Origin of the sequence: Proteus sp. PR00208, assembly GCF_016238545.1 — a bacterium.
Classification (GTDB): Bacteria; Pseudomonadota; Gammaproteobacteria; order Enterobacterales; family Enterobacteriaceae; genus Proteus.
Genome location: NZ_JAEHQE010000024.1, coordinates 1 through 57671 on the forward strand (window position 1 = coordinate 1; position 57671 = coordinate 57671).

General features: G+C 38.6%; 45 protein-coding genes and 1 pseudogene (1 of these 46 running past the window's edge). 16 read left to right on the plus strand and 30 right to left on the minus strand.

The annotated features are described in order from the left end of the window. On the minus strand, window positions 1–830 hold an 830-nt coding region (locus JEP36_RS15015; protein WP_198630405.1), incomplete at its 3' end, for a hypothetical protein. Window positions 831–961: 131 nt separating this feature from the next. Further along, window positions 962–1231, minus strand: a complete 270-nt coding sequence (locus JEP36_RS15020; protein WP_198630406.1) for a helix-turn-helix domain-containing protein — start codon at window positions 1229–1231, stop codon at window positions 962–964. Between the two features lie 436 nt (window positions 1232–1667). Between JEP36_RS15020 and JEP36_RS15025 the strand changes: the two genes are divergently transcribed. After that, on the plus strand, window positions 1668–2459 hold the full coding sequence (locus JEP36_RS15025) for a helix-turn-helix transcriptional regulator (protein ID WP_198630407.1): 792 nt from the start codon (window positions 1668–1670) through the stop codon (window positions 2457–2459). Here JEP36_RS15025 and JEP36_RS15030 read toward each other — a convergent pair. Beyond that, a complete protein-coding gene (locus tag JEP36_RS15030) occupies window positions 2438–3292 on the minus strand; it encodes a helix-turn-helix domain-containing protein (protein ID WP_198630408.1) in 855 nt (284 codons plus the stop codon). The genes JEP36_RS15025 and JEP36_RS15030 overlap by 22 nt on opposite strands. Window positions 3293–3414: 122 nt before the next feature. On the opposite strand from JEP36_RS15030, the gene JEP36_RS15035 reads away from it, so the two are divergent. Together JEP36_RS15035 and JEP36_RS15040 are read left to right on the plus strand one after the other, a co-directional pair. Further along, window positions 3415–4062, plus strand: coding sequence for a CPBP family intramembrane glutamic endopeptidase (locus tag JEP36_RS15035; RefSeq protein WP_198630409.1), 648 nt, complete (start codon window positions 3415–3417; stop codon window positions 4060–4062). A gap of 609 nt (window positions 4063–4671) precedes the next feature. Continuing rightward, a complete protein-coding gene (locus JEP36_RS15040) occupies window positions 4672–5637 on the plus strand; it encodes a helix-turn-helix domain-containing protein (RefSeq protein ID WP_196532881.1) in 966 nt (321 codons plus the stop codon). 142 nt (window positions 5638–5779) lie between these two features. Here JEP36_RS15040 and JEP36_RS15045 read toward each other — a convergent pair whose 3' ends face one another. From JEP36_RS15045 to fixA (JEP36_RS15120), 16 genes are all read right to left on the minus strand, one after another. Continuing rightward, complete coding sequence (locus tag JEP36_RS15045) at window positions 5780–6064, minus strand: ferredoxin family protein (protein WP_198630410.1); 285 nt, start codon at window positions 6062–6064, stop codon at window positions 5780–5782. Beyond that, complete coding sequence (locus tag JEP36_RS15050) at window positions 6061–7347, minus strand: FAD-dependent oxidoreductase (RefSeq protein WP_198620534.1); 1287 nt, start codon at window positions 7345–7347, stop codon at window positions 6061–6063. Before JEP36_RS15050 ends, JEP36_RS15045 begins: the two co-directional genes overlap by 4 nt. 63 nt (window positions 7348–7410) lie before the next feature. Continuing rightward, a complete protein-coding gene (locus JEP36_RS15055) occupies window positions 7411–8352 on the minus strand; it encodes an FAD-binding protein (RefSeq protein WP_198630411.1) in 942 nt (313 codons plus the stop codon). Window positions 8353–8363: 11 nt separating this feature from the next. Continuing rightward, window positions 8364–9140: a putative electron transfer flavoprotein FixA gene (gene fixA, locus JEP36_RS15060; RefSeq protein WP_198620536.1), complete on the minus strand. Its 777-nt coding sequence runs from the start codon at window positions 9138–9140 to the stop codon at window positions 8364–8366. A 53-nt stretch (window positions 9141–9193) separates the two neighbouring features. After that, window positions 9194–10333, minus strand: coding sequence for an acyl-CoA dehydrogenase family protein (locus JEP36_RS15065; protein WP_088494521.1), 1140 nt, complete (start codon window positions 10331–10333; stop codon window positions 9194–9196). A gap of 95 nt (window positions 10334–10428) precedes the next feature. After that, entirely contained in the window at window positions 10429–11748 is a 1320-nt protein-coding gene (locus JEP36_RS15070) for a GntP family permease (protein WP_109373297.1), read from the minus strand. 80 nt (window positions 11749–11828) lie between these two features. Then, window positions 11829–12962, minus strand: coding sequence for a 2-hydroxyacyl-CoA dehydratase subunit D (locus tag JEP36_RS15075; RefSeq protein WP_198630412.1), 1134 nt, complete (start codon window positions 12960–12962; stop codon window positions 11829–11831). Beyond that, window positions 12962–14203 carry a 2-hydroxyacyl-CoA dehydratase subunit D gene (locus tag JEP36_RS15080; protein WP_069369783.1) on the minus strand — a complete coding sequence of 414 codons (1242 nt, stop codon included), beginning with the start codon at window positions 14201–14203 and terminating at the stop codon, window positions 12962–12964. The genes JEP36_RS15075 and JEP36_RS15080 overlap by 1 nt, the downstream gene beginning before the upstream one ends. After that, window positions 14200–15027: an acyl-CoA dehydratase activase gene (locus JEP36_RS15085; RefSeq protein WP_232805470.1), complete on the minus strand. Its 828-nt coding sequence runs from the start codon at window positions 15025–15027 to the stop codon at window positions 14200–14202. The genes JEP36_RS15080 and JEP36_RS15085 overlap by 4 nt, the downstream gene beginning before the upstream one ends. A 36-nt stretch (window positions 15028–15063) precedes the next feature. Then, window positions 15064–16299, minus strand: coding sequence for a CaiB/BaiF CoA transferase family protein (locus JEP36_RS15090; protein ID WP_098941845.1), 1236 nt, complete (start codon window positions 16297–16299; stop codon window positions 15064–15066). A 66-nt stretch (window positions 16300–16365) separates the two neighbouring features. Then, on the minus strand, window positions 16366–18003 hold the full coding sequence (locus JEP36_RS15095; RefSeq protein ID WP_198630413.1) for an AMP-binding protein: 1638 nt from the start codon (window positions 18001–18003) through the stop codon (window positions 16366–16368). 490 nt (window positions 18004–18493) lie between these two features. Further along, window positions 18494–19825, minus strand: coding sequence for an MFS transporter (locus JEP36_RS15100; protein WP_198626451.1), 1332 nt, complete (start codon window positions 19823–19825; stop codon window positions 18494–18496). An 87-nt stretch (window positions 19826–19912) separates the two neighbouring features. Continuing rightward, a complete protein-coding gene (fixX, locus tag JEP36_RS15105; protein WP_023582978.1) occupies window positions 19913–20200 on the minus strand; it encodes a ferredoxin-like protein FixX in 288 nt (95 codons plus the stop codon). Continuing rightward, the gene (fixC, locus tag JEP36_RS15110) at window positions 20197–21489 is read right to left on the minus strand and encodes an FAD-dependent oxidoreductase FixC (protein WP_198620541.1); all 1293 of its coding nucleotides are present in this window, start codon (window positions 21487–21489) and stop codon (window positions 20197–20199) included. Before fixC ends, fixX begins: the two co-directional genes overlap by 4 nt. A gap of 57 nt (window positions 21490–21546) precedes the next feature. Next, window positions 21547–22485, minus strand: coding sequence for an FAD-binding protein (locus JEP36_RS15115; protein WP_198630414.1), 939 nt, complete (start codon window positions 22483–22485; stop codon window positions 21547–21549). A gap of 11 nt (window positions 22486–22496) precedes the next feature. After that, window positions 22497–23270: a putative electron transfer flavoprotein FixA gene (gene fixA / locus JEP36_RS15120; RefSeq protein ID WP_198626453.1), complete on the minus strand. Its 774-nt coding sequence runs from the start codon at window positions 23268–23270 to the stop codon at window positions 22497–22499. Between the two features lie 600 nt (window positions 23271–23870). On the opposite strand from fixA (JEP36_RS15120), the gene caiT reads away from it, so the two are divergent. The 6 genes from caiT (at window position 23871) to caiE (ending at window position 30987) form a co-directional block, all read left to right on the plus strand. After that, window positions 23871–25385 carry an L-carnitine/gamma-butyrobetaine antiporter gene (gene caiT / locus JEP36_RS15125; protein ID WP_196532892.1) on the plus strand — a complete coding sequence of 505 codons (1515 nt, stop codon included), beginning with the start codon at window positions 23871–23873 and terminating at the stop codon, window positions 25383–25385. 41 nt (window positions 25386–25426) lie between these two features. Continuing rightward, window positions 25427–26569, plus strand: a complete 1143-nt coding sequence (caiA, locus tag JEP36_RS15130; protein ID WP_099074590.1) for a crotonobetainyl-CoA dehydrogenase — start codon at window positions 25427–25429, stop codon at window positions 26567–26569. 69 nt (window positions 26570–26638) lie between these two features. Continuing rightward, complete coding sequence (gene caiB, locus JEP36_RS15135) at window positions 26639–27859, plus strand: L-carnitine CoA-transferase (RefSeq protein ID WP_198620544.1); 1221 nt, start codon at window positions 26639–26641, stop codon at window positions 27857–27859. Between the two features lie 75 nt (window positions 27860–27934). Beyond that, window positions 27935–29491, plus strand: a complete 1557-nt coding sequence (gene caiC / locus JEP36_RS15140) for a crotonobetaine/carnitine-CoA ligase (protein WP_198620625.1) — start codon at window positions 27935–27937, stop codon at window positions 29489–29491. Between the two features lie 77 nt (window positions 29492–29568). Further along, a complete protein-coding gene (gene caiD, locus JEP36_RS15145; RefSeq protein ID WP_198620545.1) occupies window positions 29569–30354 on the plus strand; it encodes a crotonobetainyl-CoA hydratase in 786 nt (261 codons plus the stop codon). A gap of 39 nt (window positions 30355–30393) precedes the next feature. Beyond that, on the plus strand, window positions 30394–30987 hold the full coding sequence (caiE, locus tag JEP36_RS15150) for a carnitine operon protein CaiE (RefSeq protein ID WP_198630415.1): 594 nt from the start codon (window positions 30394–30396) through the stop codon (window positions 30985–30987). Between the two features lie 71 nt (window positions 30988–31058). Here the strand turns inward: caiE and caiF are convergent, their stop codons facing one another. The 10 genes from caiF to JEP36_RS15195 all read right to left on the minus strand — a co-directional run bounded on the left by caiF (window position 31059) and on the right by JEP36_RS15195 (window position 49403). After that, window positions 31059–31451, minus strand: coding sequence for a carnitine metabolism transcriptional regulator CaiF (caiF, locus tag JEP36_RS15155; RefSeq protein ID WP_100158920.1), 393 nt, complete (start codon window positions 31449–31451; stop codon window positions 31059–31061). Window positions 31452–32024: 573 nt separating this feature from the next. Next, entirely contained in the window at window positions 32025–32687 is a 663-nt protein-coding gene (gene fsa, locus JEP36_RS15160) for a fructose-6-phosphate aldolase (RefSeq protein WP_109373285.1), read from the minus strand. Window positions 32688–32976: 289 nt separating this feature from the next. Next, window positions 32977–33588 carry a lytic polysaccharide monooxygenase gene (locus JEP36_RS15165; protein ID WP_198620547.1) on the minus strand — a complete coding sequence of 204 codons (612 nt, stop codon included), beginning with the start codon at window positions 33586–33588 and terminating at the stop codon, window positions 32977–32979. A 349-nt stretch (window positions 33589–33937) separates the two neighbouring features. After that, complete coding sequence (locus JEP36_RS15170; RefSeq protein WP_198630416.1) at window positions 33938–36820, minus strand: RHS repeat domain-containing protein; 2883 nt, start codon at window positions 36818–36820, stop codon at window positions 33938–33940. Then, on the minus strand, window positions 36814–37104 hold the full coding sequence (gene lysC, locus JEP36_RS17955; RefSeq protein ID WP_442958771.1) for an Rz1-like lysis system protein LysC: 291 nt from the start codon (window positions 37102–37104) through the stop codon (window positions 36814–36816). The genes JEP36_RS15170 and lysC overlap by 7 nt, the downstream gene beginning before the upstream one ends. Next, on the minus strand, window positions 37034–37402 hold the full coding sequence (locus JEP36_RS15175) for a hypothetical protein (RefSeq protein ID WP_198630417.1): 369 nt from the start codon (window positions 37400–37402) through the stop codon (window positions 37034–37036). The genes lysC and JEP36_RS15175 overlap by 71 nt, the downstream gene beginning before the upstream one ends. After that, on the minus strand, window positions 37399–37788 hold the full coding sequence (locus tag JEP36_RS15180; RefSeq protein ID WP_198630418.1) for a M15 family metallopeptidase: 390 nt from the start codon (window positions 37786–37788) through the stop codon (window positions 37399–37401). Before JEP36_RS15180 ends, JEP36_RS15175 begins: the two co-directional genes overlap by 4 nt. Next, complete coding sequence (locus tag JEP36_RS15185) at window positions 37785–38102, minus strand: phage holin family protein (RefSeq protein WP_109373279.1); 318 nt, start codon at window positions 38100–38102, stop codon at window positions 37785–37787. The genes JEP36_RS15180 and JEP36_RS15185 overlap by 4 nt, the downstream gene beginning before the upstream one ends. A 62-nt stretch (window positions 38103–38164) precedes the next feature. Next, complete coding sequence (locus tag JEP36_RS15190) at window positions 38165–42496, minus strand: SpvB/TcaC N-terminal domain-containing protein (RefSeq protein WP_198630419.1); 4332 nt, start codon at window positions 42494–42496, stop codon at window positions 38165–38167. A 55-nt stretch (window positions 42497–42551) separates the two neighbouring features. Beyond that, window positions 42552–49403: a neuraminidase-like domain-containing protein gene (locus JEP36_RS15195; protein ID WP_198630420.1), complete on the minus strand. Its 6852-nt coding sequence runs from the start codon at window positions 49401–49403 to the stop codon at window positions 42552–42554. Between the two features lie 424 nt (window positions 49404–49827). On the opposite strand from JEP36_RS15195, the gene JEP36_RS15200 reads away from it, so the two are divergent. Beyond that, window positions 49828–50700: a LysR family transcriptional regulator gene (locus tag JEP36_RS15200; protein WP_198626462.1), complete on the plus strand. Its 873-nt coding sequence runs from the start codon at window positions 49828–49830 to the stop codon at window positions 50698–50700. A 4-nt stretch (window positions 50701–50704) separates the two neighbouring features. On the opposite strand, the gene JEP36_RS15205 is transcribed toward JEP36_RS15200, so the two are convergent. Then, window positions 50705–51166: a regulatory protein RecX gene (locus tag JEP36_RS15205; RefSeq protein WP_198620555.1), complete on the minus strand. Its 462-nt coding sequence runs from the start codon at window positions 51164–51166 to the stop codon at window positions 50705–50707. A gap of 361 nt (window positions 51167–51527) precedes the next feature. Between JEP36_RS15205 and JEP36_RS15210 the strand changes: the two are divergent. The 6 genes and pseudogenes from JEP36_RS15210 to JEP36_RS15235 all read left to right on the plus strand — a co-directional run. Beyond that, window positions 51528–52514: pseudogene (locus JEP36_RS15210) on the plus strand (hypothetical protein). Then, the gene (locus JEP36_RS15215) at window positions 52514–53656 is read left to right on the plus strand and encodes a BamA/TamA family outer membrane protein (protein ID WP_198630421.1); all 1143 of its coding nucleotides are present in this window, start codon (window positions 52514–52516) and stop codon (window positions 53654–53656) included. The pseudogene JEP36_RS15210 and the gene JEP36_RS15215 overlap by 1 nt, the downstream one beginning before the upstream one ends. Continuing rightward, window positions 53656–54810, plus strand: a complete 1155-nt coding sequence (locus JEP36_RS15220) for a DUF4056 domain-containing protein (RefSeq protein ID WP_198630422.1) — start codon at window positions 53656–53658, stop codon at window positions 54808–54810. Before JEP36_RS15215 ends, JEP36_RS15220 begins: the two co-directional genes overlap by 1 nt. 275 nt (window positions 54811–55085) lie before the next feature. Further along, on the plus strand, window positions 55086–55880 hold the full coding sequence (locus JEP36_RS15225; RefSeq protein ID WP_160230737.1) for a protein bax: 795 nt from the start codon (window positions 55086–55088) through the stop codon (window positions 55878–55880). 163 nt (window positions 55881–56043) lie between these two features. Continuing rightward, complete coding sequence (locus tag JEP36_RS15230) at window positions 56044–57462, plus strand: MBOAT family O-acyltransferase (RefSeq protein ID WP_198626463.1); 1419 nt, start codon at window positions 56044–56046, stop codon at window positions 57460–57462. Continuing rightward, window positions 57449–57671, plus strand: the 5' portion of a protein-coding gene (locus JEP36_RS15235; protein ID WP_198626464.1) for an SGNH/GDSL hydrolase family protein. Its footprint extends 980 nt past the window's final position; only the first 223 of its 1203 coding nucleotides appear in the window; it begins with the start codon at window positions 57449–57451; its stop codon lies off the right edge, out of view. Before JEP36_RS15230 ends, JEP36_RS15235 begins: the two co-directional genes overlap by 14 nt.

Below are 57671 nucleotides of genomic sequence, written 5' to 3' on the forward strand. Positions count from 1 at the left end.
ACCACTTCGGGAATACTTAAAACTGGTGTGTCTGTTACGGGATCTGGTTTTGCTGTTACAGTAACATCATCACTTTTATTACCACTCGGATCTTTCGCACTTGCGGTAACATCACTGTTATCTTTTATATTGTCATTCGGAATGGTGACGTGATTGTTATCTGTATCAGGAATTAAGTCCGGATTGCTTGATGTCCAGCCATTATCGCCTTTCTCTAATGTGACAGTATTTGAGTTACCATTCTCATCTTCAAAAGTAACATCTACAGAATCACCTTTATTTGCATCTTTTGGTAAATCAATAGACACAGAACCATCATCTTCAGCTGTTAATCCAGGTTTACTTGGTGCGGTAACATCGGCATCATTACCTTTATTATCACCACCATGGTTTCTATTAGCTAAAAAGATCGCTAATGCACTACCGATAGAACCAGCAACCCATAAAAATAGACCAATTCCATCATCATTATCAGAAAGAGTACCAGTTTCACCAGCAACTAAATGCTCTAAAACAGGACCATCTTGAGTAATAGTGACTTCCCCCATGACCCCGTTTTGATCTAATACATTTAAAGTTGCATAACACTGTTCTTCTCCTGGTTTACATTCTTCCCAGAAATCTTTAATTACAACTTCGAACTCTTGTTCTTTACTAGATAAAATAAGATCATCTGACTTACGAAGTGCTTTAATATCTAGCGGTGAAAGATTTGTTTCAGAATCAATTAATTGGTAAACTTCATTGGGTTTTGCCGTTATCACATGCTTTGCATGCGGATTTAACTGCACTTGTATATCTGAATTTTTTTCAGAAAAGATAAATTTCATAATAATTACCTAGCATTAGAATAGAACTTCTAAACAGTAAATACGCGCTGTTTATTTAAAAATTCTTTATTAAGAATCAGTTACAAAATAATAGTCTTTCCTTATTCTCCCCCTTGTATTTGCATTGTTTTCTATTTATGAATATACTCGCGATTACAATCAATAATTATTCTCTTTTTACTGTCTAATATTTTTATAAAATGAAGGATAGAAATATTTAAAATAAAGCAAACTTCTATTAATGTAGAAACACTCCATTTAACATCACCTCGTTCGAGGCGAGAATAATGTTGTTGGCTTATATTCATTTTCTTTGCCACATTAATCCCTGTCAGCTTTTGAGCCTTCCTTATAGCTTTAACCTCGTTTCCTATTACATAATTAATATTCCAGCCATGCATCTTAATTACCTAAGAAGGGGATGAACATAGAAACACTACAAATATGATTTCACTTAAGTTCAGTGTATCACCTAGCCCTGCGCCCCAAATCAAACAAAGAAATAAATACCACAAAACAATAAATAAGATGTTTATCAATAAAGTAGAAACCCTAAAAAAGATACAACAACTAATTTTTTTAATTAAACTGCCAAAAATGTTAAAACATACTCGTATAATCAAAGTTATACTTACACCTATGTAATTTACTGTGAGAATTAGTCTTTACTTATGATAACCTACATAAAAAAATAACACTAAAAGATAAATAAATACCACTATTTGCTACACCACAAAAAATGTAATTTCATTTATAAAAATAAAACCATAGACTAATCATTAATATTTATCATTACTATTTAACTAATTAAATTTGGATTAAAGTGAGTCTATTTATATGAAAGATTATTATTTTCATTTAAAAAACTTAACCCTATCTAATTACATTATGTTATTAACAAAAGATAGCGAAATACGAATAGAAACGAGTAAATTTAAAAAATCAATAAATAAAAATAGTATTGCTCTAATATCAAAAGATATAAAGTTTGATGTATTTTTTTCTAATGAAAACAAACCAACCTTACTTTATTTATCTTGTGATGTCCTTAGAGATGCTTTAAAAATAAATTTTGCCTCTAATCATCTTATATTAAAAGAGAATACACAGAATATTGAAAATAATATTTTGATAAAAAAAACTCATCCAGAAGATATTCTGTTATTTAATAAATTAAAAACCAAATTTAATAACGAAATTATTACATCTGACAAAATAGAACATGAATATATATTAAAAATAGCATACTTATTAAGTGGATTAGAAATAAATATTATGAGTTTTATCTATAATATGTACAATTCATCATATACAAATAAAATAACCAATATCATTAGTGAAGATTTAAGTTATGAGTGGACAATAAAAGATATTAGTAAAAGGCTATATATTGGGACATCATCTTTAAGAAAAAAGCTTGAGGCAGAAAAAACAAACTTTACAAAAATATTAACCAAAGCAAGAATGGAGCATGCTATAAATTTATTAACAACAACAAATTTAAATATAAATACCATATCAAATAAATTAGGGTATAAAACAACGTCATATTTCATAAAAAAATTTAAAGAATACTACAATACAACCCCAAAAAAATTACTAAAAAATTACACTACAGGAACGAAGTAATCCAATGAACATATATTACTTTTATCTTTCATTTGTTTAATATTAAAAACCTCAATATCATAGCTATCCCTTTTTTTAGCTTTTAACTTTGGTAACTCTCTAAAATAAATAACATTAGATAATATTAAATATTCATCCCATGTACCATAAAATGAAAATTTATAATACCTATCACCATTTATAGACAAAAAAACTTCATGCTTATTACTAAATTCAAAAAAGTTATATACAGCTAACAAATTTTTAGTGGAGGTGGATTTTTCACATCGATAATATACATTCAAATAAAAATCAGAACTATTTTTTATTAAACCTTTTAATTTATCTATTTTATTTTTATCCTTAAAACCTAACCCAGTTCGAGCAATTTTAGCCTTAAGCTCAAAAGGAATATCAACATAAAAAACACTTTCCTCATATTCAGAAGATAATAAATTGACAAAACTCTCACTACTTATTAATTTTTGGAAAGTTAAATATTTGTGTTGTGGTATATAATAAGAAAAATCCCAGTATTTACAGGTTCGGTAAGCACTTGGTGTTACTTTAAAGTATCTTTTAAAAGCTCTTGAAAAATTCTGTTGAGAATTAAATTGATAAATAATCGATATATCTAATACAGATAAACTTGTTAATCGTAATAAAGTTGCAGACAACGACAAACGTCTTGCTAGGATATATCTAGCAATCGTCTTGCCAGTAAAATGATAAAACAAATCTTGAAAATGCCTTTTACTGTATCCTGATTTTTTTATAACATCACTTTGAGATAAAGGACTATTTAAATTTTCTTCAATCCAATCGAGGATAGTCTGTAAAAGATTTTCTTTCAAAATTTAGCCTTATATTAGCTATAAGTTATTTATATTTATTACATTAACACAAAAATTATTTTTATCATGCATAATAAATAAAACAAATTACTTATCTGATTACCCCTCAAAGACAAACATAAATGGAATCTCCCAAAGATCGAGTTTACCATTCAGTCATCTGCGTACTTGCCTTTATAGGCTACTTCTTTTCCTCTTTTAGCCTATTGCTAACGCCTTCATCTGTTGCACTATTTCAATCAACTTATATCATCTCATTGGTGAGCTTTTTTATTTACCTTCCCTACTGCCTAATTATTTGGTTTGCCTATCAAAAACACATTACATTAATGCCATTAGGCCGGCTTCAATGGCGAACATTAAAAGCCCCTGTCTTAACATTACTGGGATTATTATTTATCGGCATGTTTTTAGGTTTTGACGATGATTCATGGATAGCCGAGGTTGAACCCATTACAGGATTTGCTTTCTTCCTGTTTGCCCTTGCTGCTATGTTTATTGCTCTGATTACTGAAGAGATCATTTTTAGAGGTTTTCTATTAAATGCAGGCATGTGGTATGGCAATACAGGAAAATGGATAGCGATTATTCTTTCTTCACTGCTATTTTCAACTATGCACTATCAATATGAATCAATCACTACATTTATTCTTATTTTTATTGTGGGAGTTATCTTTTGTTTAGTAAGAATAGGATTTCGTTTATTAATCGCACCTATTGCCCTACACTGCATCAATAATTCAATCACTATTCTTTTCTTAATGATATAGCATTTTTATTTAATAAAACTCTCTTTGATATGGAAAAATGGTTATTATTAATAACTAATATAATAATATTTAAAGAGTTTTATTATTTTTAGCTAAATATTTTTTATAATAAAAAAATATTTATTATCTATAATTATCTTACTAACGCATCTTAAAAACAAATTACATTATTAACCATAAAAAATCATCTTATTAACAAGCCATTATTTAAATTACATAAAATCCATATTAACTCACACTCTGAAAAGAATGAAATAAATAAGATATTAATAAGAATCACTCTTAATCTATTTATGAGATCTCTCTCTAAAGATAGGAAATTAACTTAGGATTAATAGCATAGAAATGCTAGCATAAAAAATGCTATAAATTAATTCTATAATTTACATGATGTTAGTTTAAATAAATTAAAAACTTTTAAATATATTGTCTTCAATTTATTAACAAGAAAGATAATGAATATCTCTGTTAATAATTATTTAAACTTACTATTCTAATTTTAAAATTAAAGTTATAAAAACATTATTCTATTTCAACCTGGTTTAAGTCGTTTTTATACTAGATTGATAGCAACACAACAAAAATACTTTCAATAAAAGTGGGCGTACTATGAAAAGCATGTTTACGACTCGGGAGCTCCCTGACGTAGATCGGTTTTCCGTATTCAGGGATACAATAAAAGACCGCTTTTTATCGTCTTATGAATGCAATGAAGTCGAATTGCCTCCTCATTCTCGATTTTATGCCAACATTGTCGAGCAGAAGGTGACAAATATTCGCTTTATTCAGCTAGAGTCTAATGGTCACTGGGCGAGTAGCCGTCCTTTAACTCATAAACTTAGCTTGGAAGAGCATTTTCAAATTGAGATACAGCGTTCAGGAACTAGCCATCTTACTCAAGATGGAAGAACCGCATTTCTACGGCAAGGAGACTTTTGTATTTTTGATATGGCAAGACCCGTATCATGGTCTTTTGATAACGATTACTCATTATTTAAAATTTTGATCCCAAGGGAAAAACTAGCATCACGTTTAGGTAATACCCAAAATCTTACTGCAAGAGCAATACGAGGCAATAGCATTACAGGCTCCCTCGTTTATAGCTTTGTGATGCGCTATATTCCGTTCTTAGATTCAATGCCGCCACAACATGCACAACAACTTGCCGATATTTTATTGAATTTAATTACGTCTGCTTTCAGTGAATACAGTATTGCAACTCCACCTCAAAGCTTAGGAAGATCAACACTGTTTTATTTTGCCCAACACTATTTAGAGCAACATATTTCCGATCCAGATTTAAGTGTTAATCAATGTGCAAATGCTTGTGGGATCTCCGTGCGCTATTTACAGATGTTATTTAAAGAACAAAATACCTCTGTACTTCGTTGGATCTACCAAAAACGCCTTGAGAATTATAAAGCGGCTTTAGTTAATCCTCTCTTGGCAGAGAAAAATATTACACAATTAGCTTATGAATGCGGATTTAGCGATATTTCTAATTTAAGTCGAAAATTTAAATCCGAATTTTTTATGACGCCTTCAGAATATCGAAAAATACATTCGTTAAGATAAGTTTTAAAACAGGGTTATAGAGCATATAAAAATCATTTCAAGCATTATGATCCATATATGAATCAATATGTACTCAGAATGCTCATTCCCCCTCTAGTTAAAATTTTGGAGGTTATGTTAGAGGGGGATTGGTGTTGTTACATTAACCGTAACGAAATTCAATGCCTAAAGTGCCACATGGATATTCCCATTTCTTTAAAATTGTTTCACCACATAAAACACGGCAAGTTCCGCACTCTAAACAGCCCGCGTAATCAAAAAGGTATTGTCCTTTTTCATCTTTCTTATATAACCCAGCAGGGCAGGCTTTCATTAAGATGTCAAATTGTACAGGATCGATATCATCCTTTAAGACAATATGTGGATTTTCTTCATCCACATTAAATTTATTGACGCCTAATTTAACGTCTACGTTGACTTGACTCATAAAGAACGTACCCCCTTAAACCCATCTTTAATTAAGTTCATCACACCCACTTTCTTAACTTGAGACAGTATTTTCTTACGCACAGGTTTTTCTGGACCATTAATCACAAATAAGTCGTGCATCACGTTCGCAGCCATTTGCGGGTAATCCGTAAAGAATCTTGTATTATCGAGGAAAGAAGGCAAGTCTTTGTATAACTTCATATCTTTCATCACAAAGCTGTCATTTAATAAAGATTGGTAGCAACTTAATTCTTTTTGGCTATAACTGTTTTGCTCTTTCGCCATTAATACCGCTTTTGCAGCCGCTTCACCTGAAGCAATCGCTAAATCCATTCCTCTTACGGTATAGCCGACATTAAGGCAAAAACCTGCGGCATCTCCCGCCACTAATACGCCATCTTTGACTAATTCAGATACCATATTCATGCCACCCTCTGGCACCATATGCGCTGAATATTCTAATAATTTGCCGTCTTTGATAAGTGGTGCAACAACAGGGTGTTGTTTAAAATCTTCTAATAATTGAGGAACCGTTTTTTCGAATTTATCGACATTATGTAGCCCTAAAACAAGGCCTAAAGAAACGGTATTTTTATTGGTATATAAGAATCCGCCACCTAAATATCCACCTGATGGTGCGCCAGCAAAAAGCCAAGCTAAGCCTTCATCATTAGTACAACCAAATCGGTCTTCCATTTGTTGTGGCGTGAATTCCAATAACTCTTTAACCCCTACCGCCACAGTGTGAGGATTAATTTTTTGTGTCATACCTAATTGTTTTGCTAATAATGAATTAACACCATCAGCGAGGATAACCACATGGGCTTCAATTTCATCATCACCCGCTTTTACACCACACACCTTGCCTTCTTTCACCAACACTTCATCAACGCGAACACCCGTGATCACTTGTGCGCCAGCGTTTTCTGCTTTTTCCATTAACCATTGGTCAAATGAAGAACGTAATACGGTATAAGAGCGTGCAGCTTCCTCTTCTTGTTGCGTGTGTTGATAATCTAAAGTCACACCATCTGTTTCCGTGAGCATGGAAATTTTTTCACGCGTCACAAGGCGTTCAACAGGTGCTTCTTGGGCAAAATTGGGAATGATTTTTTCAAGGCTGTGCGCGTATAAACGTCCACCTGTCATATTTTTACTGCCAGCGAAATTACCTCGCTCTACAACTAAAACATCACACCCTGCTTGTGCTAATACATAGGCAGCAGTACCACCAGCAAGTCCACCACCCACAATAATGGCGTCAAAAATATCGTCTGACATACTTTCCTATCCTTTTATTATGTGTGGTCGCTTAGCAAATTATCACTAAGCGACCTACGGTGATTAGCCGCCAAGCTTCGCGGTTAATGCAGGTAACACTTTGTAGAGGTCGCCAACAATACCGTAATCCACCATATTGAAAATTGGGGCATTTTTATCTTTGTTGATAGCAACAATGACTTTTGCTCTATCCACACCCACCATATGCTGAATTTGCCCTGAAATACCGACAGCAACATAAACATCCGCACCTAAAGTCACGCCTGAAACACCAATGTAGCGGTCATGTTCCATCCAGCCTTCACCCTCAGCAATCGGACGTGAACAGCCCACTTCGCCTTGAAGGGCTTTCGCTAATGCCTCCGCGAGTGCAATATCATCCGCCTTACCAAAACCGCGTCCGACACCCACAACACAATGCGCTTTACCTAAATCAACGGCACTGCCATGTTTTGGCTTACGAGCCAATACTTTTAATGTATGTGCAGGGGCGATAAAGGCACTTTGCACCACTTGTGCATTGGGTGCGTCTTTGATGGCTTCCACATCTAATGCACTACCGACAGTCGCAATGGCATAAGGTGAGCGAATTTCTGCTTTAGCATGCGCTAAACCACCATAGACTTGGTGTGTAGCAATCACAGTATTGTTTTCAATAGCAATACTTAATGCATCACTGACAACACCAGCGTTTAAAGTCACACCAAGACGAGCCGCAATCGCTTTTGCTCGTTTTGATGAAGCAAGTAGAACCAATGCATTCGCACCCGCTTCTTTAATAATTGTGGCAAAAGAGGCCGCATAATCTTCAGCAATCACACCCTCTTGAGGTGCAAAGCAGTACACACAATCAGCGCCTAAGTTGACACATTCACGCGTACTTTCATCATCACCAATAAACAGCACATTAACCTTTTCACCAAGACCACGAGCAAACGCAATCAGCTTTGCTAAATCATCCGCTTTTTCGGCATAAACAAAGGTAGTAGGTAGTAAACTAGCCATTTTTAATCTCCTTATTGATTAACCGCTTGGCGTAAATGTTCAGCAAAAGTGGCAATATTTTCATCTGAATCACCTTCTAAAATAATACCAAGGCGATCAGATTGCTCTGGCGCACAAACTTGTGTTTGCACAACAGTCAGAGAAGAAATATCAACACCGATATCTCCTAACCCCAGCTTTTCAACTGGTTTTTTATTCGCCGCTAAAATGGCTTTCATTGAAGGGAGTTTTGGTGTGTTAATACTTGAAGTGACACACACAATGGCAGGTAATGTCAGTTCAAGTTCTTCAGTGATATTTTCTAAATCACGTTCAACAATGATTTTGTCGCCTTCAACGGTGATTTTGTTTACAGCGTTCACACAAGGTAAACCTAAATATTCACCAACGGCTAAACCCGTTTGTTGAGCGTATAAATCACCTGAACCTTCGCCGAAAATGAGCAAGTCAAACCCCACTTTTTTTGCTGCTTGCGCAATAATATTGGCAGTATCTGTTGAATAAAGCGCGCTACATGCATCATCAGCAACCAGCGTTAATGCATCTGGGCCACGCGATAAAATATCTTTTTTGATTTTCGCGTTTTCAACCATTGCACTTGTCCCCACACTTAATGCAGTTACAGTGCTATCACCAAGGGTAGAGGCTATTTCTACTGCGGTTTCAATTGCATTCAAGTCATACAAACTAATTTTTAAACCCGCATTATCGGTTGCGAGTGTACGATCAGGCCGTGTTGTGATGTCTTGTTCGTCATGAACAACCTTACAGCAGGCAATAAGTTTCATAATTCACATTCTCCGTTTTGCACAATGCAACAAATTAATAAGCTCAAATCTCATTACGCTAAAATATGCTTAGCGATGACCATACGTTGCACTTCACTTGTGCCTTCAAAAATCTCAGTAAGTTTTGCTTCACGCATCAAACGTTCAACAGGATAGGATTTGGTGTAACCCATACCGCCATGTAATTGAACGGCTTTTTGAGTTACATAAGTGGCAGCTTCTGCTGCATAAAGTTTGGCTTGAGCTGATTCACGAGTGTAAGGAAGACCTGCCATTTTGGCGGCAGCGGCGCGATAAACTAGCATACGTGCGCAATCAACACGCGTTGCCATATCCACTAATACCCATTGAATACCTTGATTAGCCGCAATGGGTTTACCAAATTGAATACGTTCTTTGGTGTAAGCAATAGTGGCATCTAAGGCACTTTGTGCGATCCCTAATGCCAATGCAGAACAACTTAAACGCCCGCCATCTAAGGTTTCCATCGCGATATTAAAGCCTTTGCCTTCTTCGCCTAACATAGCGCTGGCTGAAACAACACAATCACTGAAGCTCACAGAGCAGGTTTCAGAGCCGTTCATACCCATTTTGTCTTCAGGTAAACCAATGCTAATACCAGGGTTATCACGCTCAACTAAGAATGCGGTGATCCCTTTTACGCCTTTGCTTTTATCGGTCATAGCAAACACGATAAAAAAAGCACCTTGAGGCGCCGCAGTGATCCACAATTTAGAGCCATTAATCACATAGTTATCGCCTTGGCGAACCGCTGTTGTTTCCTGAGCCGCAGCATCACAACCCGCACTAGGCTCTGACAAACAGAAGCACCCTAATTTTTCGCCAGAAACCACACCTGGTAAAATGCGTGCTTTAGTTTCTTCATCAGCATATTTTTGAATAATTGGTCCTGTTAAAGAACATTGTGATCCCATGATCATGGCGTGAGAGGCACTCACTTTCGCCATCTCTTCTGTGGCTAATACATAGCTAATAGCATCTGCTTCTGTACCACCATAAGCTTCATCAATGTTGAAACCAAAGAGTCCCAATTCAGCCATCGGTGCAACACTCTCACTAGGAAAGCGATGTTCTTTATCAATAGCGCCCGCAATTGGTTTAATGTCGTTTTCAACGAACTCTCTGACCATATCGCGGATCAGGACTTGTTCTTCTGTTAGCTGAAAATCCATGTTTATCTTCCTCTGAGAATATTGATGGTTATCTCTATGGCGTGCGATTTCACGTTTGTCGTCTTATCGCACGCATTAATGGGTTAACGTGATTTCTACATCGTCGCTATTGATGCAGGTAAAAAGGTGTACAGCAGCAACATAAACATCATGGCTAACAGTGGGATAGCGAGGGTTAATGTCCCCACTGGCCCATAGCCCTCTTTATGGCTGACACCACAGACGCTAAAGACAGTAATAATCAATCCGTTAAATGGCGGTGTTGTACTCATAGATGCCATTGTGGCAACACGGTGTAATGAACCTTGATCAACCACGGTTGCAGGGAACATCGCAGCAATCATTGGCATGGCGATACTTAACGCACCAGAGCCTGAACCACTGATAAACACTAGCGCACCGACTGAAATTGCAGTCACAACAAGTGGATTAAGACCCGATTGAGCAATCGCTTGGAATGATTCTTTGAAGGCAGGTAACGTCATGACTAACGCACCAAATCCAACAATAACCGCCGTGTTAAAGAGGGAGGTCACCCCTTCCATCGTCCCTGCGGCTAAATTAGGTATGAGTTTTTTCCAATCTAGATAGCGTAAGTACACAATCAAGGCAGCAATAATGGCGCAGAACAGTGCAATAGCGGGATCCCATTTCAGGATATTCAGCACGACAAGCAGAATAAGCATCGGCAGTAATGCAACGAGCACATTCGGTAATTGGCGATCTTTTTTACCCTCTTCTGCTTTCGCCGTTTTTTCATCTTCAACCCAACCTTCACCTTTCGCTTTTACGCGCTTAAAGAGCCAAGTGAGATAAATAATCACTAAGGTGACTTGGAACAATGCTGTCAACATACCTGGTACTAAACCCGCAGTTGCTGACGTGCCTAGAAATTTCATTGGGATAAGGTTTTGGATCTGAGGCGATCCCGGCATGATCATCACAAACGTACCCGCACCTGCAAAATAGACAGCCGGAATAAGTCTGCGAGGAAGATTCGCTTTACGGAATAAACTCACCATCATTGAATAGACGGTAAACAGTGCAACAAACACTGACACACCGCCGTAGGCTAAAATGGCACAAGCCGCCACTAATGATGGAATAACGGCTCTTTCACCAAATTTACCAATAATAAAAGAGGCAACACTATCAGCAGCGCCACTGATAGCGGTTAATTTGCCAAAAATCGCACCTAGTACGAAAATGAAGAAGAAGCTGCCAAAATAGCCACCTAATCCGCCGGTATACACTTGTAATAGTGCATCGACAGGATTAAGCATATCTGGTGATACAAGCCATGCAGTCACAGCAAGAAATAGGCTGGTGGTAAAGACAGAAATAAAAATATGTATGCCTTTCATACACATAATCATTAATATCGCTAGCCCGATGATTAAACAAATAATACCCATGATTGCCCCACTTATATGTGTTAGGGTTCAATTGACCTGCGTAAATCACGCAGGTCTTTTGTGACTATTAATTAACGTTGTTAAGCAGAAAGCACATCTGCAAAAGTTTGCAGTGCTGTTCTTGCCTGTTCATATGTTTTAGTTTGCTGATCGATTTCGATAATGATGGAAGGAATGCCTTCTCTATCGAGGAATTTCTTCACAATAGGGGCATCAAATTCTTCAGGATCACAGAACTTCGTCAGTAAATAGACGACACCATCGGCGCCTGTGTTTTTCACCATATCGGCAATTAAACGACCGCGTTTTTTCTCTGGATCATACAAAAGTGAACACCCTTCAAGATGGGCGATTTGCTCAGCCATCGCTTCATAAGGTGCTTTGTTTTCAGGAATATCTTGGCGAAACTGACGAGACTCATGCGCGACTTCATCCGCCACAATCGCCATTTTGTTGTCAGCCAAAATTTGTAGAATAGAAGGGCTATCCGCAATAATGCCTGTTACAACAATCTTGTGTCCTTTCCAAGGTTCTGGAGACAAGGTTTTGCATTGTGCAACAATGGTTTCAACGACTTTTGTATGCTCAACGACATCCATAAAATAACCACTTTTGATCACAGTGTTACGACGTTGTGGTGTGACCAAGTTTGGATGAAGTGCCGCGATATCTGAAAACTCGCGTAATGCGCGACGGCGCTGATTAAACAGATGGATGGCATTTTTCAGTGCATCGTCTGTTACCGCTTGACCTGAAATCTCCCCTAATTGCAGTGCAATTTTCTTATATTGTTCAGTTAAGAATGCAATACCTGCTGGCGTTTTACGGTTCTGTGGATGAACCAATTGAATGAAAGGAACTTGTGGTACACCAGATTTCCAGTTTTGCCCTAAGCATTTTAAGGTGTCACAAAGAGAAGGAATTAAGGCCGCAGACAATTTATTTAATGCCCCATCTAATCCCATCTCAAGAGAAGAAAGCACTAGTGCACAATAGAAAGGAGGAAAATATTTCTTCGCTTCTGAGATCTCACGGCCTTCTGCACCCCAAATACCAAAAGGCACCATACCTGCGGCATAGACAATTTCATTCGGCGTATATTCAGGAAAACAGCCAACAACCTTTTTGCCACTACGAATAAACCCATCTAATTGAGCAACAGGGTTATCCACCACGGCTTGTAACTCATCAAACAACTCCGCTAATGTTTTCATTAGATGTCCCCCTTTTTCATTTCTGCTTTGTTAGCAGCCATAATTTCAGTCAATGCTTCAACACGGGTGACATACTGCGCTTCAGAGAAAACACGAGGATCAGCTTGGTCGCCATCAAAAGTCACTGTTGGGATCTTAAGTTCATGACGAATACGGCGCTCAATTTCAGGCATAATGCCACTCCAGAGCTTGCAACTACGGTTAACGTGAATAATCGCACCATCAACTTTATTCTGACGGCTCACGTTAATACGCATATCAGCAGCACGTTCAACAGAGACACAGTTAGGAACGTAGGAGTAAGCACGCATCATTTCGTCACTATTTTGATAAATCACACCAAATGCGGTGGCGTAAACAGTGGCAGTTACGTTGATACCTTGCTCTTTTAACGGAGTAGATGTGGCACGCAAGTAAGGCCAGCAGGCAATACCTTCAAAGAGAACTCGGTATTTTTCTTCACCGCGGTAAGTCGATTTTTTCTCTTTGATATTTTGTTCCATCTCTTCACACAGTTGCTCAAAAGCCAGTGCGGCTTCTAATTTACCGCGAGCACAAACAGCAACAGCCATGTGATTAAAGAGATCAAAACCATTCATTGGCGAAGGTTCATATTGGCAATATTCCGCCGCTTTTAACCATGCACGTCCTGTACGTTGCGAAATTTCACAGACTTCTTTAAATTTCTCTTCTGAGAACACTTTGCCTGTGACTTTTTCGAGTTGTTTGATGGCATCATCAAATTGCGCTTGAACATATTTCACCGTTACATCATCGGTGTCATAGTCATTTTTATAAGGAATATCGATAAGGATCATCGGGATATTCAGCTCATAAGCGATATTTTCATACCATTTGATCATGCAGTTACAAATGTTGTTACAACACAGCAAGAAGTCAGGCTGTGGCATATCCATCTCTTCACACTGCTTAATATCCATGTAAGAAAGGCTAATGCGTGCATAAGCACAGATATCATTGGAATAACCCATGCTTTCTGCGTGCTCACACATTTTTAAACCCGCACCTTTTGCGGCAATCGCAGCGGCTTGGTTTTCAGGATAAACCACACATAAACCCAGTGTTTCAGCGATTTCTTGCGGGAAGTTTGAGGCGCACCACCCTATTTTTTCACCGCTGTTTTTGGCATCCCACGCACGCTGATAAGCATCAGCGGCAATTTTTTGCAGTCGTTTTTTCGCAGGAATATAATCCGGCGCATTCATATCTACATTGCTCATTTTGATGTTCCTATTGTTAACGCATCGTCTTCCAGTTGATGGCGGTACGCTTCAAAGGCATAAATGGCGGCACCTATCGCCCCGTTATATTGTGATAATGGTGAGGTGGCGATAGGCGCGTTCAGCTCTTCGCTAACATAACGAACAACTTCAAAATTACTGGCAACACCGCCTGTCATGACAACAGGGGCTTCAACACCGACTCGTTTTGCAAGACCTGCAATACGGCTAGCCACAGAGCGGTGAATACCATTAATGACGTCGGGTATTGTTTCGTTATTCGCGAGATGAGAAATAACTTCCGATTCAGAGAACACGGTACAGGTGGAACTAATCGTGACTTTCTTCGTGGACTTAGCGCCCTCTTGAGCGAGATCGGAAATCTTGGTTTCTAATACTCGCGACATCACATCTAAAAAGCGTCCTGTACCCGCAGCGCACTTGTCATTCATCACAAAGTTCAATAAACGGCCTGCACCATCCATATGAAGTGCTTTAACGTCTTGACCGCCGATATCAATCACTGTTTTCACACCCGGAAAAAGAAAGTGCGCACCTTTCGCATGGCAGCTAAGTTCACTCACTTCTTTGTTGGCTTCTTTCAATGAATTACGGCCATAGCCTGTTGCGCAGATCCAGCTGATCTGACTGAGATCGCCGCCAAATTGACGCAATACTTCATTGATCGCTTTTTCAGGCCCAGATGTACCAGCGCCAATAGATGCCAATGATTTCGCGACAATCGCGTCACCATTTTTCATGATGATGCATTTCGAGGCTGACGATCCGATATCAACGCCCATTGTGAAAATGTCTTGTTGCATGCCTTTGCTCTCCTGAAAATTAAAAAAGTAAGTGGATTATTCTTTCCACGTCATCACGTCTTTATTGGCTTCAAGGTTTGCTATCTCTTCAGCGCTATACCCTAATTCAGCTAATACAGACGGTGTGTCTTCACCTAACAAAGGGCCACGGCGATATTCAGGTAAACCACTTTCTAAGAAATCAATCGGTGGACGAACTAAGGCTTTTTCACTGCCATTTTTATATTTCATGTTGTAGAAGGTGTTGATTGCCCAAGCTTGTTTATCTTCCAACACTTCTTCCCAAGTTTGCGCAATGCTGAATGGGATATCGTTTTTGGTGAAAATATCTGCCCACTCTGACGCTGTTTTTTGCTCAACTTGCTGCCAAATCAGGTCATATAATTCTGGGGAGCGATTATTTTTCGCCACTTCTTGTAGACGTGTATAACGGGCGTCTTCTGCTAAATCTGGGCGACCAATACAGGAAATAAAGGTTGGGTAATAAGCATCGTAAACAGGCATACAGACTTGAATAAAACGATCATCTTTCGTTTTATAAGCCAAAATAAATGGGCTGGTGGTATTGCGGCGATCGATAGGATAAGGCTGACCATAATCTGGGTATTGTGCCGCTTGGATCATGATGGCTTGAGTGTAAATAGAAGTATGCAACAAGTTAGTTGAAACATACTCGCCTTGACCGATATTTTGAGCACGAATATAAGCAGCTAACACACCTGAAACCAAACCTAATGCACACTGGTGATCGCCAAGGCCAGGGATCACGTTCATAGGTACTGTGCCTTTTTGGTACAGAGAGCCTAAAATACCGCCACGCGCAAAGAATGCTGTGTAGTCAAATCCTGGTAAGTCTTTATCTGGGCCTTCATCGCCATAACCCGTCACGCTGGCGTAAACTAATTTTGGAAAGCGCTGTTTTAACGTTTCATAATCTAAACCCGCACGCTCTCTTGCTCCAGGACGCCAGTTAGTTAAGAAAATGTCTGCTTTTTCTAACAGTTCAAACAGGATTTTTTTCCCTGCTTCTGTTTTGGTATTTAACACAATCCCACGTTTATTGGCGTTTTCTAAATCAAAACTGGTGTTTTCATGTTGATCTAATGGGCGGCCTTCTGTTGGTGCTGTATAGCGTAAGTTATCACCACTTGGAGATTCGATTTTGATTACGTTCGCACCCATATCAGCTAAAATACGACCCGCTGCCGGTACCGCGATAAAGGTCGCCAACTCAACTACGGTGACGCCTTCCAGTGCTTTATGACTTGTCATTTCTTCTCCTAATTATTTTTAGACTTCATACTGCTGTTGTCAGAATGTGGATAAATCCGTTGTCACTTAACTCGCTACTTTGTTTTTTTCATCCTTGATTGAAACGCTATAACCCAGTTGCAATTTCAGCGCTTGCACATCAATTTTTCCGCAAGGGGTATGAGGAAATTCTGTAAAGAAATGGAGTTCTTTGGGGATTTTGTAGCGAGCCAGTCGCTCTTGTAGAAATTCACGTAATTCACTTTCACCAATGCTGTGGCCTTTTTGCACACAAATGGTGGCAATCACTTCTTCACCTAAATCAGCAGACGGAATGCCAAATGCTTTTGTCGCATCAACACCAGCATATTCAGCAATAGCTTCTTCTATTTCACAAAGGCTGATATTTTCACCACCGCGCACCACAATCTCTTTCATGCGATAGGCATAGTGATAATTTCCTTGTTCATCGATACAGCCGATATCACCCGTGTGTAACCAACCCTCTTCGTCTAACGCTTCTTTAGTTTTATCAGGGGCATTGTCATAGCCCATCATCACATGGAAGCCACGCGTACAAATTTCACCTAAAATACCTACTGGCACAGATTTACCTGTTTTCGGATTGATAATTTTCATTTCAACAAAAGGTAAAGGCTTACCAATAGATCCACGTTTTATTGTTAAAGGATCGTTAGGTAATGTTTGGGTACAACAAGGTGAGGCTTCTGTTTGACCATAAGAGACGGTGATGCCTTTCATGCCGAGGATATTTTCGATGTCATCGATTAATGCGGGAGGAAAACTCGCTCCTGCAATAATGCCTTTATCAAGACTAGATAAATCATAGTGAGAAAATTGCTCATGCTTCATTAAGCGACTAAAAATTGTCGGAACGCCATGCATAATAGTGCAACGATAGTCTTGAACGACTTTTAAAACATCTTCAGCACAGTAGTTATCTAACAGAACTAATTGGCATCCTGTTGTTAATGCAAAAAAGAGGCAGGAAGAGAGTCCAAAGCAGTGGAACAGAGGAACCGCAAGACAAATTACATCGTCATGAGTCACACCTAAGCGCTGTGCTGATAACATGGCGTTATTGATGACATTATATTGGCTTAACATGACACCTTTAGGCATTGCTGTACTGCCAGAGGTCATTTGAATAGTCAGCAAATCTTTTGCACTAACTTGTTCAACAGCATGCTGATAAACAGCGTCGGATACGTGTATTGCTTTTTCTTTTAATTGAGATAAAGAGACACTTTTTTCTGCACGTTCATTTCCCATGCTAATAAATAATTGAGGTAATACATCGTTATTTTCTGATGCTTTTTTAGAAAGACAATTAATAACCTCAATAAAATGATTGCTTTTAAAACCATCAGAAAAACAGAGCGCTTTAATTCCAGTTAATCGACATAAATCTAATAACTCTCTTTTTTTAAAATGAAAGTTAATACAAACGACGGGCACACCAATTTGAGCGGCGGCAAGAAAACAGATTATCCATTCCACACTATTAGCAGACCAAATACCTAAACGATCCCCCTTTTTTAAACCAATAGATAAAAAACCACGGGCAACTTGATCCACTTCTTGTTGTAATTGTTGCCAAGTGAGTGTTTTTTTACTTTGATTCTCAATCAAGGCTATTTGTGAAGAATATTGCTTCACTACACTGTTTAGACATTCTTTAACTGTCGTTTCTAATAAGGTCATAAATACCTACTCAACCGCTTCTTTGCTGGTGTTTACGTCTGTAATGACCTTATTCTGAGTAGGGGAAATTATTCATTCTTGGTAAATAACGAACTGTTTTTCGTCATTTGAATAGTACGAGTGAGATTTGTGATTGGCGTCTAGATTTAGCGAGTTAAATATATTTACTAATTAAAGATTAATTAATTGGAATGAAATAGATTTGAAACTGATGCGTTATAAATGTGTTATTATTAAAAATAAAAAGGAGAGCAATTTTATTTAAATAAAGAAAATAAAATCACTCTCTTTTTAATAAAACTATACTCTACTTATTTTAAGTTATAAATAAATCTTATCAATAAATAAAAGATGTAATTTAAATAATAAACAATTATTAACTTTTATAACATATTAATAAAATATTTCCAGAAAGCTTAATAAATAATATCTTTTAGTTTTATCAGAAAAAATAATGAAATTCATTGGGTTTTAATTTTGGGCAAATCAGCTAAATATGTTTTTTACCTCGTTTCATCGGCATGGTTGAAGTCTGATTAAGCGTTAATCCTTTAGTTTCTGGTGCAAACAAGACTGAAATTATCATACCAAACAGTGAAATTGCGGCTCCCACCAGCATGGTGGTGTTAATGCCATAAGTGGCAATAAAGGCAGGAAGAGCACACGTTGAGATAACTGTACCAATACGGCTTATTGACATAATTATGCCCACTGCTGATGCCCGAATATCTGTCGGAAACAATTCGTTAGGATAGAGCCATTGTAAAATTCCGGGACCACCAGAAAAGAACGCGTAAGTCGCAAAGGCTAAGATAACAAATAAGATAGGTAGATCAGGAAAAACGCCGAGCACTAATAATGCCAACGTCATCATGGCAAAACTACCAATTAATAACGGACGTCGCCCTGTTTGGTTTAACCAAAACATGGCAGGAATACAACCAAACATAAAGAATAGACTAATGACTACATTACCCAGCGCCGCACTCCTTCCCGCATCCCATCCTAATAAACCGACAATTTGGGGCCCAAAGGTATAAATGGCAAACATCGGGATCACTTGGCAAGTCCAAATCACCGCAACAAAGAGCACGAAAGAAAAGTGACGCTTATTAAATAACTCGATAAAACGTGTTGTTTTGGCATCTTCCGCTTCAAAAACCACAGGCTCACCAAAGAGCTTGATCATCATTTCATTGCACTCTTGAATACGCCCTTTACGTATTAACCAAAGGGGTGATTCAGGGAGATCAAAACGACCAATTAAAATAATAACGCAAGGAATAAAGGCACTACCAAGCATCCAACGCCAACCATCCTCAATATCATATAAAAGATAACCGACCAAATTGGCGCAAGTCGCCCCGATATACCACATAGCGGCAATAAATCCGACCGCAAAAGCGCGTTGTTTTTTATTGGAAAATTCGGTGATCATTGACGTTGCGATAGGATAGTCAGCACCAATCACAATCCCAATAAGGAATCGCATCACCAACAAACCCACTGGGGTTGAAACAAACATCGTCGCGATAGAAATAATGGCAATAGCCACAATATCCACAAGGAACATTTTACGGCGACCCACTTTGTCACAAATATAACCAAAGAGTGATGTGCCAATAAAAAGCCCTGCTAATGTCGCTGCACCAAGCAGACCAATCCATCGTGTATCAAGTTGTAATAACGGTGTGAGTTGCTCTAATGCCACACCAATAATCACTAATACATAGCCGTCAAGAAAAGGGCCGCCACTGCCCCATAACATCACTCGACGATGCACAGAGGTAAAACGAATATCATCAAAGTTTCTGGGTTGCATGACTGCGTCCTGGTATTTTTTCTAAATAAAACAAAGAAAGAAAAGCTCCCAGGCCGGAGACAGCACTGGGAGAAAAGTAGCGAGCCGTCATCCGTAACGATATTCCACGCCAAATGTACCGCGTGGGTATTCCCATTTTTCAAGCGCACTGTCTAAACCGAGAATTCGACAAGTTCCACATTCTAAACAACCAGCATAATCAAAACTGATAGTGCCATCTTCTTGTTTTTTATAAAGACCCGCAGGGCAGGCTTTAACTAAGGTTTCTAGCACCTGCATATCGGGTTGCTCTTTGACGACGATATGTGGATTTTCCTCATCGACATTAAATTTATTGATGCCTAATTTGACATCGACATTTACGGGAGAACTCATATTGCTTTTGCTCCTTTGATCCCATCTTTGATTAGGTTCATCCAGCCGACCTTTTTGGTATGACGCATTAGGGTTTTACGCATAGGTACTGGCGCTTCACCCGTAACAGTAAAGAGATCTTTGGCAATACCAACGACCATTTCAGGATAAGCGGTGAACATACGAGGGTTATCAAGTAAATCAGGCATACGCTGATAGGCTTTCATATCGCGTAAAGGACCATCTTCTAAATGCTTGAGATATTCATTTAGCGTTTGTTTGCTAAAATCATTTTTCTCCATTGCCGATAGCACGGTTTTTGCAGCAGCTTCGCCGGAGGCCATCGCTAAATCCATGCCACGAATAGTAAAGCCAAGGTTCATACACATCCCTGCTGCATCACCAGCAATCAATACGCCATCACGTACTAATTCGTGTTGCATTCTTAACCCAGCTTCAGGAACAACGTGCGCACCGTATTCCACCATTTTTCCGCCTTCAATCAGCGGTGCGACAACGGGATGCTGTTTAAAATCTTCTAGCATTTGTGGTACCGACTTTTTAGCGTCTTTAATATGGTGAAGCCCACACACCAGACCTAAAGAAAGCGTGGTTTTATTGGTATATAAAAAACCGCCCCCCATTAATCCATCGGTAGGCGAACCCGCAAATAACCAAGCTGCACCTTCATTATCTTTTAGGTTGAAGCGGTCTTTAATCACACTTTCAGGGAGTTCGATAATCTCTTTTACGCCTACCGCGACATTTTCGGCCGCAACACGTTTGGTCATGCCTAGTTGTTCAGCCAAGATGGAATTCACACCATCAGCAAGGATCACCGCTTTAGCTTCTAACACATCACCATCGGCTTCAACGCCAACAATTTTGCCATCACGCTCAACTAACTTATCAACACGAATGCCTGTGATACATTGCGCACCCGCGTTTTCGGCTTGCTCCATTAGCCATTGGTCAAACTCACCCCGTAATACAGACCAAGAGGCCGTTTTTGGGTTATTCCCTTCAGCATTTTGGTAATCAATCGTCATTGCGCCTGTTTGCGTCATAAATGACAATTTTTCATGAGTGATCACGCGTTCAACAGGCGCTTCTTGCGCAAACTCAGGAATGATGCGCTCAAGGGTATGTGCATACATACGCCCACCGGTTACATTTTTCCCGCCAGCGTAGTTACCTCTTTCTATTAGCAATACTTGTGCGCCTTCTCTTGCTAAAACAAGAGCCGCCACAGATCCTGCTAATCCTGCGCCAACAATAATGGCATCGAAAATATCTTCGGAATCGGACATAACATCTCCAGAATTTGCGATAAACAGCAGAGAAGTTCCCCTCCCTGCTTAAATAAATCAGTTAGATAATTGACGAGTTAATGCAGGTAGAACCTTCATTAAGTCACCGACAATACCGTAGTCAGCGAATTGGAAGATAGGTGCATTTTTGTCTTTATTAATAGCAACAATGATTTGAGCGCCATTAGCGCCGACCATATGTTGAATTTGCCCTGAAATACCCGCAGCTAAATAGAGTTCAGGTTTCAGCATCAGATTGGAAATACCGACATAACGCTCGTGTTCCATCCACTTCTCATTTTCAGCAACAGGACGAGAACAGGCGATTTCAGCACCAATGGCTTTAGCGAGTTCTTCTGCAATAGCGATATTTTCTTTGCTGCCGATACCGCGACCCACGCTGACAACAAAACGTGCTTTGTCTAAATCAACGGCATTGATTGCGCGTGGTTGAACTGAATTGCGAACGATGGTTTGAGCTGGGGCAATCCATGCGACTTTTTGTGCATCACCTGTAGCGTCAGTTTCGGGTGCAACATCAAAAGCACCCACGCTTGCAGTTACAACACAGTAAGGGGTTTTCAGGGTTTCATCACCAAAGGCAAGACCACCGTAAACCATATGTTTTGTCACAAGAGAATCACCGTCTGCTTTTAAAGATTGTGCATCATTAGACACAACCGCCTCTAAGCGATGACCTAAGCGAGCGGCTAATAATTTGCCACGGCGCGTGTTAGGCAGTAGCACTAAACCTGCATCGCCTTTCTGTTTGATGGTTTCAACCATGCTTTGTGCATAGTCTTCAATAATGCGATCGTCAGGTTTGCCTTCTAATTGGAAAACGGCTGTTGCACCTAATTTAAAGGCAGCAACGCTTTGCTCATCATTCAATGTAAATACATTGATAGATTGTCCTAATGAAGAAGCGCCACCCATTAATTCTGGTAAACGGGAAAGTGCATCACTAAATACCCAAACAGTTGAAAACTGGCTCATAACTCCCCCTATTACTTAAGAATTTTACGTAAATGTTCTGCCAACTCAGCAATCTGCTCATCGCCATCACCTTCAATAATGATGCGTTGACGAACTTTCTGTTTCGGCGCAGCCACTTTTTGTTCTGAACGTGCAGTAATCGCACCCAGACCAAGATCGGCAACACTCCATTGCTGAACAGGTTTCTTGGCGGCGCCAAGAATGGCTTTCATCGAAGGAATTTGAGGAGTGTTAATATCGGTAGATACCGCAATAACAGCAGGTAATGGAATTGTCAGTGTTTCGATTTCATTTTCTAATTCACGCTCGACCGTAATTGAATCATTAGAAAGAGAAACAATTTTGTTAATACCATTTATTGCTGGGATATTTAGGATTTCACCCACCAGCAAGCTAACTTGTTGTGAACTTAGATCCGCAGATCCATCACCACAAAGAATTAAGTCATAACCTTTTTTAGCCGCAGCCGCAGCCAGTGCAACCGCCGTTTGATAAGGCAGAGAGGCTTCAAATTGGTCATCAACTACAACCACTAAATCGTCAGCACCACGAGAAAGAACGTCTTTGCGTGCTTTCGCATTTGTCAGTGATTTACCACCAACACTCATTGCCGTGATTTGAATGCCCTCAAGTTGAGTTTTAAGCTGATTAGCGGCTTCAATCGCATTTAAATCATATTGGCTGATTTTGGTGTTAGCACGAGAAAAATCCAGCGAACTGTCTGCGCTATTTACCGTAATATCCTGCTCATCGGGAACACTCTTGTAACATGTAATAATATTCATTACATCTCCTGAAATTAATAAATAATGTCATTTACTCTGGCAATGTAATATAGAATTAACACAATTAAGTGTTTAAAAAATTAAACCTAGGTCACCAATATTGAACATTATTAAATAATGAATCGATAGGTTTCAATATTGCCAAATACATCACCAATATTGAAATTAGTTTTAATTGAAGTGAATAACTTTCAATATTGCTACTTTGATCAACAATATTGAAGGTAATAAGCATAACGTTATTTAACGTTCAATATTGCCACCGAGATCAACAATATTGAAAGACAGAATATAACAACCCTATTACATACAAGCTGATAGCGATAACTATCAATAAGTTACAATGAAAATAAAACGTTATAAAACGTAACATAAAATCGACAAAAAGAATAGTGTGAAGTGAATAACAGAATAGATTTCTTATAATATCCATCATTCTTTATCATTAATGGATTTATGGATTAGCCAATCACTTTATTTTTCTATTATGATGAAAACTCAATAGACGAAATAGATAGAATTAAACTCAAATGCTTTATTAGATATTAGGAATTAACACTACTTAAACTTCTGCGCTAAATATATTTGGAAAATTTACCTATGAGCAAAGATAATAAAAAGGCTGGAATAGAACCGAAGGTTTTTTTTCCACCATTAATCATTGTTGGTATTTTATGTTGGTTAACGGTACGTGATCTTGATGCTTCAAATGAAGTGATTAACGCCGTATTCAGCTATGTTACCAATGTCTGGGGTTGGGCCTTCGAATGGTATATGGTCATTATGTTCGGGGGTTGGTTTTGGTTAGTCTTTGGACGTTATGCCAATAAACGTCTTGGGGACGATAAGCCAGAATTTAGTACCGCAAGCTGGATCTTTATGATGTTTGCGTCTTGTACATCCGCAGCCGTCCTCTTCTGGGGTTCGATTGAAATATACTACTACATTTCAAGCCCTCCTTTTGGAATGGAAGCTTACTCAACTCAAGCAAAAGAAATTGGTCTAGCTTATAGTTTGTTCCACTGGGGTCCTTTACCTTGGGCAACTTATAGTTTCCTTTCTGTTGCCTTCGCTTACTTCTTCTTTGTTCGCAAAATGGAAGTTATCCGCCCAAGTAGTACCTTAACTCCATTAATCGGTGAAAAACACGTTAATGGTATTGTGGGTACTATCATTGATAACTTCTATCTCGTTGCGTTAATTCTGGCAATGGGTACTAGCCTTGGTTTAGCAACACCGTTAGTTACTGAATGTATTCAATACTTATTTGGTATTCCTCATACCTTGCAATTAGACGCCATTATTATCTCTTGCTGGATCTTATTAAATGCAATTTGCGTGGCATTCGGTCTGCAAAAAGGGGTGAAAATCGCTAGTGATATTCGTACTTACCTGAGCTTCTTAATGTTGGGTTGGGTGTTTATCGTCGGTGGTGCGAGCTTTATCGTCAATTACTTCACCGATTCTGTCGGTACATTGATGATGTATATGCCTCGGATGCTGTTCTATACAGACCCTATCGGCAAAGGCGGATTCCCTCAAGGCTGGACCGTTTTCTATTGGGCTTGGTGGGTTATCTACGCCATTCAAATGAGTATCTTCTTAGCCCGTATTTCTAAAGGTCGTACTGTTCGTGAATTGTGTTTAGGGATGGTTTCCGGTTTAACCGCAGGGACTTGGTTAATTTGGACAATCCTTGGTGGTAACACCTTACAACTGATTGACCAAAACATTCTCAACATTCCACAACTGATTGAACAATACGGTGTTCCACGCGCCATTATCGAAACATGGGCAGCATTACCACTAAGCACAGCGACAATGTGGGGCTTCTTTATCCTCTGCTTTATTGCCACTGTCACCTTAATTAACGCCTGTTCTTACACACTGGCAATGTCCACTTGCCGCTCAATGAAAGAAGGCTCTGAGCCACCTTTATTAGTACGCATCGGCTGGTCTGTGCTGGTTGGTGTTATCGGCATCATTCTATTAGCACTTGGTGGTTTAAAACCAATTCAAACCGCCATTATTGCTGGAGGATGCCCACTATTTTTCGTCAATATCATGGTCACCTTGTCCTTTATTAAAGATGCCAAAGTACATTGGAAAGACTGATCCGCTATACGCAAAGAATGACACATTAAGAGGTTATTAACATGGATTTTAGATTGAATGATGAGCAGGAACTGTTTGTTGACGGTGTCCGCGAATTAATGGCCAGTGAAAACTGGGAAGCTTATTTCGCCGAGTGTGATCGCGAAAGTAAATACCCAGAGCGTTTTGTCAAAGCCTTAGCGGATATGGAAATCGACAATCTGCTTATCCCTGAAGAGCACGGTGGATTAAATGCGGGTTTTGTCACTGTTGCGGCTATTTGGATGGAGTTAGGTCGTTTAGGTGCGCCAACTTACGTGCTTTATCAATTACCAGGTGGTTTTAACACTGTATTGCGTGAAGGCACACAAGAGCAAATCGATAAAATTATGGCGTTCCGCGGTACAGGTAAACAGATGTGGAACTCTGCAATTACAGAGCCGGGCGCAGGTTCAGATGTCGGTAGCTTACAAACGACTTATACCCGTAAAGATGGCAAAGTTTACCTTAATGGTAGCAAATGCTTTATCACCAGTAGTGCATACACCCCTTATGTTGTCGTGATGAGCCGTGACGCAGCATCACCTGATAAACCTATCTTCACCGAATGGTTTGTGGATATGAGTAAGCCGGGTATCAAAGTAAACAAGTTGGAAAAACTGGGTTTACGTATGGATAGCTGCTGTGAAATCACGTTTGATAACGTTGAGCTTGAAGAAAAAGATATGTTTGGCCGCGAAGGTAACGGCTTTAACCGTGTTAAAGAAGAGTTCGATCACGAGCGTTTCTTAGTGGCACTCACTAACTACGGTACAGCAATGTGTGCATTTGAAGATGCCGCTCGTTATGCCAACCAACGTGTGCAATTTGGTGAAGCTATCGGTCGTTTCCAACTTATTCAAGAAAAATTCGCTCATATGGCGATCAAACTCAATTCAATGCGCAACATGTTATATGAAACTGCATGGAAGAGTGACAACAACTTAATCACTTCTGGTGATGCTGCAATGTGTAAATACTTCTGCGCAAATGCGGCATTTGAAGTGGTTGATAGCGCAATGCAAGTGCTTGGTGGTGTTGGTATTGCTGGCGAGCACCGTATTTCTCGTTTCTGGCGTGACCTTCGTGTTGATCGTGTGTCTGGGGGTTCTGATGAAATGCAGATCCTGACATTAGGACGTTCAGTACTTAAACAGTATCGCTAATTAATCACGAATAACTCTCTCATCACTCGGTGAGAGAGTTTTCACTCAGACCACTTACGAGGTGACGCTATGACAGAACATTTACCAATGCCACAATTCGGCCCACTTTCAGGGGTTCGTGTTGTGTTTTCAGGAATTGAAATTGCAGGGCCATTCGCAGGACAAATGTTCGCAGAATGGGGAGCTGAAGTGATTTGGATTGAAAACGTTGCATGGGCTGATACCATTCGCGTTCAACCTCACTACCCTCAACTTTCTCGCCGTAATTTACATGCACTATCGTTAAATATCTTTAAAGACGAAGGTCGTGATGCATTCCTAAAATTAATGGAAACCACCGACATCTTTATTGAAGCCAGTAAAGGCCCTGCCTTTGCACGTCGTGGTATTACCGATGAAGTTTTATGGGAGCATAATCCTAAATTAGTTATCGCGCATTTATCGGGCTTTGGCCAATATGGCGATCCGCAATACACCAACTTACCCGCTTATAACACTATTGCTCAGGCATTCAGTGGCTACTTGATCCAAAACGGTGACAAAGATCAGCCAATGCCTGCTTTCCCTTATACCGCAGATTATTTCTCAGGAATGACCGCAACCACTTCCGCTTTAGCTGCACTGTATAAAGTTCAACAAACAGGCAAAGGCGAAAGTATTGATATCGCCATGTATGAAGTCATGTTGCGTATGGGGCAATACTTCATGATGGATTATTTCAATGGTGGCGAAATCTGTCCTCGTATGACCAAAGGGAAAGATCCGTACTACGCAGGCTGTGGGCTTTACCGTTGCCAAGATGGTTTTATCGTGATGGAAGTGGTGGGTATTACTCAAATTGAAGAGATCTTCAAAGATATCGGCCTTGCTCATCTACTGGGTACACCAGAAGTTCCAGAAGGCACTCAACTTATTCACCGTATTAATTGCCCTCATGGTCAATTATTCGAAGATAAGTTAGATGAATGGTTGGCAAAACAACCGATTACTGACGTGCTGCAACGCCTGTCTGAACTCAATATTGCCAGCGCTAAAGTGCTGACTATTCCTGAGCTTGAAGACAACCCGCAATATGTCGCACGTGAGTCTATTACCCAATGGCAAACCATGAATGGCGAAACCTGCAAAGGGCCAAATGTGATGCCGAAATTCAAAAATAATCCGGGAAAAATCTGGCGTGGTATGCCATCTCACGGCATGGACACTGACGCTATCTTGAAAAACATCGGTTATAGCGACGAACAAATCAGGGGGCTGGTCGATAAAGGGCTGGCTAAAATCGTAAAGTAACACCGTAAAATTCAGACACAGCACTCCTTTCAAATCGTGTCTGAATTCACGGCAAAAGTATGGGATAACAGTTTAATGGATGTGATTGGCAAACAAAACTTACGTCAAATGTGGGATGATTTGGCAGAGGTTTATGGCACAAAAACAGCGCTAATTTTTGAATCCGCACAAGGACTCGTGAGACAATTTAGCTACAGTGAATTAAATGAAGAGATCAATAGAACCGCAAATCTTTTCCATGCTGGTGGCATAAAAAAAGGCGACCATGTTGCCTTACATCTTGATAACTGCCCTGAATTTTTCTTTTGCTGGTTTGGGCTGGCAAAAATTGGTGCTGTAATGGTGCCCATTAATGCGCGCTTTATGTATGAAGAGAGCGCATGGATAATCAATCACTGCCAAGCCCATTACGTGGTCACTCGTGATCATTTCTATCCGATTTACCAACCTATGTTGCAGGATGAACAAAACCCTTTAACGCAGCTGTTTTTAATTTCTGAAAATGCGATATCTACTGAAAAAGGGGTTGTAGATTTTTTAAAAGAAAAAGCCAAACATCCTGTTACGCTTAATCATCACACCCCATTAAGTGTGGATGATACTGCTGAAATTCTTTTCACATCGGGCACCACATCGCAACCTAAAGGTGTGGTTATCACGCACTATAACTTACGCTTTGCGGGTTATTACTCATCATGGCAAAACGCATTACGGGAAGACGATATTTATCTTACCGTGATGCCAGCATTTCATATTGATTGCCAATGCACGGCATCACTCCCTGCTTTTTCTGTGGGTGCCACCTTTGTTTTACTCGAAAAATACAGTGCAAGAGCCTTTTGGAAGCAGATCCTTAAGTATCAAGCAACAGTAACAGAGTGCATTCCAATGATGATGAGAACCTTAATGGCACAGCCCGTTTCATCAGAAGAAAAGCAACACAAATTACGCGAAGTGATGTTCTATCTCAATCTCGCAGATGAAGAGAAAGACGCCTTTATTGAACGCTTTAACGTGCGATTACTCACCTCTTACGGCATGACAGAAACTATTGTTGGTTTAATCGGTGATAGACCTGGCGATAAACGCCGCTGGCCGTCAATCGGTAGACCTGGTTTTTGCTATCAAGCTCAAATCAGAGACAAACAAAACAACGAAGTGCCTGATGGCGTTGTGGGTGAGATCTGCGTAAAAGGCGAACCTGGGAAAACCTTATTCAAAGAGTATTACAACCGACCTGATGCTACAGCTAAAGCATTAGAGCCTGAAGGTTGGTTACATACTGGTGATTATGGTTACCGAGACGATGAAGGTTTTTTCTATTTCGTTGATCGCAGTTGCAACATGATCAAACGTGGAGGCGAAAACGTCTCTTGTGTTGAGATTGAAAACATCATTAGTTCACATCCCAAAATTCAAGATGTGGCGGTTATTGGTGTACCTGATGATATTCGTGATGAAGCCATTAAAGCTTTTGTGGTGCTCGTTGAAGGTGAAACCTTGAGTGAAGAAGAATTCTTCCATTTCTGTGAGCAAAATATGGCGAAATTTAAAGTTCCCTCCGCGGTTGAGTTTAAAGAGGGTTTGCCGCGTAATTGCTCAGGAAAGGTGATCAAAAAGCATTTGAAATAAGCCATAGGTCGGTTTTAACAATCACCCAATAACCTCAATCATAAATGCTTATTTTTGATGACGAAAAGGAATACAACATGAGCCAATCATTACACCTAACAACGCGTGGTTCAGTACTTGAAATTGTATTAGATAGACCAAAAGCAAACGCTATTGATGCAAAAACCAGCCATGAAATGGGTGAAGTTTTTCTGCGTTTTCGAGATGATCCAAGCTTACGTGTTGCCATTATTACGGGCGCGGGCGAACGCTTTTTCTCCGCAGGTTGGGATTTAAAAGCTGCCGCAGAAGGTGAAGCGCCTGATGCAGACTTTGGTGCGGGTGGTTTTGCGGGTTTAACCGAGCTTTTTGATCTCAATAAACCCGTCATTGCGGCCGTTAACGGCTATGCTTTTGGTGGTGGCTTTGAATTAGCGCTCGCCGCTGACATGATGGTTTGTTCAGACAATGCTTCTTTTGCCTTACCAGAAGCTCAATTGGGCATTGTCCCTGATAGTGGTGGAGTCCTGCGTTTACCAAAACGTTTACCGCCTGCTATCGTCAACGAAATGCTAATGACAGGTCGTCGTATGAATGCAGATGAAGCACTTCGTTGGGGTATTGCAAACCGTGTTGTCAGTTCTGCTGAATTAATGGATAGCGCACGCGAACTCGCCGATCAAATCGCTAATAGCGCCCCATTGGCTGTAGCGGCTTTAAAAGAGATTTATCGTGCCACCAGCGAGCTTTCTATTGAAGAGGGCTACAAATTAATGCGCAGTGGCGTATTAAAACATTACCCAAGTGTTTTACATTCAGAAGATGCCACAGAAGGGCCTCTTGCCTTTGCTGAAAAACGCACACCTGAATGGAAAGGACGGTAATTATTGTTAATCTCGATAATACAACAATGAGGAAAACTGATGAGTATCTACGCGTTTGAAGGTCTTGTTCCTGTGGTTCATCCAACAGCTTATGTTCATCCATCTGCTGTATTAATTGGTGATGTGATTATTGGTGCTGGCGTTTATATCGGCCCTCTAGCTTCACTAAGGGGAGACTATGGACGCTTGATTGTTGAAGCAGGCGCAAACCTTCAAGACGGTTGTATCATGCACGGTTATACCGATATGGACACCATTGTGAGAGAAAATGGACACATTGGGCATGGTGCAATCCTTCACAGTTGTATTATCGGGCGTGACAGTTTAGTCGGTATGAATAGCGTGATTATGGATGGTGCCGTCATTGGTGAAGAAAGTATTGTTGCCGCCATGAGCTTTGTAAAAGCGGGTTTTAAAGGACAACCGCGACAAATGTTAATAGGAAGCCCTGCAAAACATGTGCGTGATATTACTGATCAAGATATGGAGTGGAAACGGATGAACACCCGTGAATACCAAGATTTAGCGGTACGTTGTCGCCAAAGCTTGGTAGAAACAACACCTTTAACGGCGCCTGAACCTAATCGCCCACGTTTACGTGGCACAACAGACGTTAAACCGAAAGGTCAGTAATAAATGACGACAGGCGTCATTAACGCCTGTCGAATTTATTCGATTTTTTGAGTAAAACTTAATTTCTCAGATTAGCGACGTTGCGATTTCGACAACATCCATTGCCATTTTTGCTCATGATTTAATCCATGAGGGATCATCGTTGCCAATTTTTCAGGTGAACTTTGACTGCTTTTGCCTTGAATATGTCCTTTTATGCGAGAATAAAGCTGAGGATCGATATGACTCACTTTGATCATACGTTGGCATTGGCAACCTCTGCCTTCAAGCTGATTAGGCACGCTTTTTGTTTCACATTCAATTTCTTTTACATCAGAAAGAATGTAAGAAACGATATTAATCGCATTGCATTGAGGAATATCGAATTTTTTCGCAATCTCTTTTGCACTTACCCAGCGCTCTTGCTCTTGAACCCAATCAGCAATTGACAGATAGAGTGGTTTATTCATGTATTCTTCACACATATTTACTCCAGTATCACAAATAAAGTTTTATTTATCGCTAAATAAAGATAATAACTGAATATGTTAATTATCATTGCACCGCGGAGTATCGGTTTTCCCTGTTAATATAGGTAAGTTAACTACCCCATCAATATAATATTAGTTTATTTTTTAACAACCAAACTCTTTAATTAACACACCTGTCACAATTTATTATTTTGTTATTAAAGCAAAAGTAATAACAATTAAACCGAGTAAAAACAAAAAATTAATTAAATATTAAAATATAAAAAACACCTCAAGCAACCAACAATAACCTATTGATATAAAAGATATTTTTAACAACAAAACAAAAAATAAATAGATTATATTAATAATCCATTTATAGACTAACATTATAGTAATAGATCTAAATTTAGATTGCCAGAAAGGTGGCTTATTATTAGATGTAAATCAATAATCGTTTATTTTAAGCTATATTAACCTAGTTATTAATACATTAGTAAAAGTGAAGATAAATATCTACATACGCAAAAATCGATAAATTAAGTGCCATATAGCGATATAGCACTTAATCTCATATTATTAATTTGATTATAAAGAACGACGATCAAATGCAGTTTGCCAATCGTCAGCAAATCTATTCACAGCATCGTCAACCACAGGTGAACGGATAATTGAGTAAGCAAGCTCAATCGGTAATGTCACCGAAGAAGCCCCTGCTAATAAACAATCGACCACTTGACGTGGTGTTTTAAAACTCGCGGCTAGGATTTTTGTGGGTAAATTATGCATGGTAATCAGCGTTTGTAATTCTTTTACCACTCTGACCCCATCAGAACCTTGTCTATCCATTCTATGTACATAAGGCGCAATATAGTCAGCGCCTGCTAATGCCGCCATTAAACCTTGAGAAACACTGTAAATCGCCGTACCTAATACCAGCATATTTTTTTGCTTTAATTGTTTAATGGCAACTAAACCCGCTTCAGTAACCGGTATTTTAATCACGGTATTATCGGCAATATTCCCAAGATGCAATGCTTCTTCAATCATGGTGTCCACATCACTGGCAATAACCTGCGCAAATAGACGACCTTTACCGCCCATAGCGGCTTTTAATTCAGGTAATAGGGTTTCAATATTTTGTGCGGATTTAGCAATAATGGAAGGATTGGTGGTCACACCCGCAATAGGAAGAACTTGAGAGAGTTTTCTGACTTCGTCGATATCCGCTGTATCTAAATAGATTTCCATAATCGCACCTTAATGATGTTGGTTTTAAGCTAAATAATTATAGATATAGCATAGAAAATAACATTGTGAGAGGTGGATTTCTAGTCGATTTAATGAAAATAGCGCCTATGTTAAGGCGCTATTAATTGAATAACGATAATAAATAGTTATTTTTTTATTTAATAAAAAATATGAGCTCTAATCTAAATTTAAAATTTAGATTGAGAATTTATTTATATTTGAAAATAAATAGTATTAAAAATAATACTATTATTGATATTAAATAATTATTTACATTAAGTTAAATTGATTACTCTTTAAATTCAGCATCAATCACTTGATAAAATGCATTCCCTGTATCTGCAATATCCCAAACTCCTAAAATAACTTGATACCCCGTTCTTTTTGGTATATTGCAGTTTAATTCTACTGTTTTCATTGGTACTGTTCCATTATCAAATCGCTGACAAAAAGGGGTTAAATCAAAATCATCTCGAGTAAGCGGTTTATTGACATCCCACTCCGGTTTAGTAATAAAAAACCGCCATGAAGCGGTACTATGTGGGGCTGTTAATGTCCATTTAAAGGTATATTCTCCGCTTTTTATATCAACTTTATGCCAACGGTCGGCACTTTGTTGATTTAATTGAGAAAATTTAGCTTTTCCTCCACTCGCAATTTCGCCATCTTTAGGCCCCGTCTCAGGAAATCCCTTAGGGCCTTCAACAGATTGTGGCTCATATTGTATATCGCCACAGTTTTTATTTACGTTGTTGCCTTTGGATGAACAAAGAAAAGCTCTGCTAGGTGGCTTATCTATATAACCATGTTTTAGCGTCACATCGGCTAATGCCGTTGAGATAAAACCCGCTGATGATAATAATAATGTTGCAGTAAATACCATAAGCTTATTTTTCTTCATAATAAAGCCTCAATAATTATTAATAAATGTTTTTAAATATAATGATTGCATCAATCACATTAGATATTAGTCGAAAATAGATAATTGAATATCCATTTATTAAGAACTGTGAGCAATATCGCGATTTAATTTAATATTAAAATGGGACTAACACTGTTATTTAATATTTATTAGATATACAATTTATTATGGAAATAAAAACAAATCCTCAAAACAAAATATAAATAAAATAAGTATTCAACCATATTTTGATCATTATAATTTATCAACCTTCATTAAGATAGCCTTAAAACTGTCAGAGCAATATATACATGTTGCCCTGACAAATTTTAAAACACACTATGGTAGATTAGCCTCTTGGAAGCATATTAGCGTTAATAATATAACGATGAGATGTACCAAACCTTTCTGGGTTATTCATATAAGAACTTCCTTCTGGTAAATATTGCAATGAAGTAATTTTCATCTTGTTATAAAGAGGGAATGTTACTTCACCTTCAGATGCATATAACCCGACTGAAACACCAGCATGTCCTTCATCAAGATTAAAATGCCACATAATGCTTTTACCTGACACATAGCCCATTTTAGGATCTTTTGCTGTCGACATTATCAATGAAGATTTAATATCTAAATTCATCTCTTTGGATATTGCTTCTTCTTTTCCCTCTGACTCTTTTATAAAACTAGAAAGCCATGGGTAACTATTTGATACAATGGGCGTATCTCCCCTAAATGTTTCACTTACCGTTGCTTTTTTATATCCTGACCATTCAGTATCAATCTTCCCTAATATTTTTTGCACTTCAGTCGCTTTATCATGGTCGATCTCTCTGGCAGCAGGCTTCATATTTTGACCTATTTCAGCCCATGTTTTTACAAATGTATCCATATCACTAATATTGCCAAAGTGCTCAATACCTAATTTCTGTAATGTAATCGTAAATGACGAATAATAAGGATATTCCCCACCTTGCTGTTTCCATAAAGCTGGATCTGCTTTAATTTCCCATTTCTTTTTACCTACAGCTTGAGGCTGTGCTGATGGAAATGGTGGTGGCATATTACCAGATGCGGATGGAGCTAATAGAGCACCTCCCATTATTGGTGGCGGTGCGGGTGGCGCCATAGGCGGTGCTGGTGGTGCCATAGGCGGTGCTGGTGGTGCCATAGGCGGTGCTAGTGGAATTGGCTCCCGCCCATCAGGATCATGCAAAGTCACCGGGTTATTACGCACCATGCGGTATAAATTAAGCCCATCAATCGTACCTGCCGGATCAGCACTTAACCAACGGCCAATCCACGGCTGATAATAACGATAACCGTAGTAATACATGCCTGTAGAGTCTTTTTCTTTACCTGAATAACGAATGGTTTTGTAATCAGCCTCCACTGCATTTTCGCTAGACCAAATCGCAGTTCCCCCATAAGGGTAATACTCCTCATAACTGACTAATTGCCCTTGACCATCGGTTTCTAATCCACAGTTACCCACACCGTCATCATAGCTATAACGCAGTGAATTATTTTCAATTCCTTTCGGTGTACCAATCTCCCAACACAATGCTCTGACTTTTGCACTAGTACCCGCCTTAACGCTCACTACCGCATATTTTTCCGTCACAGGATTATCATTCACTTCCCATATTTCAATATGCGGTAAATAGTGAGTAGTGACTATTTCTAAATGACCGTTAGCAGTTTTACGCCCACGTATTTTCGTCATACGTTGGCTCGCACTGTTATATTGATAGGTTTCCCCTTCATAAAAGTGTCCACCTTCACTGATATCATTTGTCGCTTTCAGATGATTACGGCTATCCCAAATAATGGCATCGCCATTTAACAGCTTGATTAAATTACCACTCTCATCAAAATAGCTATCTACGTTTTGAGGTTCTGAACACTGTGACTTTAATAAGGCGCGATTAGTTTTATTAGATACGGTAATATCTTGGGTAAAATTTTGTTGCGCAATAGCGGAGTTATGGCGAATTTGCGTTAAATTACCACCTCTGTCATAAGCGTATAAACGGGTATAATTGGTATAGCTTTGTGCATCTTTCACTAACGTGGTAATAGTTTGAGATTGCATAGATGCGGGTGTTTGCTGATTGGCAGATTCACGACCTGTTGCACTCACTAATTGATACAGAGAGTCATACACATAACGATTTTCAGGCACGATTTTCTGATTACGCCAGTAGCGAGTCGCTTCAGCATCATTTTTCAGACAAATAATATTGCCGACAGGATCGTACTCATAACGCAGATCTTGCATGATCTTCGCACCCAAAACATGCCCTTGAGGACGCTGGGTTTTGACATGCAACAAACGTTGGGTTTCAGGCTCGTATTCATAAGTGGTAACTAATCCATTACCGTTCTCTTCACGCAGTTTTTGCCCCGCTGCTGAATAAGAAAGTGAACGCAAAATAGTTTGTTCAGATTGCCCTTTTAAGGTCAACCAAGATTGCTTAACAAAGCCTGCAATATCATAGGCGATACGGCGTTTATTCCCCCTTGCATCCGTCTCTTCTAATACCGCCCCTGTTGCATCATAAGTATATTGAGTGGTAAATTTTTCAGCTCGCTCAATACTCGCTTCTTCATTATTTGAATCCCAGTTAATATAACTACCGTAATATAATTGTTGCGTTTCGGATAACACAGCTCCTAATAATGAAAAGCTATCGACTGTTTTTTTTCCTGCGGTATCATAATGTTCAATACATTTTCCTACCTGATTTTGTGCGATACCTTCATCTGATCCTTGTCCCCATTTAAATTTTTGTACTACGGCAATACTGCTTTCACCCAGTGTTCCTTCTTTGACTTGTTCTAAATAGCGCTCAAAGCGTTGATCTGAATATTCATAAGTTGTAACAGTACCTTTACCATTAATCTGTTGTGCAACAGTGCCTTCAATATCATTGAGATTAACGTGATTGCCATTATCAACACCTTGTGAAAGTGACAATGCGCCACCTAAACTGATTGTTTGCTGAATATTGGGTTGAATAGAGGCGTCTGATTGTTGTGTTTTATACAATCTTGCATCAATACTGCGTTCTAAATAACCGCGCGCATGATAATGGTGACGCGTAATACGCTCATCGGTTTTATTAATTGTGTCAGGATGACGGCAATAATTAATTTCACGGATTGTTGATCCGCGATTATCAAGCACCACCACGGTTGGGGTTCTTGTGTATAATTGTTGGTTTAACATCTTTTTAATTCCTTAATTTGCTTTCTTTTATAAATTAGCTCGTAAGCACTGAACTGACTTTTGGTTGCTAATATTTCTGCGATCGCTTTTTTATCAGTATTACATTTCTCTAATATCAACAATAACCGCGCTACATAATCGGGATAATCTCCCCACACTTGCACATTAAAAAATGGCGCAGAACACGGCTGTAGTAAGTGTGTTGGTACAAACTTATTGGGCACTTCCACGATGGTTGATGGTGCTTTGTTGCAGCTGGATAACAGCACTAGGCACAGACTCATTAGCACAAGGCGTATGTGCCATAAGTTGGCGTAGCTCTTGGCGTATAACATGATTTTCTTCCTCTAAATAACGTTGTTCCTCTTGTTGGTGCGTGAGTGTTTCAGAGACTTTTTCTGCTTGTTCATGCCACTGCAATAACTGTAATTGCAGTGTGCGTTGCTGATATTCAAGCTGACTATTTTGTTCCGATAACTGATTAATTCGATTGTGTTGATAACGGATCACCAACAATGTGACGACAATAATCAGCAACACCCCGCCTTTCACGCCTAGGCGTAAAAAAGCGGCAATATTCATGGGTATACCTCTCGACAAAGCTCGTAATGAGGCCCATCACGAAACGACACCCAATCACCTCCCCAATTAATTGAAATACCTAATTGTTCAGCAGCTTTCTTCATCGCTTTTGCTACTGATCCAAACGCTGACCAATCTTGCCAAGGAATAACACCATTCACTAACGGAACAATATCCACTGCATGCCCAGTTAAATGACGACTATTGAGCGTTTTGCTTTTACCTTCTTTCATTAACTCTTTTTGTCGAATCAATGAACGCACACCTTCAATAACGACAAAATCATACTCACTGAATGTCAGAGCCAGATAAACAACGCGGACTAAATCTTGATGTACGTCGTTTAGGTTGTTTTGGCTACGTTGACTTAATGTATAGGTATTCATTTAGGCTCCTTAAGGTTATTCATGCCAAAAATACGATTCCATAGCCAAATCAACGTCGTGCTCCCCATTGATCCAAAAAGCCCTGCAATCATGTAAGACATATAGCGACTTGCACCACTTTCAAAACTTAATAATCCGCCTAATAATCCTGTAAACACTGAAATCACGATCTGGCTACCAATGCCACACCAAGACCACTTAATTTGTTTTTGTCTAATTTCCATTAAATACCTCACGATACCTCCCCAGGCTGAAAATCCACCGATAATCATCCAAGCCAGCGCATCGCTTTCAGATGGGATTGCTACCAGCATAATAAAATTCCTAAATAGAGCGGATTAAACGACATTGTTAATTAATCCGCGTAATAAATAACCTACACTAAGGTGTCATTTTCATCTTCCTGAACCACAAACCACGGCGTCATTATCGTATGACGGCGATATTGTTTTGCAGTAATCACTTGATATAAATGACCTAATGCATCGTAATAATGGGTATCCGCAAAACGATTAGGTTGAGATGAACTTTCCGAAACATAACGCCAATCATTCAGAAAATAAGGCTGATAAACGCGCTTTACATTCCCTTTGTTGTCATATTCGGTTTCACCTGAAATTGCCCAACGTGTTGTGGTACTTTTTTGTTGTGCCTGTTGTGCACGATCAACCACTAACTCACCTTTTTCACTACGCAAAAAGGACTCACCCGCTTCCACTCTGACAGAAGTTTGCAGTAGGCGTCCCAAACCATCGCTAAAGGCGATTTGTTGGCGAATTTGCTGTTGTGGATCGCTGTCATAACGGTCTGTCATGATTTGCAGCGCGTGAGGTGGCATTTTTGAGGATGCTGACATCCAACTGTCAGTCACATATACAGAACCAGAAGCAATAGGCAGTGTTGATGTCAATGCTAACGCTTCATCAACATTCGTTGGCATCACAAAAGATTTATCGCTATAACCACTTTGTTTACCGTTTTCAGTGCCTGAAAAACGGGTTGTAGTGACTCGTCCAAAACCATCAAAGGTCACCTGATGAATATTTTTGTTTTCATCAGTAATAGAGTTAGGTGATAAAAAACGCCAATCATAAGTAAGATGGAAATCTTGTGTATTTAAAGGTGACTCTTTCCCCATTAACACACAGAATTGCTTATCCCATAACAGTATATAATCGCAAGAAAGCTCAGATTTTTTATACACTAAAGGCTTATAAAATTGTGCTAATGAACCATAGGCTTTGATACCTAATAACGGTTTTACCCACAGTTTTTTGCCTTTTTCTGATGTGTCTGCAAATAAGTAATCTTTTTGCTGATAACCCGCATTTTTCATCACTTCATCCAGTTTTAAATCTGGATAAGGTTGTGAAATGATTTTGGCGGTTTCTTCGTCTAATTCTGCGGTTTCGCTATACGCTAAACGCACAGGGAAATCGGGTTCTGCTAATGTCGCATTACCACTCGCATCCAGATAAGCAAGCTGTTGTTGCCCAGCAAATACCGAAGCTGATTTTTGCGTGAGCAAATTATTACTCGCTAATAAGGCTTCGACATTCAGGCCTTCTTTCGGCTGTTTTTCCGCACCGAATGTCCAACGATCTTGGCGACTGGCGTTGGTGATCGCGAGCTGATAAACCTGTTTTTCAGGATGAACAATATGATGGCAAGTCTGACGCGATAAACCTAAACGCAATGTATGTTGTTGCTCATCATAACTTGATGCCCATAACGTTTCAGGCAAGCTTTCATAATGCTGATAAGGATTTTTTGCACCTTTAGCGCGTCTTGGATAATCAATTGCAACCGCTTTGGTCACAACACCATAGGCGTCTTGCTCTAATGTGATTTGTTGATGACAAGACGGATCAGCTGCAATTCGTTCATAATGGTATGTACGACTTTCCACCACTGAAGGCATCACCACGGGTGAGCGCCCTTGCGCTTCAATTAAACGCACTTGCGGGCGTTGTTCCGTAACGGTATAAGGCACATCAGATACAACGATATTGTCTAATCCATAGACCTCTTTTCTGAACAGTTGACCTTGCAGTCCACGCTCAAGCCAATAGGCGTGTTCTTGACGCACTGTGTTATCACACGCCTTTTCGTCGCTCCCTTCATCTTGGGTAAAGCGTGGTGAGAAGTGAGGAAATGCCACATTATCGCCTTGCCAAAACTCATTAAAAAACTGGTTATCAACTAAGGATTTACCCGTTAAAAACCACTGACGCGTTAACACACTTGGCGTTTTATCCGTGGTGTTTTCTTCACTTTTAAATAACTCGGCATTAGTGGCTTCAACACAGCCAAAACCACGAAACTCTTTTTCTTTACCATCCCAAACACCATGACGATAATTTAGAGTCTGTGTGAAACGGCTTTGGGTAATTTCATCCACCGTTTCAGTTTTCCAAAGCGTATGCAACGCGAAAGGTAAGTGGCTAACCGCTTTAGCTTCATTTTGTTGTTGGCGAGTTGATTTTTCATCTAACCAATATTGCGCCGAACTACGGTAATGCAAATTCTGAATAAGCCCCATATTGTTATTAATGGACGTTAATAACCACGGCTTTTTATTTTGTAACGAAAGCACCCAATGCTGTGGTACAGGATACAATTTCGTCAATAAAATACTGGCCACACCAAGACCTTGCACATCCGCCACTTGCAGTTGGCAATGATTATCAAAACGCACATCTTTAGGTAATGCGATATCATCACCACGTACAAATTGATTGCCACTTTGGTTAAAATACACTTCTAAGTGGGTCGATTGGGCGTAAATAATATCCGTTGTGCCACTACCATCTAAATCCGCTAAATAGAGTTGATTAGGATTAAATTTGAGACGATCCGCAGAAAAACCAGGAATAGTAATAGGTGAACTAAATTTACCCTCACCTAAATGCACCCAACAGGTTACACCTTGATAATCCACTTTAATTAGATGTTGTTGACCTGAACCCAACACGTCACTAAATGCCACTAAGGTACGTCGATTAACGTATTTAATCGGCAACGTCACCCCTTCTGTTTGCATCACCTCTTTGCTTTTTTTCCAGCCTTGCGCAGAGCCTGCATAAAGACGAATACTGCGAGGACCAATTAAAGCTAAATCAGCAAAACCACTGCCTGTTAATGAAGTAATTTCAGCGTTAGGATGAAAATATTCTATCGGTAGTGCATCAAGTGGCACAAAGTTGAGCCAATTTTCTGCCTTTGTTTCATCTTGGGTGTAATAGCCATTTACCTCACCTTGTGTGACTAACCATTCCAGTTTTCCATCACCCGTGACATCGGTCAGCATGGCTGAATTTCGCAATGACGGAATAACAGGAAGTTTTTTCGCTTTATCCCATGTTATGGCATTAGGATTTTGCTTATCTTCTTTTCTAATCGGTGCGCGATACCACCAAGCACCGCTATCTTGATAAAGTACTCCCGCAAGCCCTTCGCCAAATAGATCGACATATTGATAAGGTTGTTGTGGCGTAAATGATGCAAGTTCCTCAAGTGATTGCCACTGTGCTTGTTGAGTCGCACCGACCCTCTGCCAATCAAATTTTACTGGCGGTAATGTCACTAACGATTGAGTGTCTTTATTGTCATTAAACGCTGATTGTTGTGCTGAAACTAAAACAGTACCTGATGTTGACTCATCGTAAGTGAGCGTTAATCTGGCAACCAATTCTGGAGTTTCTGCTAGTGCGGTTTGTTTTTCTAAACTTTCAATACGGTGATACATCAGCACTTGGCGACATAAACGACGAGTACGAACTTCAAAACCGTAATGGAAAAGTGAAAAGCAGTCTTTACGCAATGCCCATGTTGAATTGCTCTGCCACTGAGGATAAGTTGCTAATGCACTACTGCGCTCACCGTAATCAAACACCAACGTAAATAACGCATTGTTAGGTAAGGTGTTATCCGTTTTCGTACATGAAAAAGCACGCTCACCGATAGAATTACCGTAATAAACCTTATCTAAATAACGTTGTGTATTGGCATTGGTATGTGATTGAATTTCTTGTTTATCGCAGCCTTGTTCGTCTTCAGGGCGATAGTGATATTCAATTTGTTCACCTGTTGCTGAAACTGAAGCATTTAGGTTCCATTGGGCGATATGCGCACTGTTTTGGCTATCTACAATCTGTGCTGTGGTTTCATAACCAAATAAATGTGCATCCCCATTTGCGCTATACATTACCCAAAATTGGGTTGGTGTATTCGCTGGTGCTTTGCTGTCATTGAGTGACCAATATTCGAAACGACTAAAGCTTTTTTCAATACGAGAACGATACGTCGTCACTTGATATTGATGAGCGAGTTTTACGCCAAGTAACTCATTACGTTGTGCTGTTTCAATTTCGCCTTTTTTATTAATCATCGGCACAATAACTTCGCCATCAGCGCCAACAAACTCATCTAATTGAGTATAAGTTGGTACACCTTTTGTCGTACGACGGCGAATCGACATCACCCCCACAGACCAACCAAAACCAAACGTGCCATTACCGGCCTGATTTTGATACGTTAAGCCTAAAGAAGGGGCATAACCACGGCCTTGGCTAATGGGCAACGGCAAGCTAAAAGTGGCTGCACCATCAGGGCCAACGGCGCCCATATTGCCGGTTAATCCTGTGACTGCACCGCCCCCTTTGGGTAAATTTGGCGCATCAAAGGTCAATTTCTCTGAATTTTGCATGTAGAACTCCTGACAGGCTCCCTAAGGAGCCTGTAATTAATTAAGATTTGGATAATTAACGAATGGTGTAATTAATGTGGAGAATGATATCGCTCAGTGTCAGTAACATCTCTTTTTGCTTATCTGTCGCATCAGGGAAGCTTAAAGTCAGTGTACTGGTGTCATTCACTGGTAAACCTTCAAATGGCAGATAACGATCATCATTGAAATTCAGTTGGAACTGACCACTGTCATTCATGCCATGAGAAATCGCAATCGCATTACAACCACGAGGTTTCACTGCACTACCGCCATAACTCAACACCGCTCTGATATTCTGATAAGCGCCAGTTAACGCAGGTAATGTCACACTAATCTGTTTAACACGACGTAATTGACCTAAATCAGCAGGGTAATCTTTGTCGATAGCTAAACCAGAGAGTTTTACAGAGGCTTGTAATTGGCCATTTTTCAACGTAACACCGTTTTCTGCCGTACCTAACTGTGTTTTTGATTTATTAATCACATCAGCGACTTGTTCAAAACCAAACTGATTGCTACTTAAGCCTTGATATACATCATTCAACGACACAATTTTGGTAATTTCCAACGCACGTTTATCTTTTTCAAGGTAACTGTTTTCCATTTGAGTCAGGTTATGCATTAGGCTTTCACCTGCCATCAAACCGGAATAGTTACCTTGCCATGCACCAGGGCGAATAAAGGTTTGTGTTTCACCTAAATCATATTGATAAGCTAATTCTGCCATACGACAACGAGAAACAGTTAAGTCGTAGAACGGTTTATAAATCGCCATCAATTTACCGCGTAACCAATTATACAGGGCTTTATTGGTAAATTTATTTTGCAAGAAAGTTAAGTGTTCTTGTGTCTGTTGCTGTTGTAACTTCAAACTATCTAGTTGCAGATTTGCCGCTTCTTTACGTATTTTCAGGGCGTCAATTTGCGCATCGATTTGTTTTAACTCCACTTTTGCGTTATCACGAGATAACGCCCACTCATCACGGCGACGGCGATAAGACTCTGACTGACTTAATCTATCTGCCGCAATACGGGTTGCAGAGCCAGACAATTGTAGACCAATCGATGTAGCATTAAAGATAGCGCCTAGACGCGAGCCACCGACCGCTAAACCGTAAATATTCGGCACTAAATCGGCAGCTGCACCAGCGATATTCAGCCCTTGGCTGGCAGTATTGAGTACCGAAGAGGCAAGATAGAGATCCATCGCTTGTTGTTCTGAGGTACTGATGTTTTCATCATACAATTTGCTATAGTGCTCAACGCGTTTTTGTGCACCCTCTCGTAACGCTTTTAATGCTTTCTCGTTATAGGTAAATTCCTCAATACTCTTTGTTTGATACTTCATATTTTGCAGAATAATTTCACTACCTTGCGTAGTGAGTAATTCTGACAATGCTTGGGCATCTTGACGTTCGGTAATGCTAGACAACGAGCTACCAAACTGCATTAACTGATTTACTACAGATTTTGCACTGTTTAACATCACAGGAAAGCGCTGTGTCGGCATCACCGCATTTGGCAATGCACTGCCACCTTGTGATTGATTAACGGCTGCATTTTGCAACGCCTTAGGATCCGCTGGTGTTGCATAAATAGGCAGTGATAGCGGTTGTCCATCAATCGATAAATTGTGACGTAAATTAAATAAACGCACTTTTAACGTGTCATGGTACTGTGCTAACTTCTCATTAATTTGTGGCAAAAACAGCGACGTTAATGAATTAGCGGTACGCGGTGATGCGGTTTCTTCGCTTTCTTCATTGATAGCACGTGTTGGTTGTTTTGTTTTTGATGCCGCTTCGGTTAATTTAGGTGCTAACCAAACGTTGTCACCTAGTAGTTCTGTTTCATCACCCAGTAATTTCAGCGCCTGCATATACCACATTTTGGCTTCATTTAAGGTATCGCGCTCTAAAACACGGTAAGCACTGTCACCACGCTCCATAAGAATATCGAGGCACTTCATAAAGGTGGCTAACTTATAATGTATTGGGTCAGTTTGTGCCACGGCATCTGGGTCGGTTGAATCCAGTTGTTCTTTATCCCACTCCGTATCGGTTAAGAGCGGTTGTGAATTCCAAACGATATCAGTATGTTGACCGCCGTCAATATAACCATTAGGACTAAACACATAACGCAACCAACGACCCGCTTCATCATAGTTTTGACCTTCTAGCATCACATTGGCGACCATCATTGGGGTGTAATAGAACAGCTCCCAAAAATAGAGTGCATTAGCACCATTAAAGTCCATGGTTTTATCAGTATTACCTTCTAATGCGGGTTCCGGTAAACGCTGAGTATCCAAAGTTAAAATGCTATCAATACCGTTATTGGCGAGTTTAACCAATTGGCGCGCAAATAAAGTATTTAAACGCACTAACATGGTTTTATCTGCCAGTTTCATAGAGAGATATTGGGCACCTTTAGTATTACGATTTAAGCTAATTACATTTTCAGTTTCATTATAGATGATTTTTTTTATCGTAAATTCAAATATTTTTTCTGATAAAACTTGATCTTTTTTATTAATAACAGAGATATTTGCATTTAATGTAATAACACCACTAGCACCAAAATCACTAATTGGAATATCAAGCTTTAGAATATCATCTTTACTAGTATGAGAATTTACATCTTCATAAAATCCATTATAATCATCACTCCAATCGCTTATTGAATAATTACTCACTCTTGAATTTGCTGATAATGAAATTTTAATATCTTTTATATGATCAGCATAATTATTGTAAAGTTGATTGAGCTTATTACACGGAACATCCTCTGCAGGAATACCAGAATCTAACGTATTAAATATTTCTTCACCACCACTAAAAAAAGCATTATACATTATTTTAGAATTTATTAAATCACTTACTTTATAATCAGTTAAAGAATAATAACCATAACTATCCTTTAATTTAAAATAAAATGAATCATAATAAACAAAATAAGCGTTAGCCATATAGTCAGATGTAGGATTGGAGTTATTAATTCCATGAGGAATATCAGTTACCAATTTTTCATTTTCTTTATCAAAAATAAAAAATAAAACATTATTAGTCTTAATACTAAAACAATAATAAGCTTCGTGATTTGTTGTTGTTACACCTCCCTGATAATATTTCTGTAAATAAAAAGGAAAAGAGCAGTAAAAAATATCTTCCAGTTCACTATTATCATTTAAATCTTGTAATATAGAACTAATAATTTCGTTTATTTTATAAGAAGCTGATAGAGTCTCTTTTATTCCACATTGTATAGATGCAGATAGGTGACTTGTTATTTTACCCTCCCCCGTATAAGTTATACTCGCATTATTTAATATAGATCCATATAATGACGCATCAGTACTATCACTTACATTTTTAATATTTACTGCATCTTTTGATATATTATAATTTGTTTTATCTCTTCTTGTATATTTATTATTGACAATTCTTTGAATACCATCATTAAATTTATCAAACTCACTTTTTACACTACTATATATTATTTTTATATTTTCACCTGGACTTCCTGAATCATAAATTGACGAAATATTCATTTCATTATTAATAGAGTAAAGATGATAATCACTATTATCACTATCATATGATGATTTCATTTTATATAAAAAAACAAATAGCTCATCTAACTCTTCATTATAAGTTAAATGAAAACTTCCTTTATTATCCTTAATCATTTCATCCTGTAATTCAAAACTAACCGGCGCACTCCAAGAACCGTCATAACGAATATGAGATAGCTTTAAACTATATTTAATTTCTTTTTCAATAGATTGTGATGCTTTATCTTTAGCAACTTCTGTTCTTTCAATCCAAGCAATATATAAACGGCTATTAAAAATAACTGGACGAATTAAATCATTATACGGATTTAAACCATTTTCAATTTTAGTCCACTCAGTCCAAGCATTAGCGGCTAATTTATCACCTTTAATTTTGCTATGATTAGCACTGCGCCAGTAATAACTCATTTGGTCAGCAGGGTTACGTCCAATAAAATAGGTTATACCATCATTTAATGTCACACTATCATGGTATCCACTTAATACTTCTAAATTAGCGATTTGCTCAAATGAAGTTAAATAGGTTTTAAAGGCATCTTCTACCGTATCGCGGTTCACACTATTTTGGCTAATGGATTGTAATAGGGTATCCATCATTTTGGTTTGCCCAATACGCATGGTTGGGTCAACATAGTTTTCAGGATAATAAACTAATTTAGAGACACCTGCCCATGTGCTATAACGTTTATTAAACTCATTCCATTGCACAAAGAAAGTACGGCCTTTCACATTCTTATCAACATCCTTTTCATCACCCGATAAGCAGTTATTAATATAAAACTGAATATTGGCAATTGCCTGTGCAATCGGCGTTGTCATAATCTCAGAAGAAACTTGATTATCAATTAATAAGTGGTGATAAACATCATCACGACCCGTTAACGATAGGTTGTTACTTTGATTGGCATAATAGTGAGTTAATACTGTTGCTTTTTTCTCATCCATTAATTGAACAAGTTGTGCTGTTTTTTCACGACTTAAACCTGCCTGAATAATTTGGCTAAGTTTATCCCAACTATCATATGTAGCAGCAACATTATTATTTTCGGTGTATTTTAACTCAATGAATAATTCAAAATCTTTCGGTGAAATACCCAGCATCTTAGATAATTCAAGATATTGAATAAGAACAGTAATATTTTGAAAATCATTTAATGCATTGGTTGGCGTTAATGCCAAAGCTTGAGTAAGCGTTGTTTCATCGATATTTAAAATAGATGCCAGTTTTTTCGCGGTTAGTGATTTATTTTCAAGGCCATTTAAGAAATCATTCGCTCTATCGCCACATTGTGAAATAAAATGATGGAATTGAGTGACATATTTTATTTTATCAATTGTTAAAATATAATCTTCTTTAGAATAAAGATAATTCAATTTAGTACTAATAAATTCCAACTCATACTTATTCAATCCCACTTTATTGGAAACCAAGGTAATTTTTTTAAGCCTGTTAAAGAATTGTGCAATATCTACTTTGTCTTGTTGAGTTAGAGTATCTTTAATAATTATTGGCAATACATCTTTTAGATATTTATTACCCACTTCTAGGTCAACCCATTGTAATATCGAATTTGCTTTTTCAATAGAATCAACACCCATCTCAGAGGCAATAAATGATGCAACAGCTGAGAATTGTGCTTCATAATCTGTCAGTGTATTTTTTAATATGACTTTTAAAGTATTAATTAACACTTCAAGTTCAGAACTAAATTCAGACTCATATTGTTGCGTACAAATTAAAAATAGTTCACTAATTGTCCATTTTTCTTTTTTGGCAAATTGCACTACATCATTAATAGTGTGAATTAAATGACCCATATCATCAGAAGTTTCATGTTTCACAATCTGTTTATTAAAAGGTGATGGTAAAATATTAATAAGCAATATTAATTCATTAACGGATAAGCCATAAATTTGAGCCAATAAATGGGTACGATAAAGTAAAGAAAGATTCGCTAATGAACACGCAAAGTTAGCATTATCCGATGCTAATTGCCATAACATCACCAGTTCAATATTATTGACATTAAAAGCACGCTTTAAGGTATTTAAACGAGTAATATCGGTAGAAGATGTTGCATTAACTAAATCAAGGGAATGATTGTCATCAATAAAAAAAGTATCATTAAGTAGTGGATGATTAAATAATTGATCAAATTGAGATGGTGTATTATCAAAAGATATTTTTGAAATTAATCCTCCATTAAGCACAATCGCTTGTTCCACGGTAATAGGGTAATTTTTCATTATTACTTGCAAGTGGAAAAAACTACTTAACGTTTCTTTATCAATATTAAACAGAGTATTTTTAGATTTAATGGCGGTAAGCACAGATAGTAGTGGCATTCCTGTGGCTTTATATAATCGAATAATTTTATTTAAATTTAATAGCTCTTTATTTGACAGTGTTTCTCTTTTATTAAATGCTTTGATAACAGATTGAGCATCTTTAATATCAATATCATAATATTCAGCGATAAAGTGAGAGTTATTCAATAATTTTTCGTTAATATTACCAAAGTTTTTCTCAAAAAGTGCATTCGTATCTTTATCAATATTTTCAGTTAAAATATTATAAAGCTCAGGGGAAATATCGGCTTGAATAGAGGCTAGTATTGCTGAGTCGAAGGTTTTAGTGATATCAGTGGCTGACATTAATCCTTCAAGGTTTTTATCTTGCAGTAAAATAGCTTGGCGAATGGTTTCATAAGGTTGGTGATAAGGTGTACCACCGGTTAAACGGTTGGTGGCTAATTCACGAAATAGATCTTTGCTACTACCTAATTTACTCTGTAATACTGTGGTTAAAATTTGATTTGATAAAGAAAGGGTAGAAACTTCTTTATCCATATTGTCTTGAGATAACACTAATTGCGCTAAATCAGGACGACGTTTATCCAAGTGATAAATTGAATTTTCTGCATGTAAGGCTTTTGCTTCACGATAAAGCTCGGTCAAATAACCAGCGGGTGAAAACATTGATGCAACAGATTTAGAATCGACATAATGGTTGTCTCTATTTGGGATCCAATCACCTAATGCACGGCTTTGTGCTGATTGTTGTTGAATACCTAACGCCACGGCATTTTGCACTTGTGGGTTATTACGTGCTAAATGATGAGCTTCATTAAGCTTATTAATTTTTGTTGCTTCTTGTGCGTGTGTATATAATATTTTTGCCTCATGCCAACTTAATTTCTCTTCGCTTAATGCACGAATTTCATGAAGTGACAATGGTGCTAATTCTTTTAATGTAATCACTTCTGAAGTAGAAGAGTTCATTTTCGTTAAAAGTGTATTAATGTTTTTCATTAAATATTTTCCTAATATAAGTTAATTTAAAATTAAGAGAATGGAATCATCGTTTCATCTCGAAAATTAAAATATCAAGAAAATAAAAATTGAAAATTGAATTTTTTATAATCTGTTATTGAGTTTTTTTATTCTTTGTCGGCTAAATGCGATTCTAAATAAGAAAAAAAAACAAGAAAAGAGATGTAAATAACAAACAAAATATGACAACATAATACAATCAATCATTTGATTTTATTTTTATCAAAAACATTCTGATTTATTATCAATTTTAGTCGGTAATGTTATTTTTTAAATTATTCGTTGTGCTTTTTTTATTTTTAGTCGCGCTAAAATGATTATTGATAAATATCAATATAAAAATTTCATTCAAGAGGATTATTCATTTTAAATATATATACAAATAAATATGGAGAACGTCTGCATGTTTTTCTCACGAAAAATAAATCAGTTCTTTGCCGTTGCGACTTGTCAAAGCCTAGTAAAAGCAGCGGAACAAATCAATGTTACCCCATCTGCACTGCGCCACGGTATTAATGAACTTGAAAGCCAAATAGGTAAGTCACTGATTAAACGCTCCAAAAACGGAATGGATCTAACCCCTGCGGGGAAAACACTCTATGAACGTTTATATCCCTATTATGAAAAAATTAGAAAAATTGAAAATCAGATAATGAATTCCAATGATGATAAAACCTCGCTCTCCATTAAATTAGATGGTCTTTATTACCCTGATCTAAAAACAAAACTGTTGGAGATCCGCCAAAAAAACAGTCAATATAGCCTATCTTTAGAAGATGGTTATATTGATGATATTAAAGAGGAACTTTTTGATAAAGAGTTTGATCTTGTGATTTCTTCTCTTGAGTTTGACTATCCACAAAAAAATATCAATGCAATTAATTTATGCACACAAAAAGTCGGATTATTGGTGAGCAAAAAACTCTTTGAACAATATCCCAATACCAAAACATTTTTTGCCAAAGAAACCTTAATACAAAGAAGTAGTACTTTGCAAAACCCCATATTTTCAACGATTTTAGACAAGCTAAAAAATCAAGGTTATCAATACCATACTTTAGGTTTAACAGAAATGGCGGATGTTTTGCACTGCGTTGATGAAGGGGCGGGTTACTGCTTTATGCCTGAAAATATTCATTATATTTCAACCATTACAAACGATGAAGTACAGTTTATTCGTTCTCCTTTTCCTTTTGATATTTTCTTACATCAAAAAGTCTATTTTAAAAAAGAGAATAATAAGAAATTAGATGATATCGCAATGACACTACGTTAATGATTTAAAACAGGGCATTAATCGTGTCAGAGGTAAATCCTCGGTATTGTAGATAACGAATGTGTTTCGCTTTCTCTTTAAAATCTTTGGGTTTACTACCACCAAATTTTTTTTCATGAACCTCTTGGCAAAGAGTATACCAATCTGTTTCATCTTCTTCGAAGAGACGTTCAATAATTTCACCGGGGAAACCTTTTACGCGTAATTCTTGACGAATACGCAAAGGACCATAAGATTTATTTAAATAACTGCGAAAGAAAGCATAAACAGTACGATTATCATCAAGATAATGATTTTCTAATAAATGTTCCATCACTTGAGGTAAGCAGGTTTCATCAGTGACAGTTTGTGCTTCTCGATCGCTTTCTCTTATTCTTCGTGCTAGGCGACGTTGTAGCTCTACTGTGCCGTAATCACGGCGAGAGAGCATAAAAATAGCGTACTGATAAAGCTCTTGATAGGTCATAACGTTCCTTTATAAAAATAATCCATACTAGATGATTATTATCATAACCGTTTATCACACGAATATCTTATTTCGATGTTTATTTAGTCAATAAAAAGAAAAATAACAAAATAAGAATAATTAAAAGAAACGTTATCATTCTTCTTTATAAAAAGATCTTCTACTTTTATTAAGATTAACTTAGAAAATATCGCGCTTTTCCCTTAATAAACCCTTAATAATCCTATAATAATACAGAATATAAGCATCTCTTACTGTATATCGCACTTATAGCTGGTGACCATTAAAAAGAAAAAGATTAAAATTTCCGGCTACTCTTTTACTTACTACTTTCTTTTTAAACATTTTCTGTGGGTTATGTATGAACTTTTCCAATTTAAATAAGGTGGTGTTAACTGCCTCTCTTCTTGCTACTAGCTTTTCTTATGCTGATAGCGATCGCCCCCTGCTCTCTTTAAGTGTGAGCCAATCCGGCGGTACTGCCTTAAATAGCGAAGGTTCGTTAGATACTCGCACCCCAGCAAGCCAATCTCGCGTTTTACCTATTTGGGGCGATGAAGCCCGCGCCCGTGGTTATGATTTACCAGAGCCTTTTGGTGCCAGCTACAGCTATATGAATCTACGCCAAGATATCATCGTAGATAAAATTGGTTTTATCATGCCTAAAAATCCATAAACAGCAGACGCGTTAAAAATAGATGCGGGTCATACGCGTGAAAAAAGTGAAACCCATATGCTAAAACTCGATAGCTGGGTATTCCCTTTTATGAACGTTTATGGCTTATATGGTCGAACTAAAGGTACATCAAAAACAATCCTGAATGGAGGTAGTTTTGCTGGTTTTCCTTTACCGTTTATAGAAGGTATGCCTTTTGATCTTGATTTTAAAGGTGATACTTATGGTGGTGGTTTTACTTTGGCGGGAGGATATAACCAATATTTCGCTACTTTCGATTTAAACTACACCAAAACTAACCTTGATATCTTAGATGGTGATATTAAAGCATTAGTGATTTCACCTCGCGTGGGTTATGAATTTGTCTTTTCACCGTTCATTGCTGGACAAGGAAATACCAAATTACAAGTGTGGACAGGTGCAATGTACCAAGATATTACCCAACGTTTTAAAGGGGATATTAATAAGTTAAACCTTCCACCAGCATTTGCAGGCTTAATCCAAGCATTAGATGATCCTGGCATGAAATTCGATGTTGAACAGCATCTTGCCCATAAATGGAGCCAAACTTTAGGTGCCCGTTTAGAATTAACGCGTAATTTTAACGTGATAACCGAATTTGGCTTTAATAATCGTAATAGCTTCTTTGTTTCTGGTGAGTTCCGTTTTTAATGGTTAAATACCCTTTTATTTTGGGGCTGGCATTTGCCAGCCTCTTTATTTCACACACAGCACAAGCACAACTCTTCCCAGATAGACAACAAATAGACCAATGGTTAGTTGGCTTAGGAGGAGAAAATAGTTTCGACCGCAGTAAAACCATTGATTGGGGAGTTTTGCCTGGACCTTTCTATACACCAGAATTAGAGTTTGGTGTAGGTATTGCGCTTGTTGGTCTTTATCAAGCAGATAGTCGCCCTGATAGCAAAATCTCGTCACTCTCTTTAAGTGGCTTTGGTTCATCAACGGGTGCTTTTGGGATGACCTTTAGCAACTACACTTATCTCGCGGATGATACTTGGCGCTTTTATCTCACTGGCTCGTTAAACAATGTGCCAACCAATTATTGGGGAGAGGGTTATCATGAAGGTCGTGTAAAAGATCATTTTGGTGAATACCGCTCTCAAGAATTGCACTTAACACCGACTTTATTGCGTCAAATCGCCCAAAACACCTATATCGGATTAGGATGGGACTATTCAAATTTACAAGCCGCAGTCCCAGACGCTCCCTTCAAAGCGTATATGGATAAACACAATTTACCTTTGCGCTCCACAAGCTCTGGGTTAAGTCTCCGCTTTACTTACGACAGCCGTGATTTTTTACCTAATGCGAGTCAAGGGCAGGCATTTGATATTAGTTATACTCACTATTCTCCTGATACAGGCAGTAATAACCGCTTTAATGCGACACAGATGCAATATAACTACTATTATCCTTTAAGTGACAGTGCGGTTTTAGCTTTTGATAATTATGCCCGCTTCACATCAGGCGATGTACCTTGGAGCCAACTTTCTAAGTTAAGTAATGGGCACCAGATGCGCGGTTATTACGAAGGGCGATATCAAGATAATCACGTCTTTTCTACGCAATTAGAATACCGCCAAAAACTCAATTGGCGCCATGGCATCGCACTTTGGATTGGTGGTGGTACGTTAAGCGATCAAGCCCGTGATTTAGGTCAAGGTCATTGGCTACCTAGTGTTGGTGTGGGTTATCGATTTGAATTTAAGCCACGCATGAATGTGCGTCTCGATTTTGGTATAGGTAAAGAAAGTACAGGATTCTATTTTCAAGTAGGTGAAGCATTTTGATGTTCAAGCGTTTTCTTTTTATTAACACCATTGCCTTCTTCTTATTTATTGCAGGTTGCACTCAAGTCACACCTGTTAATCCCATTCATGCCAATCTTGAAAGTGTCACTCATGAAGAAGCGTCACAAGCTTGGCAAACACCACCTCCTCTTACCGCGCCTAATGGATTAAGACCTTGCTGTGCTTTTGGCTATGACTTAAAAGTCAAAGCGCTCGAAATTCCTATCCCGTTTTATCGTATTGATAATGTTGTTGAAGCCTCTGCATTGGGCAATCATCGCTATAACGACAGTTTTTGGCTCGGCACCGCGGCAGTATTAGGGATTGGCAGCGAAAAATCGGGTTTAATTTACTCTCATAAGGGTGGGTTTCTTGATATTGCCCATATTCGTGACACCGCAGATTATACTTATTATCTCTTTAGTCATATCTATTCAAAATTAGGGCAAGAGTGGACGTTAACGCTAAGTAATGAGTTGGCACAACGTAAAATACACTTTAACGCCTTTACACCACCTAAAAATGAAGCACAGCGTTATACCTTAAGTGCCTATCTTGCTGCTCGATTAGGTTATCGCCTTGCAATATGGCATGAGATTGCACAGTGGTATGGTTTACGTTCGGTGCCCGGATTTCCAGAAGGAATATCCGCATTTTCACCCGAAGATCTCTACTCTAACTTGATTGGCGCTCGCCTTTCTCTCACCTTGATCCTTAATGGTCACGCCACCAGCCTTGAGCAATATAATCAATCGATGCAAGGTATTATTCCTTCTGCGCTTTATCAATTAGAGGCTCAACCTCGTCAATTAACTCAGCAATGGTTTGATGTGATTGATGGGCAATGGTGGGATAGTCAGCAACGTGTACCTGATAAATTTTTAGTTTTAATGCGTGATTATCACATTTCTGATAAACGCTATCCGGTCTTACCTTTTGAGGAAATGGCGTCGCCTCATTACCTCACATTACCTAGTGCTTATTCCGGTTACATTCTAGAACAATTAGCAGAATTTCAGCTTTGGCCAACAAATCAAATGGAAGATTTACCTCGCCCAAAAACCTATTGGCGTGAAGCGGATTTTACTGATTTAACAGAAAAAGCACGCGAAATTGATAATAAAACTAGACCAAAAACAACAAAAATTGACTAAATAACAAACAAAATTGACACATTAAAAACCCTTAATTTTGCTAAATTTTGGTTAAGTCACACCTTTTTATATAAGATAAATTAAAGTTTTCGCAAAAAAAGCACTTTTTGTTAAAGGAAAAAATCGATTATAAAACGAGGCTTTCCAGTAAACCTTATACATTTATTTAACAAACCACTCGTAGTTATCCTAATGTGAGGCGATATTTTGTAGCTATGAAAAAAGTAATTTGTTAGTATTCGTTCGATTTTTATCCAGTTAAACGAGGAGAAGCAATGCCCTCTCAATTGATGAGGACAAGTGCCGTCTTCGCTTTCTTGATTTCACTACTCTTTACTGGTGTAAGCTTTGCTTCAACCAGTACCGGCAGTTCCCAAATGCTGCAGGCGTATTCTTTCAAAAGCACGTCAACACCGTTGCCAGATTTGAAAAAATACCCATCGGGAACGCAGCGTAAGAAAGCGTTTTTAAATGTCATAGTTCCTATTATTGACAATGTTAATAATAAGATTTTGAGAGATCGTGAGTGGTTACTCGCTCAACGTAAAGCCCAGCACTGGGGCAGCGCAGAGTTAAAAAAACTGCGTGAGATCTGTCAATACTATGGCGTTACATGTACCAGCCCCAAAAAAGTAAATTGGGATTCGTTATTGACTCGCGTTGACATTATTCCGACACACTTTGTCGCAACGCAAGCCGCTACAGAATCAGGTTGGGGCACATCGAAGTTGGCACAGCAAAACAATAACTTATTCGGTATGCGATGTGGGAGTCAGTCTTGCAATAATGTACCAGGGAAAACCAAAGGCTATGCAGCCTACCCTGATATTGAAGGCTCTGTGATTGCTTATATGCGTAATCTCAATACGCACCGCGCCTACAATTCATTGCGCTCCTCAAGAGCACAGCAAAGAATGACGCAACAGCAACTCGACTCTCGCCAGTTAATCACTGACTTGAAAGGTTACTCAGAAATGGGCTCAAGTTATAACGATTATCTGACCGAAATGTTCGACTCAAATAAAAAACTGATCACCCAAGTTCAGTTGCAGTCGAAACAAGAAAGTTAGGCCTTAGCAGGCTTTCATAGTGTAAAAAGCCACTTTTCTTTCTAGAGAAAAGTGGCTTTTATTTATCACAAGACAATCTTTTGATTGAAAGCCGGCTTAGAATTCATAATATATGTGGTAATACGTTTGGTATGACTTTTAAATCACACCCTTAGAGCCATTTATGAATTTTTTTTCATTCGAGTTTCTCGGAGCCTTTGTTAGCTTTTTTATTCTATACTGGCTCTTTCAAAAGCAGATTAAGATCCAAAATATTCTACTGATTACAGTCAGTTACGCTTTTCTCTTTTATGCGGATTATCGTCCTGCGATTATCTTATTAAGCTATACACTCTTTATTTATTTACTGGCAAATATATTAACTAAGTACACTTCTTCTAAAGTCATCTATTGGCTATTGGGATTATTGGTTGCTGTTTATTTTACTGCCTTTAAATACTACTCGTTTTTCCAAGAATCACTGACACAGGCATTCCAGCAATGGGGACTCAGTATTGAGCTTCCTCTTATTGAATTACTGGCACCATTAGGACTCTCTTTCTATATTTTTCACTCGGTCAGTTATGTGGTTTCCGTTTGTCGAAAAGAGATCCCCAAAGCGCCTTTTTTAGATGTCGTTCTTTATTTATGCTTTTTCCCAAGCATTGTGGCCGGGCCAATTAATCGCGCCAAAGAATTTCTCCCTCAAATTCAGGCACCAACACGAAAAATCATTGATTATAAAGGGGCGATCATGCTGATTGTTTTAGCTATCGCAAAACTCTTTTGGTTAAGTGGTTGGTTCTCAACAAACTATGTTGATCCTGTTTTTAATGCACCCGATTTAGCGCAAAGTGGGCAAGTCTTAACGGCTATCTATGCCTACGCATGGCATATCTATTTCAACTTCTCGGGTTATACCAATCTAGTGACAGGTATTGCCTTATTACTCGGCTTTGTCGTGCCTCGTAACTTTAATGCGCCGTATTTAGCGATCAACCTCGCTGATTTCTGGCGTCGTTGGCATATCAGTCTATCTACCTTTATTCGCGATTACGTCTATATTCCTTTAGGGGGCAATCGTAAAGGCGTTATCAGACAGAACTTTAATGCCTTTGCAGCAATGGTCATTTCAGGATTGTGGCATGGCGCAGCAATGACCTTTATTATTTGGGGCGCAATTCATGGAATTGGCGTGGTGTTATTAAATATTAAACACCGCCTGTTTCCTGTGAGGAAAAATGCGCCACCCACTGCGCTATCTTCGTTAAATATGTTGTTGTCATGGATTATCACGTTCCACTTTGTTTGTTTTGCTTGGATCTTTTTCCGCAGCCAAACAATCGGAGATGCTCTTGTTCTGATACAACAACTCTTTAGTGTAGGTGCTTGGGCTTCATTACAAGCTGAAGGCTTAACGCTCTTTATGTTCTGGGGACTTTTCTTACTTTACCCTTGCTTTGTCACCTTAAGGGATATTGTGGCTCGTCTTGAGAAAAGAGTGCCGTGGTATGTTTATCCTCTACCACTTGCGTTGATCCTCACGATTATTTTTATGTTGTCTCCAGATGGGGTGCCAGGATTTATTTATGCCAGCTTTTGATTTCTGCTCAAACTTAAAAAAGACAGCAAAAGTCGCTTTAATGGTGCTATTTAGTATCCTCTTGCTGATTTGGCTAAACCAAACATCACTAGAGCGCTTTTGGCAACAGCAATATCATCGTCCTGCGCCTTGGTCTGGGCTTTCTCACTATTATGCTTGGCAAGTGGGAGGACAACTGCGTGATGGCGTATTTGTTGCGGTAGAAAGCT

What these genes read in the sequence shown, in the direction of transcription:
- JEP36_RS15020 (WP_198630406.1), bottom strand. Translation starts at nt 1,231, where the DNA reads ATGCATGGCTGGAATATTAATTATGTAATAGGAAACGAGGTTAAAGCT.
- JEP36_RS15025 (WP_198630407.1), top strand. Translation starts at nt 1,668, where the DNA reads ATGAAAGATTATTATTTTCATTTAAAAAACTTAACCCTATCTAATTAC.
- JEP36_RS15035 (WP_198630409.1), top strand. Translation starts at nt 3,415, where the DNA reads ATGGAATCTCCCAAAGATCGAGTTTACCATTCAGTCATCTGCGTACTT.
- JEP36_RS15040 (WP_196532881.1), top strand. Translation starts at nt 4,672, where the DNA reads ATGAAAAGCATGTTTACGACTCGGGAGCTCCCTGACGTAGATCGGTTT.
- JEP36_RS15045 (WP_198630410.1), bottom strand. Translation starts at nt 6,064, where the DNA reads ATGAGTCAAGTCAACGTAGACGTTAAATTAGGCGTCAATAAATTTAAT.
- JEP36_RS15050 (WP_198620534.1), bottom strand. Translation starts at nt 7,347, where the DNA reads ATGTCAGACGATATTTTTGACGCCATTATTGTGGGTGGTGGACTTGCT.
- JEP36_RS15055 (WP_198630411.1), bottom strand. Translation starts at nt 8,352, where the DNA reads ATGGCTAGTTTACTACCTACTACCTTTGTTTATGCCGAAAAAGCGGAT.
- fixA (WP_198620536.1), bottom strand. Translation starts at nt 9,140, where the DNA reads ATGAAACTTATTGCCTGCTGTAAGGTTGTTCATGACGAACAAGACATC.
- JEP36_RS15065 (WP_088494521.1), bottom strand. Translation starts at nt 10,333, where the DNA reads ATGGATTTTCAGCTAACAGAAGAACAAGTCCTGATCCGCGATATGGTC.
- JEP36_RS15070 (WP_109373297.1), bottom strand. Translation starts at nt 11,748, where the DNA reads ATGGGTATTATTTGTTTAATCATCGGGCTAGCGATATTAATGATTATG.
- JEP36_RS15075 (WP_198630412.1), bottom strand. Translation starts at nt 12,962, where the DNA reads ATGAAAACATTAGCGGAGTTGTTTGATGAGTTACAAGCCGTGGTGGAT.
- JEP36_RS15080 (WP_069369783.1), bottom strand. Translation starts at nt 14,203, where the DNA reads ATGAGCAATGTAGATATGAATGCGCCGGATTATATTCCTGCGAAAAAA.
- JEP36_RS15085 (WP_232805470.1), bottom strand. Translation starts at nt 15,027, where the DNA reads ATGCAACAAGACATTTTCACAATGGGCGTTGATATCGGATCGTCAGCC.
- JEP36_RS15090 (WP_098941845.1), bottom strand. Translation starts at nt 16,299, where the DNA reads ATGACAAGTCATAAAGCACTGGAAGGCGTCACCGTAGTTGAGTTGGCG.
- JEP36_RS15095 (WP_198630413.1), bottom strand. Translation starts at nt 18,003, where the DNA reads ATGACCTTATTAGAAACGACAGTTAAAGAATGTCTAAACAGTGTAGTG.
- JEP36_RS15100 (WP_198626451.1), bottom strand. Translation starts at nt 19,825, where the DNA reads ATGCAACCCAGAAACTTTGATGATATTCGTTTTACCTCTGTGCATCGT.
- fixX (WP_023582978.1), bottom strand. Translation starts at nt 20,200, where the DNA reads ATGAGTTCTCCCGTAAATGTCGATGTCAAATTAGGCATCAATAAATTT.
- fixC (WP_198620541.1), bottom strand. Translation starts at nt 21,489, where the DNA reads ATGTCCGATTCCGAAGATATTTTCGATGCCATTATTGTTGGCGCAGGA.
- JEP36_RS15115 (WP_198630414.1), bottom strand. Translation starts at nt 22,485, where the DNA reads ATGAGCCAGTTTTCAACTGTTTGGGTATTTAGTGATGCACTTTCCCGT.
- fixA (WP_198626453.1), bottom strand. Translation starts at nt 23,270, where the DNA reads ATGAATATTATTACATGTTACAAGAGTGTTCCCGATGAGCAGGATATT.
- caiT (WP_196532892.1), top strand. Translation starts at nt 23,871, where the DNA reads ATGAGCAAAGATAATAAAAAGGCTGGAATAGAACCGAAGGTTTTTTTT.
- caiA (WP_099074590.1), top strand. Translation starts at nt 25,427, where the DNA reads ATGGATTTTAGATTGAATGATGAGCAGGAACTGTTTGTTGACGGTGTC.
- caiB (WP_198620544.1), top strand. Translation starts at nt 26,639, where the DNA reads ATGACAGAACATTTACCAATGCCACAATTCGGCCCACTTTCAGGGGTT.
- caiC (WP_198620625.1), top strand. Translation starts at nt 27,935, where the DNA reads ATGGATGTGATTGGCAAACAAAACTTACGTCAAATGTGGGATGATTTG.
- caiD (WP_198620545.1), top strand. Translation starts at nt 29,569, where the DNA reads ATGAGCCAATCATTACACCTAACAACGCGTGGTTCAGTACTTGAAATT.
- caiE (WP_198630415.1), top strand. Translation starts at nt 30,394, where the DNA reads ATGAGTATCTACGCGTTTGAAGGTCTTGTTCCTGTGGTTCATCCAACA.
- caiF (WP_100158920.1), bottom strand. Translation starts at nt 31,451, where the DNA reads ATGTGTGAAGAATACATGAATAAACCACTCTATCTGTCAATTGCTGAT.
- fsa (WP_109373285.1), bottom strand. Translation starts at nt 32,687, where the DNA reads ATGGAAATCTATTTAGATACAGCGGATATCGACGAAGTCAGAAAACTC.
- JEP36_RS15165 (WP_198620547.1), bottom strand. Translation starts at nt 33,588, where the DNA reads ATGAAGAAAAATAAGCTTATGGTATTTACTGCAACATTATTATTATCA.
- JEP36_RS15170 (WP_198630416.1), bottom strand. Translation starts at nt 36,820, where the DNA reads ATGTTAAACCAACAATTATACACAAGAACCCCAACCGTGGTGGTGCTT.
- lysC (WP_442958771.1), bottom strand. Translation starts at nt 37,104, where the DNA reads ATGAGTCTGTGCCTAGTGCTGTTATCCAGCTGCAACAAAGCACCATCA.
- JEP36_RS15175 (WP_198630417.1), bottom strand. Translation starts at nt 37,402, where the DNA reads ATGAATATTGCCGCTTTTTTACGCCTAGGCGTGAAAGGCGGGGTGTTG.
- JEP36_RS15180 (WP_198630418.1), bottom strand. Translation starts at nt 37,788, where the DNA reads ATGAATACCTATACATTAAGTCAACGTAGCCAAAACAACCTAAACGAC.
- JEP36_RS15185 (WP_109373279.1), bottom strand. Translation starts at nt 38,102, where the DNA reads ATGCTGGTAGCAATCCCATCTGAAAGCGATGCGCTGGCTTGGATGATT.
- JEP36_RS15190 (WP_198630419.1), bottom strand. Translation starts at nt 42,496, where the DNA reads ATGCAAAATTCAGAGAAATTGACCTTTGATGCGCCAAATTTACCCAAA.
- JEP36_RS15195 (WP_198630420.1), bottom strand. Translation starts at nt 49,403, where the DNA reads ATGAAAAACATTAATACACTTTTAACGAAAATGAACTCTTCTACTTCA.
- JEP36_RS15200 (WP_198626462.1), top strand. Translation starts at nt 49,828, where the DNA reads ATGTTTTTCTCACGAAAAATAAATCAGTTCTTTGCCGTTGCGACTTGT.
- JEP36_RS15205 (WP_198620555.1), bottom strand. Translation starts at nt 51,166, where the DNA reads ATGACCTATCAAGAGCTTTATCAGTACGCTATTTTTATGCTCTCTCGC.
- JEP36_RS15215 (WP_198630421.1), top strand. Translation starts at nt 52,514, where the DNA reads ATGGTTAAATACCCTTTTATTTTGGGGCTGGCATTTGCCAGCCTCTTT.
- JEP36_RS15220 (WP_198630422.1), top strand. Translation starts at nt 53,656, where the DNA reads ATGTTCAAGCGTTTTCTTTTTATTAACACCATTGCCTTCTTCTTATTT.
- JEP36_RS15225 (WP_160230737.1), top strand. Translation starts at nt 55,086, where the DNA reads ATGCCCTCTCAATTGATGAGGACAAGTGCCGTCTTCGCTTTCTTGATT.
- JEP36_RS15230 (WP_198626463.1), top strand. Translation starts at nt 56,044, where the DNA reads ATGAATTTTTTTTCATTCGAGTTTCTCGGAGCCTTTGTTAGCTTTTTT.